The organism is Nocardiopsis sp. CC223A, from assembly GCF_030766825.1.
In the GTDB taxonomy this organism is placed as follows: domain Bacteria; phylum Actinomycetota; class Actinomycetes; order Streptosporangiales; family Streptosporangiaceae; genus Nocardiopsis.
Genome location: NZ_JASFDV010000006.1, coordinates 1 through 57,671, shown reverse-complemented (window position 1 = coordinate 57,671; position 57,671 = coordinate 1). Strand labels below are relative to the sequence as shown.

The window sequence follows — 57,671 nt, the reverse complement described above, 5'->3', positions numbered from 1 at the left end:
CACCTCGAAGGACGGCACCACCGTCCGGATGCTGGTGATGGCGCCCGCGGCCCCGGCCGAGGGCCCGCGGCCGACCATCCTGTACGGGTACGGCGGCTTCCGGATCTCCCTCACCCCCGGCTACTCGGCCACCGCCCTGTCCTGGGTGCGGGCCGGCGGGGTGTACGCCGTCGCCGGGCTGCGCGGCGGCCTGGAGGAGGGAGAGGAGTGGCACCGCGGCGGCATGCTCGCCGACAAGCAGAACGTGTTCGACGACTGCGCCGCCGCGGCCGAGCACCTCATCGCCACCGGGGTCACCGACACCGACCGCCTGGCGATCATGGGCGGCAGCAACGGCGGCCTGCTGGTCGGGGCGATGGTCACCCAGCGGCCGGACCTGTTCGCGGCCGCGGTGTGCTCGGCCCCGCTGCTGGACATGGTCCGCTACGAGCGGTTCGGGCTGGGCCGGCTGTGGAGCGTGGAGTACGGCAGCGCCGAGGACCCCGAACAGCTGGGGTGGCTGCTGGGCTACTCGCCGTACCACAACGTGCGGGAGGGCACCCGGTACCCGGCGGTGCTCTTCACGGTGTTCGACAACGACACCCGGGTGGACCCGCTGCACGCCCGCAAGCTGTGCGCGCAGTTGCAGTGGGCGACCTCGGCACCGGTCGGGGAGCGGCCGGTGCTGCTGCGCCGGGAGGCGGAGGTGGGGCACAGCACCCGCTCGGTGAGCCGCAGCGTGGAGCTGAACGCCGACCAGCTGGGGTTCCTCGCCCACCACCTGGGCCTGAACGCCCTCTGATCCCGGACGGGCGCGCTCCGCGGTCCGGCCGCGGGGCGCGCCGCCCGGTGGCATACCGGGGTGGGGCCGCTCTCGCCCCCGGGAGAGCAAGGACACAGGCCCCGCGGGCACCCGACCGTGTGCCCGCGTGCCCCGTCCTGGGAGAATCGGAGCCGGGCCCACCCCCGCAGAGCCAGGAGAGGACACGGACGTGACACAGACCGAGGAGGCCGCGGGCACCGGAACGGAGACCGGGCCGCGCCGACACGTACACCTGGCGCAGGTCCGCTACGCCGACCTCGACCCGCAGCACCACGTCAACAACGTCCGGATGCTGACCTACCTGGAGGACGCCCGCATCTCGTTCCTGCGGTTCAGCGGAGCGGTCGAGGGCGAGGAGGTGTTCGGCGCCATGGTGGTGGCCCGTCAGGAGGCCGACTACGTGGCGCCGCTGCTGCCGCGTTCGGAGCCGGTGCGGGTGGAACTGTGGGTGACCGAGGTGCGCAACGCCAGCTTCTCCCTGGCCTACGAGATCCTCGACGACGACCGCGTGTACCTGCGCGCCCGGACGGTGATCGTGGGCTTCGACGTGGCCACGCAGCGCGCCCGGCGGCTCAACGGCGTCGAGCGCGCCTTCCTGGGGCAGTACATCTGACCGGCTCTCGGCCCCGACCACCTCGGGGTCCACCGGGGCGCGGGTGTCCGGTATGGACGCGTAGGGCCCCTCGTGGTCGTCCAGCCCAGCGCGAAGACCGCGCCGACACCGCCGCCGACATGAGCAGCAGCACGGCACCGGCCGCTGCGAGGACCGGGCCCGTGCACGTCCCGCTCCGCTGAGACGGAGGGGGCGGGCGGAAAGCGCCGGAGGCCGCAGCGGGCCTGCCCGGCCTGCGGGACACCGAAGGTGCCGGGGGTGCGGACCCCGCGCCCGGGGACCGGTGACCGTACCGCGGCCGGGCCCGGTCGGGCGGCGCGGGGCCGCCCGGGGGACGTGAGAGGTCTCCGTGCATTCCACGAACGGTGGCGCCGCCCGGGAGGGGGCGTTCGGACGCCCCCGCGGACGGCGTGCTCCGGGGATGCGGGCTACCTGAGGGAGATGGTGACGACCTCGCCGTCGTCGCCCTCGTCGTCGTCGGCGGACTCGGAGGACACGGCGACCCGGGTGGGGTCGGCGACCGCCGGGCGGGCCGCCTCCTCCGGGACGTTCACCATGCTGTGCGCCGCCATGACCATGTACTCCCACAGCTGCCGCTCCAGCACCTCGTGCAGGCCCAGGGAGTCGACGGCGGCACGCATGTGCCGGAGCCACAGGTCGCGTTCGGCGATCCCGATCCGGAACGGGAAGTGGCGCATGCGCAGCCGCGGGTGGCCGCGCAGCTCGTTGTAGGTGCGCGGGCCGCCCCAGTACTGGATGAGGAACAGCCGCAGCCGCTCCTCGGCCGGCCCCAGGTCCTCCTCGGGGTACATGGGCCGCAGGACGGGGTCGTCGGCCACGCCCTCGTAGAAGCGGCGGACCAGGCGGGTGAAGGTCTCCTCACCGCCCACGGCCTCGTAGAACGTCATGTGCACGGGCTCCTCGCCCGGGCTCTGCTGGTCATCGCGCGCGGAAGTCATCGCCCCTAGGGTATGCGACGTTCCGTCCCCGTTCCGAGGGCCGCAGGACCCGGGAACAGAGCCGAAGGGGCCGCGGGACCGTCACCGGTCCCGCGGCCCCGTACGACGGCTGCGAGCGGACGCTAGTCGCGGGTGAGCTTGCGGTGGGTGACCGCGTGCGGACGCGCGGCCTCCGGGCCCAGGCGCTCGATCTTGTTCTTCTCGTAGGACTCGAAGTTGCCCTCGAACCAGAACCAGTCGGCGTCGCCCTCCCAGGCCAGGATGTGCGTGGCGACGCGGTCCAGGAACCAGCGGTCGTGGGAGGTGATCACGGCGCAGCCCGGGAAGTCCAGGAGCGCGTTCTCCAGCGAGCCGAGGGTCTCGACGTCGAGGTCGTTGGTGGGCTCGTCCAGGAGCAGCAGGTTGCCGCCCTGCTTGAGGGTGAGCGCCAGGTTGACACGGTTGCGCTCACCGCCCGACAGGACGCCGGACTTCTTCTGCTGGTCGGAGCCCTTGAAACCGAACGCGGCGACGTAGGCGCGGCTGGGGATCTCGACCTTGCCGACCTGGATGAAGGTCTCGCCGTCGGAGATGGTCTCCCAGACGTTCTTGGAGTCGTCGATGCGGCCCCGGTACTGGTCGACGTAGGAGATGTCCACGGTGTCGCCGATGTTGATGGAGCCCTGGTCCGGGGTCTCCTCGCCGACGATCATCTTGAACAGGGTGGTCTTGCCGACACCGTTGGGGCCGATGACGCCGACGATGCCGTTGGGCGGCAGCGAGAAGCTGAGGTTCTCGATGAGGACGCGGTCGTCGAAGCCCTTGGTGAGGTTCTTGACCTCGACCACGGTGGTGCCCAGACGCGGGCCCGGCGGGATCTGGATCTCCTCGAAGTCCAGCTTGCGGGTCTTGTCCGCCTCGGCGGCCATCTCCTCGTAGCGCTGGAGACGGGCCTTGCTCTTGGTCTGGCGGGCCTTGGCGTTGGAGCGGACCCACTCCAGCTCGTCCTTGAGGCGCTTGGCGCGCTTGGCGTCCTTCTGCCCCTCGACCTTCAGGCGGCCCTGCTTGGTCTCCAGGTAGGTGGAGTAGTTGCCCTCGTAGGGGTAGAACTGCCCGCGGTCCAGCTCCAGGATCCAGGTGGCCACGTGGTCGAGGAAGTACCGGTCGTGGGTGATCGCGATGATCGTGCCCGGGTACTTGGCCAGGTGCTGCTCCAGCCAGTTCACGCTCTCGGCGTCGAGGTGGTTGGTGGGCTCGTCGAGGAGCAGCAGGTCGGGCTGCTCCAGCAGCAGCTTGCACAGGGCGACGCGGCGCTTCTCGCCACCGGAGAGCCTGGTGACGTCGGCGTCCCCGGGCGGGCAGCGCAGCGCGTCCATCGCCTGGGCGAGCTGGCTGTCCAGGTCCCAGGCGTTGCGGTGGTCGAGCTGCTCCTGTAGCTTGCCCATTTCTTCGAGCAGGTCGTCGGAGTAGTCCGTCGCCATCTGCTCGGCGATCTCGTTGAAGCGGGTCAGCATCGCCTTGGTCTCGGCGACACCGTCCTCGACGTTCTCCAGGACGGTCTTGCTCTCGTCGAGGTGGGGTTCCTGGGCGAGCAGGCCGACCGTGAACCCGGGCATGAGGCGCGCCTCGCCGTTGGACGGCTGCTCGATGCCGGCCATGATCTTCAGAAGCGTCGACTTACCCGCACCGTTGGGGCCCACGACACCGATCTTGGCTCCGGGCAGGAACGACCCCGAAACGTTGTCCAGGACGACCTTGTCGCCGTGCGCCTTGCGCACGTTGTTCATGGTGTAGATGTACTCCGGCATGCCTCCAGCCTAGGGCGTCGGGGGTCGTGCCCCCGCCATCGCGGGGGCCGCCTCCCGAGCGGTCATCCCTCCCCCGTGGAATCGCGCCACCGCTCCACCGGGAGCCCCCAGGCCAGCGCCCGGCCCATGAGCACCGCCATGGAGTACCCGGGGTCGGCGGCCAGGGCGGTCTCCACGGCGGCCATGGCGAGCACGTCGTCCCCCTGCTGCCAGGCGGCGACCGCGGTGAGCGCGGCGGGGGCGGCCCGCCACCGGTCGGGCAGGTGGCGGACCAGGTGGGCCCACAGGTCGCGGTGGCGCGGGGCGGTGCTCGCGGTGATGGCGGACCAGGCCCGGTCCCGGACCCGGACGTGCCCGAGGTGGACGCCCAACCGGGCGGTGTCCTCGCGCCCGGGGAGCCCGTCGCCGCAGGTGGCCGCCCGGACCGCCGCCGTGCCCCGGGTGATCCGGGTGCTCTCCGGCAGCGCCCGCACCCGGGCCGCGAACGCCTCGGCGACCGCGCCCACCGCCGCCCGTTCGGGCGCGTCCACGGGCGCCAGCAGGGCACGGACGCGCCGGAGTTCGACGGGCGGGACCCGGGGCGGCCGGGCGGGGGTGATGCCGCGCAGGACGGCCCCGGCGGGCACCGGTGAGCCGTCGACGTCGATGACGGTGCCCTCGGGCGGACAGCAGGTGGGGGACGCGCAGGTGTAGGACCAGTAGCGCCCGCCGGTGACGCGCAGGGCGTCGATGATGTTCACTCCGCGTTCACGCGCGGCGAGCATCAGGGCGTCCACGTAGGGCGTGACCCGCTCGGCCGGCCCGTAGGCGACGATGAGCAGTCCGCTACAGCCTTCGGCGACGGCCAGGTCGACCGGCGGCCTCGCCCGCTCCATCGGCGACAGGTGCCGGTGCGCCTCGTCCAGCGCCCCGCAGAACGCCGCGTGCACGCCGACCCCCTTGGCCGCCAGTACCACGATCCCGGGGTCGGGCGGCTCCCCCACCAGGTAGGGCATCCCGGCGATGATGTCCAGCGGGTTGCGCAGCGCCAGGCGCCCGCCCACCGGGACCCCGTCCGCGGTGGTCCCCCTCCGTCCGGCACCGGCCCCGACCGGCCCCGGGCCGCCGGTCGGCCTCCGTTCTCCCCCCGCATCGGCACCTGAGCCCTCGCCCCGCCCGCCCGCGGCGTCGGCGGGCGGCCCGGGGATCCTCCCGGCATGCGGACCGGAAACGCCACCGGCGGGCGAACGGGCATCATGGGCCCCGCTCGGCCCACCCGACGAGGCGGCATCGACCCCCTCCGGAGAATCGGACGGCAGATCGGCACCACCCACGGCATCGGCGGGCGGCCCGGAGACGCTCCCGGAATGCGGGCCGGAGGCGCCACCGGCGGGCGAACGGGCATCATGGGCCCCGCCCGGTCCACCCGACGAGGCGGCATCGACCCCCTCCGGAGAATCGGACGGCAGATCGGCACCGCCCACGGCATCGACGGAGCGATCGACCCGACGGGCTGCGGCGCCACCGGCGGGCGGACGCTCGACGGGCACGGTGGGGCGGGGCGGCTGCAACGGGGGCGGGAGGAGGCCTTCGGGCCGCGGGGCCGGGACGGGTGAGGGCGGGAGGGCGTCGGCGGGCGGACGCGGCACGGGGATCCGGCGGCGCGGGAGCGGGGGCCGGGGGTCGTCGGGGGCGGCGGACTGGGCGGAACGATCCTGGTCGAAGTGCATATATTCACGGTGCGTGACGGACCGGCGGCGCGCAACGGGCTTCGGTCTCCTGTGGAAAACCCCGGGAGCGGTCCAGTCGCCCGTCAGGCGTCCGCGATGCCCTGCGGCCGTTCCGGGACGGCCGGCGTCCCACGGCCCTCGCGCGGCTCCGGGGCCTCGCCGTCATCCCGGCCGTCCGGCAGGCACACCCGGTTGCGCCCGGTCTCCTTGGCCCGGTAGAGCGCCAGGTCGGCGGCGGTGAGCAGTTCCACCAGGTCGTTCCCGTGCTCCCCGACCACGGCCAGGCCGACCGACACGGTGACGGTGACCTTCACCTTCTCCACCGCGATCTCCATGCACCCCACCTCCACGCGCAGCCGTTCGGCGGCGTGCCAGGCCTCGTTGACGTCGGAGCCCGGCAGCAGCACCACGAACTCCTCGCCGCCGAACCGCCCGAGCAGGTCGGACTGGCGCAGGTGGTGGGAGATCGTGGTCGCGACCCCCATGAGCACCTGGTCCCCGAAGAGGTGCCCGTGGGTGTCGTTGACGCGCTTGAAGTGGTCGATGTCGATGATCAGGACCGCCGACCGGTTGCGCGCGGCACGGGCCCGGGCGATCTCGATCGACGCCTCCTGCTCCCAGGTGGGCGCGTTGAGCAGCCCGGTCTTGGGGTCGGTCCGCGCCGCGTTCTGCAACTGCTGGTAGAGCAGGCTGCGCTGGAGCAGCAGGATCGGCGGCAGTGCGATGGGCACCAGGAACAGGGAGATGTTGCACAGGATCGCGACGACGATGCCCATGCTGATCTCGACGGCGTCGACCATGAGCGACTCACGGTCCCACAGCGGCGGCAGCTTCCGCTTGCCCCGCATGCTGATCCGGATCGCCAGGGCGACGGCCAGCGTGTTGAGGAGTGTGAACACGGCACAGCCGGCGAAGGCCACCAGGAGTCCGGGAAGGGTGGCCAGCCACTGGGACACCTCGCCGGACCCGCGCAGCCCTTCCATCAGGTCGCCGCTGATCAGCCAGTGCCAGACGACGGAGATGAGGAACCCGAACAGGCCGACGGAGACCATGTTGAAGACCCGCCGGTACATCAGGGTCTGCCGGATCCGCCGCTGGTTGAGGAGGTAGATCGGGATGGGGATGAGGAACGCGTAGACGGGGGGCAGCAGCAGGACGACGGGGAACCACCAGGCGCCCAGCAGGTCGCGGCTGCTCCCCGCGTGCCGCTGCGTCTCCAGCCGTCGGCTGCCCTCGACACAGACGGCGGCACCGATCGTGAACACGACGAGGACGACGAGGTCGGTGACGGAGAAGACGGTCACCGCGAACGCCAGCCCGCACAGGAAGAGCGCGGCGAGCACCATCAGGGACATGTAGACGATCAGTCCGGGCGGCTCCTGAAGGAACGGCCAGCGTGCCCGGTCCAAGGTGCCGAGCGACGGCCTGCGCCTCTCCGAATCCCTCACTCCCCCGCCCTCCCTTCGCCCTCCACCACGGCCACCCCTTCCCTCTCGGCACCGATCGTGACCCACCTCCTCCGGGGACCCCCCTAGGACGGAGGCTTCTCGCTCGGCGTTCCCCTACCGTGCCACCCGGTCACCGCTCCTGGATAGATGTGTTCCCAAGTGGTGACCCTCGGTTCCCGGGCAAGGCGGCACCCCATCACTTTACATTACTTTGGGTAATAGCTTAATTGCTCAGTGTATGAGATCGGGCATGAGAAAACCACTGACATCGAGTACCACAACGGGGGTGGATAGAACACGAGAACTAGGGCATTCTGCTCTAGGATCCGGAGCCGCCTCCCGGATCCTGGAGCACCGCCCCACTCGATGCTCCACCGTCTCAGGGCCGCGTGACGCGGACCCGCCCAGAAGGAGTTCAGATGATCGGCAGCGGCATAGTTTGGGTCTGATCCCCACGAAGAAGCCCGGGTGCGGATGATTCGACACCATCCGCACCCGGGCCTCACCGCCCGCGGTGGCGGCCTCCCGGGGAGGCCGCCACCGTTCTCTCATCGTTCTTCCGCCGGTGCCGCCACCTCGTACGCGGCGCGGAACGCCCGGTAGCGCGCGAGTTCGGCCTCCATCGGCTCCACCACGCGCGCCGCGGCGATCTCCCGCACCTTGGCCTGGGCCGACCGCTCCACGTCCTCCCGGCGCTGCACCGCGGCCACCTCCACGAGGTTCCCGCAACCGACGCCGGTCAGCCACCCCACCGCGAGGGCGGCGACGACCAGGGCGGACGCGTAGGCCACGAACACCACGTCGTCGAACATCGCGAACCCGGTGATCCCCCCGCCCAGCCGGCTCACCAGCGCCACGAGCGCCCAGGCCAGCCCGGCCCCGGCCACGGCCAGCAGTGCGAACTGCACCGACCGCGCCATCCGCCACCACGACGGGCTCTGGTCGGGGTCGCCGACGGCGGACGACACCGCCCCGCCCAGCTCGGCCGGCAGCTCGGCCACCGACGACCGGGCGGCGGCGCGCATCCGGCGCCGCCACGGCGCGGGCATGTCCTCGGAGACGGCGTCGGCCGCGTCGGACAGGACCGTCTCCAGCTCGGCCTCGTGGGCGTCCACCGGCCCGCCCAGCACCTGGTCGCCGTCCTTGCGCAGGAAGTCGAGCTGTACCGCGGCCAGCGGGTCCTTGCGCAGGCGGGCCGCCCTGCGGGCGACCGGCCAGCCGACCCGGCGCCGCCCCCGGCGGACGTCGTTGGCCTCGACCGCGTCGGCGACGGCCGTGACGGCGGCCGCCCGGGCCAGCCCCTCCTGAACGCGCGAGCGCACCTCGGCGGGGACGCTCTCGGGGATCTCCGCCTCGCCCGTGTACTCGGCGTAGGGGACGACGACCTGGTCGAGGTCGGCGACGAGCCGGTCGACGAGGGCACGCCGGTCGCGCACCGTCTCGGCGAGGAACTCGTGCAGGTCCCGGATCCCCTGCCCGGTGAGGGTGGAGGTGGTCAGCACCCGGGGGTGCACACCGGACTCCGACTCCAGCAGGCGGCGCAGGTCGGTGAGCAGCTCCTTGAGCTCGTCGGGTTCGACCTTGTCCACCTGGTTGAGCACCGCCACGGTGACCGCGCCGTGCCCGGCCATCTTGGCCAGGTAGCGGTGGTGGACGGCGGCGTCGGCGTACTTCTGCGGGTCGAGCACCCACACGAGCAGGTCGACGGAGCCGATGAGCCGGTCGGCCTCGGCGGTGTGCATGCTGCGCACCGAGTCGTGGTCGGGCAGGTCGAGCAGGACCAGCCCGGTCAGCTCGGAGCTGCCCGAGTCCAGAACACTGCTGCGCGAGTGGCGCAGGCGCGTGGGCACGCCGAGCCAGCCCAGCAGGGCGTCGGCGCCCTCGTGGCCCCACACGCAGGCGTGCGCCTGGGAGGTGGTGGGCCGGGTGATGCCGGTCTGCGACAGTTCCAGCCCGCACAGGGCGTTGAACAGGGACGACTTACCGCTGCCGGTGCCGCCCGCGAGGGCGACGACGGTGTGCTCGGCGGACAGCCGCAGGCGGGCCCCGGCGTGGTCGAGCAGTTGCCCGGAACGGGCGGTGATCTCCTGCGGCAGGTCGCCCTGGCCGAGCTCGGCGAGGGTGGCCAGGGCGTCGAGCCGCTCGATCAGCTCGGCGCGGGTGGTGTTCCTGGTGTGCTGCCAGGAGTCGTGGGTGGTGGGCCGGTACTCCTCGTCGGAGTCGGGGCCCGTGGACTCCGCCGCGTCGGGGTCCACGGCCCGGAAGGAACCGGAGACCGCGGAGGGTCCGGGAACACGGCGGGGCAGCGGCTCCGGCCCGTCGTCACCGGCGTCGGCCGCGGCGGATCGCTCCGCCCGGCCCGGGTGGCCGCCGGGTTCGGGCACCCAGGGGTCCTCGTCGGCGACCGGTCCGGCGGGGACGGCCTGCGGAGCGGTCTGTTCCGGGGCCGCCGCGGGCGCCCGCCCCTCGCCCCCGGCACCGTCCGACTCCTCCTCCGCGGAGGTCCGGGCGGTACGTTCCACCCGGGCGCGCCGGCCCGTGGCGGGAACGGCGGCGAAGGACCCGGTGTTGGTGCTGCGCCCGGCGATGCGCGTGTCGTCGGCGGCCTCGGCGAGACTGCCCACCCATCCGGCCAGGCCGTCGGGGTCCTCGTCGACGGCCTCCGCCGCCGGTCCGCCCGCGTCGTCGGCCCTCTCCGGCCCGTCCGCCGCGGAGCGCGGGGCCGCCGCATGGCGCGCATGGCGGCCGCTGCGGCGTGCGGCCCGGGCACCGGTGTCCTCGGGCGCGGTGCCACCGGCCCCCTCGGGGGCCTGCGGCGCCTCCTCGGCGGGCTCGTCCGGGGCGGCCGGCGCCTTGTCGGGGTAGGCGGAGATCCCGTCGTGCGCGGGTTCCTCCGCGTCCCCTCCGGGGCGGGCGTGGTCCGGGTGTTCGGGGACCGGCACGGTGTAACCGCGCCAGGGCCCGTTGTCCGCGGGTGCCGGTGCGTCCCCGTCCGGGGCGGCGTCGGTGTCCCCGTGCGCCTGCGCGGGGTTCCACTGAGTCGTCATCGTGCTATCTCAAGGTTGTACGTGGCCTGGTAGAGCTGGACGGCGGCGTCCTCGGAGGGGATCCCCGCCGACGCCAGTGCGGTGTCGAACGGGGCCCGCTCGCGGTCGAGCAGGCCGTTGATACGGGCGATGAGGTTCTCCCTCGCCTTCGCGCCGATGCTGCGCAGCGACTGCGCGCCGAACAACCCCTTGAGCAGGCGTTGCGGGGACGGACCGGGGGGCTCCGCGGCGTGCGCGCCGCCCCCGGAGCTGGACCGCTCGTAGCCGAGCAGGTCGATGATGAGGATCAGGGTGACGATGTCCCTGTCGAAGGTGACCAGGCGGGCGACGGAGCGCTTGGTGGCCCCGGCCTCCCCGGTCATCTCGGCGATGTCGCGCTGCCACTCGCCGATCTCCTGGCGGATCTGCTGGACCAGGAGGCCGGTGCCGGGCTGGTCGAGGGCCTTGGCGGCCAGGTCGCCGCCGCCGGGGACCTCCCGCCAGACGCTGTCGACCTCTTCGGCGGCGCGTTCGCAGGAGGACACCACGAGGGCCTCGACGGCGTCGCGGACGGCACGTTCCAGAGCGGCCACCCGCTGTCCGCGCTCGGCCTGCTCGGCCCGGCCCGCCCGGCGGGAGCGCCGGCCGCGTGGGCGCAGGCTGCGGGCGAGTTCGCCGCTGGCGGCGACCTCCTGCCAGCGGGCGATCAGTGAGCCGCGCAGCAGGGAGCCGTCGCCGAGCCCGCTGCCGATGCGTGCCCGGGAGTCGGCGTAGGCGGTGTCCACGGCGGTGGCCATGACGCGGCCGGCCTCGATCTGGGTCTCCACCTGGCGGGCCAGCTCCGGCACCCGGGTACGGAAGCTGTCGATGACCCCGATGAAGGTGCGCCGGGACACGCGGTCGCGCTGCTCGGCCTCGCCCGCCACGTCCGCGAGGAAGCCGCGGATGTGGTCGGCGACGTTGGCGGTGAAGCGTTCGCCCTGGATCTGGTCGGTCTCGGGGATGGCGAACCGGGCCGCCGCGCCCAGTCCGTTGGCCTCCAGCATGGCGCCGAAGTGGTCCAGGAGCCGGCGGCGGCCCCGGCGCGGCACCCGGGACAGCACGACCGCCATGGAGGTGTCACGATCGCGGGCGACCTGGAGGAACTCCCACACGCGGGCGTCGGCGTAGCGGCTGCTGGTGGTGACGAACACCCACAGGTCGGCGGCGTCGAGGAACTTGGCCGCGAACTCGTGGTGGGCGGCCACCGCGGAGTCGACGTCGGGGGTGTCGAGCAGGGCCACGCCGGGGGGCATGGCCTCGGTGGCGGCCAGGACCAGCATGCCGTCCTTGCCCGGCATCGCCAGGCCCTGCTGGCGCACACGCGGCAGGGACGGGATGAAGGAGGCCTCACCGAACCAGTCCACGTCGGCCGGGTTGCACGCCAGGACGGGGCTGTTGGTGGTGGGCCTGCGCACGCCGGTGGTGGTGACCTGTTCGCCGACCAGGCTGTTGACCAGGGTGGACTTGCCCGCACCGGTGGATCCCGCGACCGCGATGAGCAGCGGGATGTCGGGGCGGCGCACCCGGGGCAGCACATAGTCGGAGAGCTGGGCGAGCACGTCGGCCTGTAGGACGCGCCCCTCCTCGGCCCCGGGGAGGTCGTCGGCGAATCTCAGGTCGCGGATCTGCTTGCGCAGGGATTCCAGGACCTGCTCGAAGCGGTCGCTCTCCGGAGCGGGGGCTCGGTGTTTGGCGGGTCCGGCCGGAACGGGGACGGTGGGCCCCCGCCGGGCCTCGTTGATGGCCCGGGGGTCCCCCCCGGGCAGTGGTCCGGAGCCCTGGGCGGGCTGTTCGGAGGTGGCGGCCGGTCCGGTACCGAACCGGTCCGCGGGACCGGAACCGGTGGTGTCCGGCGCGGCCGACGGCCGGGTCATGATCGGTATGCCCTCCTCAACGGTGCTGGCGTCCCTCCGGGCGGGCGGCGCCATCGGGGGGGTTATGGCAGATCGCGCCCGGTCGCCAGTCGGTGGGTCTCGAACTGGTTCCCCGTGTGCAGTATGTCAAGTTCCCGCGCTGTTTGGACCACTTCCCCGATGATCACCACCGCGGGGGGCCGCACACCGGCCTTCGCGGCCGAATCGGCGATGGTGGCCAGCGTACCCGTGACCGTCCTCTGCCCGGGCAGGGTCGCCTCCTGGACGACGGCGACCGGGGTGTCCGCGGAGCGCCCGTGGGAGACGAGCGCGTCGGCGATCGCGGCCAGGCGCTCGACCCCCATGAGGGCGACGACGGTACCACCCGCGCGGGCCAGCCCGGCCCAGTCCACGGTGGACCGGGGGTCGCCGGGGGCGACGTGGGCGGAGACGATGTGGAGGTCCTGGGAGACACCGCGGTGGGTGGCGGGGATCCCGGCGGCGGCGGGGGCGGCGAGCGCGCTGGTGACGCCGGGCACGGCGATCACGGGGATCCCGGCGGCGGCGCAGGCCGCGGCCTCCTCTCCCCCGCGGCCGAAGAGGAAGGAGTCGCCGCCCTTGAGGCGGACCACGAACTTCCCCTGCCGCGCGCGGTCGACGAGGATCCGGTTGATCTCCTCCTGCAGCATGGAGCGGCCGTAGGGGATCTTGGCGGCGTCGACGATCTCCACGTCGACGGGGAGCCGGTCCAGCAGGGAGGTGGGGGCGAGCCGGTCCACCACCACGACGTCGGCCTGGGAGAGCAGCTGCCGGCCCCGAACCGTGATCAGACCGGGATCACCGGGACCGCCGCCGACCAGGGCGACGCCGGTGAGGCGCTCGCGCCCGCGGCGGGCGTCCAGGGTGCCGTCGGCCAGGCCGTCGACGATGGCGTCGCGCAGTCCGGCGGAGCGCCGCGGGTCGCCGGAGGCGACGACGCCGACGGTGATGCCGCCCTCCTGGCCGCTGGCCGGGGTCCAGGCCGCGGAGGCGTGCCGGTCGTCGGCGCGCACGCACCAGATGCGCGCGGCCTCGGCTTCGGCGGCGACGGCGGCGTTGACCCCGGGGTCGTCGGTGGCGGCGTGGACCAGCCAGTAGGCGGGTGCGTCGGGTCCGGCGACGTCGCCGGGCTCGTAGGCGCGGGCGGTCCAGGTGATGCGCCCGGCGGCGGCGAGGTCCTCCAGCGCGGCGGAGACGGCCGGGGCCACCACGGTGACCCGGGCACCCGCCTGGAGCAGGACGGGGACACGGCGTTGGGCGACGCGGCCGCCGCCGATGACGAGGACGTCACGGTCGTGCAGGCGCAGGCCGAGGAGATAGGTCACGGGCGCACCCCTTCGGTCGTCGGTTCCGGCGGACCCCGGCGACGGCGGCGGGGCACCGGCGGGGGCGTCACCGGGCACACCGCCCGGGCTCCCGCCGGGATGGTCGGCGATTGCTCCAAATTACCTTGTCAAAACGGTATTACGGGGAGATGAAGCAGGCCCTGTGGAGAATGTGAGACCGCCCGCACCCTTCAGGGCACGGGCGGCCGCGGTGTTCGGCGGACCCGCGGGTCAGTGCACGGAGGAGACCCCGGCGTCGTCGAAGGTGGCGACGTCGCGCAGTACCCGGGCCGCGCCCTGGAGCAACGGCAGGGCCAGCAGCGCCCCCGACCCCTCGCCCAGGCGCATCTCCAGGTCCACCAGCGGGCGCAGCCCCAGGTGCTCCAGCACCAGGGCGTGGCCGGGCTCGCTGGAGCGGTGGCCGGCGAAGTAGGCGCCGGTGGAGTCGCCGGAGATCGCCGCGGCGGCCAGGGCGGCCGATCCGGCGATGACGCCGTCGAGCAGCACCGGGACGCGCAGGGCCGCGCCGCCGAGGATGAACCCGGCCAGTGCCGCGTGCTCCAGTCCGCCCAGTGCGGCCAGGGTGCCGATGGGGTCGGCCGGGTCCACGGGGTTGGCCGCCAGGGCGCGGCGGACCACGTCGACCTTGTTCTCGAACATCGCGTCGTCCACCCCGGTGCCGCGGCCGGTGGCCTCCTCCGCGGCGGCACCGGTGAAGGCGCAGATGAGGGCGGCCGAGGGGGTGGTGTTGGCGATGCCCATGTCGCCGGTGATCAGGCAGCGGTTACCCGCGGTGACCAGGTCCCGGGCCACCTCGATGCCGCTCTCCAGGGCCTGCATGGCCTGGTCGCGGGTCATGGCGGGGCCCTGGGTGATGTCGGCGGTGCCCCGGGCGACCTTGCGCGACAGCAGCCCGGCGGCGTGGGGCAGGTCGCCGACCACGCCGACGTCGACCACGGTGACCTCGGCCCCGACCTGGGCGGCGAACGCGTTGACGACGGCCCCGCCGTTGAGGAAGTTGTGCACCATCTGCTCGGTGACCTCCTGCGGCCAGGCGGTCACCCCCTGGGCGTGGACGCCGTGGTCCCCGGCGAACACGGCGACGGCCGCCGGCTCGGGGATGGGCGGGGGGCACTCCCCGGCGAGCCCGGCCAGGCGGACGGACACCTCTTCCAGGATCCCGAGGGAGCCCGGCGGCTTGGTCATCCTGTCCTGCCGGTCCCGGGCCTCCTCCACCGCACGGGTGTTCAGGGCTCCGATGGCGGCGATGGTCTCCTCCAGCAGGGTCGTGGGTTCCTGGCCGGGCAGACCGCGTCGGCCGTAGCGGTCGCGGTGCACCGCCCAGGACAGGGGGCGTCCCTTCGCCCAGCCGGAGAGGCTGAGTTCGGGTTCGGTGGGGAACTCCTCGACGTGGCCCAGGCAGAGGTAGGCGACGACTTCGAGGTGGGAGGGGAGGTCGAGGGCCTCGGCGACATCGCGTTCGTCGGCGAAGCCGACCCAGCCCACGCCGAGGCCTTCGGCGCGAGCGGCCAGCCACAGGTTCTCCACGGCCAGGGCGGCGGCGTAGGAGGCGCTCATGGGCCGGGCGTGGCGGCCGGGGGTGTGCCGCAGCCCGCGGGTGGGGTCAACGGTGACCGCGATGTTGAGCGGGGCCTCGGCCACGGCCTCGACCTTGAGCCCGGAGAAGACGCGGGCGCGGGTGCTGGGCAGGGCGTGGGCGTACTCGTCGCGTTCGCGCCGGGCCAGGTCCAGGACGCGGCCGCGCAGGTCGGGGTCCTCGATGACCACGAAGTCCCAGGGCTGGGAGTGGCCGATGCTGGGCGCCCGGTGGGCGGCCTCCAGGACGCGGGTGAGCACCTCGTGGTCGACGGGGTCGGGGAGGAAGCCGGTGCGCACGTCGCGCCGGTCGTGGATGGCCCGGTAGACGGCGTCGCGTGCGGCCTCGTCGTAGGCGTGGTCGGGTCGTCCCGCCGGTGCGGTCGGCTCCGCGGGGGCCGGCCCCGGGGGGACCGGTTCCGGGGCGGGGCGGACCGCGGCGGGGCGGGGCGGCTGTGCCGGGTGCGGCTCGGGGTGGGGGACGGCCGCTTCGTGTGCGTGCATGCTCTGTTCTGCTTCGGTGGTCACGGGGGTGGTGTCCGCGGGGGGCCCGTCGGCGGTGGCCGCCGGGTGGTCGGTGCGTTCCGGCGGCGTGGTGGCCGCGGGCCGGTCCTCGGCCCGGGGGTCGGAGTCGGGGGTGTTCCGGAAGGGGATCACGTTGGGCCGGGCGGGCGGGGTCAGGGCGGGCTCGGCGTGCGGTTCGGGTTCGGGCTCCGGGGCGGCGGTCCCGGCCCGGTCGGCCGGTTCCGATCGTGGCGCGGCGGGGGCCGGGGGCGGCGGAGCGACAGGGGGCGCGGGCGGCGCCGGAGGCTGGGCGGGTCGGATACCGGGGGCCGGGTCGGGCCGCCGGAACGGGTTGGTCCCCGCCGGCCGCCGGGGCCGGGTGCCGCGGCCGCTCTCGGGCAGGCCGTCGAGCAGGCCGCCGAGCGGCCCGGGTCCGGGCGCGCCGGTGGTCCGGCCGCGGGATTCCTCGCCGCCGGAGCCGCCGTAGCGGGAGTCCTCTCGGTCGTCCTCGGTCATGATCGCCCCCCGTGAAGGTGTGTCGACTGCCCGTTCCCACTGCTCGTTCCGGTGTTCGACCGGTAAGCGTAGTCTGCTGCGGCGTACCGCTCGCACGGGTCCCCCGGGCCTTGGGCGGACCGCCTCTCGGCCCCCTCCCCAAGCCCCGCACATCACCGTCAACTGTGCCAGAGTCACCCTGAACGCGTGCGGGCGACGTCCGTTATCTCCCTCGTTCTCCCAGGTGGAGGCCGGTTTCGGCGGGTGACCGCGAGCCCCGGTCGACCCCGGTTCCGCTCGGCTCCCACTTATTACAGGGATGGAACGGCCGATTCCGGACACCACTTCGGCCGTTCACACGTCCGAATGGTCACCCAGCGTCGTCGGACATGTGCGAGAGTGGCCGGGTTCCCGACCCCCGGGCCCCCAACGCCCATCCGAAGGAGAGACCCGTATGCGACGACGCACGTTCCTCACCGGTGCCGCCGCCACGGCCGGACTGGCCGCGCTGGGCGGTGTCGCGGCACCCCGCACCGCCCTGGCCGCCGGGGACGGCACCGTTCCCCGCGTCCTGGCCGAGACCGCCCCCGCCGGCCCTCCTGTTCTCACCGAGCGGCCGTTCGACGTGGTCACGGTGACCGGCCGCCCCGGCGCCCGCGGCGCCATCCGCTTCCGGACCCCCTCCGGCGCCGGCGCCTGGGAGCCCCTCCACCTGCACGCCGAAGGCCGCGAGGACGACGCCCCCGTGGGCTCCGCCCTGGTCCGCGCCCCCGAGGGCGCCACCGGTTACGAGGCCGACATCGAGGGGGACACCGCCGCCGTGAACCTGTTCGACGGCGAGGGCCTGCGCGTCGGCGGCCCCGAACGGACCTCCCTGTCGGCCGAGGGCACCCGCGCCGCGGGCCCGCCCGTCCTGCGCCTGCGCACGCGCGCCGGGTGGGGCGCCGACGAGTCCTGGCGGTTCGACGACGAGGGGAACGACCTGTGGCCCGCGGTGTTCCACCCGGTGCAGGCGATCACCGTGCACCACACCGCCATGGCGACCACCGGCGACCACTCCGCCGACGTGCGCGCCGTGTACTACCTGCACGCGGTGGAGCAGGCCTGGGGCGACATCGGCTACCACCTGCTCATCGACCCCGAGGGCGGGGTGTACGAGGGCCGCCACTCCGGTGGGGACGGCGTCCCCGTCTTCTCCGGCCTCCCGCTGCCCGGCCGGGCCCGTTCCGTCACCGCCGGGCACGCCTTCGGGGTCAACCACGGCAACATCGGCGTGTGCCTGCTCGGGGACTTCACCGACGCCCTGCCCACCCGGGCCGCCCAGGACTCGCTGGTCCGTGTACTGCGCCTGCTGTGCGCGGTGACCGGGGTGGACCCCCGCGCCGAGATCGACTACACCAACCCCGCCACCGGGGACGTCACCCCCGGACCGGCGCTGGGCCGGCACCGCGACTGGCTGGCCACCGAGTGCCCGGGCAACACCTTCGCCGAGGTGTTCGACACCGCGATCCGCGACCGCGTCGCCCGCGGCCTGGTCTGACCCCGTGGTCGGCGCTCCGGCGCCGACCACGCAAGCCCGGCGGGGGCGGTCGCGAGCCGTGTCTAGGCTTGTGGAACCGAGTCCTGCGAACCCGGGAGTTCCCCATGACCGCCCCGCGACCGCCGCGCCCCGTCCTGCCCTCCGTCGTCCTGGAGACCGAGCGCCTGCGCCTGCGGGCCTTCATCGAGGACGACATCGACGACGTGTACGCCTCCTGTAGCGACCCGGGTCTACAGGCCTGGCTCCCGCTCCCCCGCCCCGACGCCCCCTATACACGCGCCGACGCCGAGCAGTGGTGCCGGGAGATCGCCCCGGGTATGCGCACCGGCGGCGAGGGCCAGCAGTGGGCGGTCACGCTCAAGGACGGCGGTCGGCTGGTCGGCGCGGTGGGGCTGATCCGCGTGATGTGGCAGGCGATGAACAGCGAGCTCGGCTACTGGGCGGTCCCCGCCGAACGCGGTCGGGGCCACCTCACCGAGGCGGTGGTCGCGGTGTCCCGCTGGGCCCTGGACCAGGGGTTCCGGCGGCTGGAGATCAAGGCGGCCACCCGGAACACGGCCTCACGCCGGGTGGCCGAGAAGTCCGGGTTCACCCTGGAGGGCGTGGAGCGCAGCGCCATGCCGCTGCACGGAGGCCGACGCGCCGACCTGGCCGTGTACGGGCTGCTCCCCGACGACCTCCGGGGCTGAACCACGGCGCACCGGCCGTCTCACCCCCACACCCGGGACAGCGACCAGGTCCCGGTGGCGGTGTCGTGGCGCAGTTCGTACACCCCCTCGGAACCGGCGGCGCCCGCCTCCAGCCGCCAGTGCTCGCTGCGGGGCGCCAGGGGGCCGCGCGAAGCCCGCCACCCGTCCTGCGGCGTCACCCAGTGGTCCATGATCCGGCGCACGCCGTAGACCCTGCCGTTCCAGGTGAACCGGGCCGGTCGGCCCGCGTCCTCCACGACCGTCACCTCTGTCCCGTAGTACCTTCCCACGACACTTCCCCTCGGCATCGACCCCTCCGGCCCCGAATGCGCCCGCCCGTGGGGAAGATACGGACAGATGTTCGAACAAGTGTTCCCACAGTAGCGAAATCGGCCGACCCGTGGAACTGTTTCGCGAAGGTCGGCATCACCTCAGGTGACCGGTGCACGGCATCGCTGCCCGGCGTACGCGTCCGATGCGGGCCCGGGCCCGGAATGTACGGCGTGTCGCCATCGGTACGCTTGCACCGCCCCATCCCCGATCCATGCGAGGACCCTCCACCGTGACGTCGAACGGCCACCAGAGCGGCAAACCCCTGCGCGCGGGCGACCCCCGTGAACTCGGTGGCCACCGGATCATCGCGCGCCTGGGCCGGGGCGGCATGGGCACCGTCTACCTGGCGGAGGACCCCTCCGGTCGGCCCGTCGCCGTCAAGCTCATCCACCCCGACCTCGCCGACGACGAGTCGTTCAGGCTGCGGTTCGCCCGTGAGGTGGAGTCGGCCCGCCGGGTCGCCCGGTTCTCCACCGCGGGGGTCATCGACGCCTGCCTGGAGGGCGACACGCTGTTCATCGTCTCCGAGTACGTCCCGGGGCCGAACCTGGACGAGGCGGTCCGCCAAGGCGGCCCGATGACCGGGGGCACCCTGGACGGCCTGGCCATGGGGGTGGCCGCCGCGCTCACCGCCATCCACGGGTCGGGGGTGGTCCACCGCGACCTCAAGCCCGGCAACGTGCTGCTGTCCCCGGTGGGCCCCAAGGTGATCGACTTCGGGATCGCCCGCGCCCTGGAGGACTCCGGCGGCGGGGTCACCCGGTCCAGCCAGCTGATGGGCACCCCTTCCTACATGGCGCCGGAACTGCTGATGGGCGAGCGGCCCACGGCCGCGGCCGACATCTTCGCCTGGGGCTGCCTGGTGGCCTTCGCGGGTATCGGCGAGGCTCCGTTCGACGCCCCCACGGTGCCCGCGGTGCTGCACAACATCACCACGGCGCCGCCCCGGCTGGAGGGGCTGGACCCGAGCCTGTACGACCTGGTGGCCGCGGCCCTGGACAAGGACCCGACCCGGCGGCCCACCTCACAGCGGATCCTGGGCCTGCTGACCGGCCAGGAGGCCCCGGCCGAGTCCGAGGTGCGGCGCACCATCAGCGACTCCTGGGAGGTGCCGACCGGCGTCCCGGTCCCGGGCGCGCCGCCGCACGGGCGGACCCCGCCCGAGGGGGCCGCCGCGCCCTTCCCGCAGGGACGGGTCCGGCACGGGGGCGGCACCGGTGCGGACCCGACCCCGCCCTACCACCAGGGCCGCGAACAGCCCCACTCCCCCGCTCGCCAGGAACCCCGCGGCGGGCGGGTACCGCCCGCCCTGCACGGCCAGGCGCACCACGGGCCCGGCGGGACTCCGGTTCCGCCCACCCACCAGGTGCCCGCCGGATACCCCGCACCACCGCACGGGCGGCCCGCCCCCGGTTTCCCGTCGGGCCCGGGCGGACCCGGCACCCCGGTGCCACCGCACGGCGGCGCGAACGGGAGCGGGTCGGGCGGCGCCGGGGGAGGCCGCCGCCGGCTGCTCGCCCTCGGGGCGGGTGCGGGCGCGCTCGTGCTGGTCGCCGCCATCGGCACGGCGGTCCTGCTCGATCGCGGTGAGGAGATCCCACCGAGCACTTCCCTGTACAAGGACGACTTCAGCACCAACCCCAACTGGAACACCGAGATCCAGGAGGACGGCGAGAGCGACGGTTACTGGGCCGACCAGCGCGGTTACCTGCTCACCCTGGAGCCGGACGACATCTCCGACGCCCGTGGGGAGCTCGTCCTCCTCTCGACCCCGGAGGACGAACCGCTCCCCGCCTCCCTCCTGGTGAGCGCCACGGCCTATGCGATCCAGGGCCCGGAGGCGGGCCTGTTCGGTGTGCGCTGCTGGAACAACTTCGACGAGGACGACAACCGGAGCCAGTACGAGGCGCTGCTGCGCTTCGACGGGGGCGTCGAGCTGCGGCGCATGGACGAGGTCGGGGGGAACCAGGTCGTGGCCGAGACCGGCACCGTGAGCTCCTTCAGGCCTTACCCCGTGGTCGACGAAGAGGCCCGGAACGAGGACTACAACGCGTCCGACCCGTACGACTTCGATGCCGAGGCGGTCCCGGCCAACACCGTCACCCTGTCCTGCCGCTACTTCGACACCGAGGCCGAGGGCGGGGAGCGGATGGAGCTGTCGATGTGGGTCAACGACGAGCACGTGCTGTCCTACACCGATGACGAACCGCTCCCCGACAACGCCGAGGAGGTCGACGAGCGCCGCCAGGTGGGGATGGTGGTCCGCCCGGGCCCGGGGCTGGAGCCACTGGGTGTGCTCTTCACCGACATCTACGTCGGCGAGATCACCGACGAGAACGCGCGTTAGGGGCGGCGCCCGTCCGCCGGCGGGTGCCGCCGTGGCGGCGCTCCGCCCCGTCCTGGCATGATGCCGGGCATCCGCATTCGACAAGGAGTGGAAGCATGCGCGCCATCGTCCTGGAGCAGACCGGCGGACCCGAGGTCCTGCACCTCTCCGAGGTCGCCGACCCCGTGCCCGGTCCCGGTGAGGTCCTCATCGACGTGGAGGCCCGCGGGGTCAACTTCATCGACATCTACCAGCGCAGCGGCCAGTACGACGTCCCGCTGCCCTTCGTCCCGGGCATGGAGGCCGCCGGGACGGTGGCCGCCGTCGGCGCGGGTGTCGAGGACCTGTCGGTCGGGCAGCGGGTGGGGTGGGCGATGGCGCCGGGCGCCTACGCCGACCGCGCCGTGGTCAGGGCGGCCCTGGTGGTCCCGGTGCCCGAGGGGGTGTCGCCGGAGCAGGCGGCGGCCCTGCTGCTCCAGGGCATGACCGCCCACTACCTGGTGAACTCGGTGCACCCGGTGAGCGGTGGCGAGACCGTCCTGGTGCACGCCGCGGCGGGCGGCACCGGCCTGCTCCTCACCCAACTGGCCAAGGCGCGGGGTGCCCGCGTGATCGGCACCGTCTCCTCCGAGGAGAAGGAGCGCATCGCCCGCGCGGCCGGTGCCGACGAGATCGTCCGCTACACCGAGGTCCCGGTGGCCGAGGCGGTGCGCGACCTCACCGGCGGGGCGGGCGCGGCGGCCGTCTACGACGGCGTGGGCCGCGACACCTTCGACGCGAGCCTGGCGTCGCTGCGCCCGCGCGGTGTGCTGGCGCTGTTCGGGCAGTCCTCCGGACCGGTGGCCCCGGTGGACCCGCAGCGGCTCAACGCCGCCGGGTCGGTGTACCTGACCCGGCCCTCGCTGGCGCACTTCGTGGCCGATCGCGCGGAGCTGCTGTGGCGGGCCGACGACCTGTTCTCCCTGGTGGGCGCGGGCCGGTTGGACGTGCGGATCGGCGGCCGGTACCCGCTGGCCGATGCGGGCGCCGCCCAGGCCGACCTGGCCTCGCGCCGGACCACGGGCAAGCTCGTCCTGGTCTGACCCCGCACGGACCGGGCGATGCGGCCGCCGCCCCGGGAGGACGGTGGCCGAACCGCGGGCGACCGCCGCGTCGGCCGTTCGGGCTACTCCTCCTCGCGCGGGCGCGGTGCCGCCTCCGGGCCGCGCACTCCGGCCACCCCGGCGCGGCGGACGTCGTCGCGGGCGTCCTCCACCGCCTGCCGGGCCGCCTCGGCGGCGTCCATGGCGGCCTGCGCCGACGCGGACAGCTCGGCCGGCTCCGGACCGGCGATCTGGGCCGGGCCGTCCGCCCCGGTGTCCTCGTCCTTCTCCGTGGAGGGGCGCGAGCGCACCGCCTCCCCGGAGAAGGCGTGGCTGACGTTCTTGACCGCCTCGGTGAACTCGCCCGGGATGACCCAGAACGTGTTCCCCTCGCCGTTGGCCAGCTGCGGCAGGGTCTCCAGGTACTTGTAGGCGAGCAGCTTGGCGTCGGCGTTGTTGGCGTGCACCGCCTGGAAGACCCGCTCCACCGCCTGCGCCTCACCGTCGGCCCGCAGGATCGCGGCCTGCTGGTCGCCCTGGGCCTCCAGGATCGCCTGCTGGCGGGCGCCCTCCGCCTTGAGGATGCGGGCCTGGCGCTCGCCCTCGGCGTGCAGGATGGCCGCGCGCTTGTCGCGGTCGGCCCGCATCTGCTTCTCCATCGCCTCCTTGATGGTGGGCGGCGGGTCGATGGCCTTGATCTCCACCCGGTTGACGCGGATACCCCACTTGCCGGTGGTGTCGTCCAGGACGCCGCGCAGGCGGGTGTTGATCTCCTCGCGGGAGGTGAGCGTGCGCTCCAGGTCCATCGAGCCGATCACGTTGCGCAGGGTGGTGACGGTGAGCTGGTCGATGGCCTGGATGTAGTTGGCGACCTCGTAGGCGGCGGCCTTGGGCTCGGTGATCTGGTAGTAGAGGACGGTGTCGATGTTGACGACCAGGTTGTCCTCGGTGATGACCGGCTGGGGGCGCGAGGTGAACACGTGCTCGCGCAGGTCGAACTTGGTGTTGACGCGGTCGACGCCCGGGATGAGGAAGTTCAGGCCGGGCCCGAGCGTCCTGATGTAGCGGCCGAAGCGTTCGATGTTGTACGCCCGGGCCTGGGGGACGATACGGATCGCCGACATGGCGATGGCGACGCAAAGGACGGCGAGGATGATGAGCGGTAGGGCATCCAACATGTTCGGCACCTGACTTCGGTTCGTGTCTGCGGCGGTGCGCGCGGCCCCGACCCGCCCCGCCCTCCCCGGCGGCCGGGCGGCCGGCTCAGGGAAGGGCCTCGCGCGGGTAGACCACGGCGGTGGCGCCGTCGATCTCCATGACGTCGACGTGCGCTCCCACGGGGATCACCAGGTCCTCGTCGATGCTGCGCGCCGACCACTCTTCTCCGGAGAGTTTGATCAGTCCTTTGTCCCGGTCCACCGGCTGGAGCACCACGGCGCTGCGCCCCACCAGCCCCTCGACCCCCGAGCGCACCACGGGCCCGCGGATGAGCTGGCGGCGCATGATCGGCCGCACCAGGTATATCCCGGCGGCCGAGGCACCGACGAACCCGATGACCTGCACCGCGACCGGGAGCCCGACGGCGCCGAGCAGGGCGGCGACCAGGGCCGCCGCGCCGAGGAGGCCCAGCACGAAGGTGAGGGTGAAGATCTCGACGACCCCCAGGACGACGGCGAGGATCAGCCAGACCAACCAGGCGTCCATGTACCACCCTCCCGTTCTGTTCCGGGTACTCCTTTGCTACCCACACAAGCCCGACGAACCACACGATTCGCTTACGAGTACGGGGATTTCGCCCCTCGATCCGGGCAGTTCCCGGCAGGGGTCCGCACGGGGCCGGGGCGCCGTCGGCCCCGCGGGTGCCTCCGTCATCCCGGGCTCCGCGAAGGAATGTTCTATCGCGAGGTATTCCGTGACGGTGTTTCCCATGGTGGGGTGTCCCGCCGTCCCGTTCTCGGCGACCGGGTTCCGGCGGACGGGCCCGGCGCGCACCGGCCCGCCCCCCCGGGCACGGCACGGCCCCCGGAGGCACCCGCTCAGGGCCGCCGGGGGCCGTACCGCTGGTCGCTACCGTCCGCCGGAGAACTGGTAGACGACCTGGTAGGTGGGCCGGTTCTGCCACGCGATCGGCCACATGCCGATGCCGCCCACCGCCTGGTGGATCACGGTGTCCGCGCACACCTGCGCGCCGACCGCGCAGTGGCCGTCACCCGGGTAGACCTCGCCCGCCGAAGTGGCCACGGCCTCGGTGAGGGTGTCGAGCAGGACCGTGCGGCACTCGGACAGGTCCCCGCCGCCGCAGTAGGCGCCGTCGCCGAGCGGTCCCTCGACGTCGTGGCCCAGCACGGTGCGCAGGTCCTTGTCCACGTACGACCACCACCCGTACTGGAAGGCGGAGCCGCGGTGGGGCTGGCCCTGGTTGACGCTGCCGGGCGTGCCGCCTCCGATGTTGCCCGAGGGCGACTCGTCGATCTGCGCGGCCCTGGTCAGCTCGGTGTACAGGTCCCCGCCCAGCTCGGGTTCGAACTGGGCCCGGACCAGCAGCGGCCACCAGGCGTCCAGGATCCGGATGGAGTCGGCGTAGGAGTAGTAGCCCGCGTCCCGGAAGGGCTCGCGGCGCTGGGACCCCGCCTCGTTCCACTGCCGCAGGCCCTGGACCGCCGATGCCAGCCCGGGGTCGGTGACCTCCTCGGAGTCGATGACCTCCAGCAGCAGCGGCAGCACCTCCTGGGCGCGCAGGTCGGTGGTGCCGGCCTCCATCATCACCTGCGTCAGGCTCGCGGTGGTGAACCTGTGCCCGCCGTCGACCAGCGAGGACACGCGGGTGTCCAACAGGTCGCCGCGGTGCACCGAACCGGTGGACCAGCCCGAGGTGTACCCGTGCGCGGGCTTGTTGTTCCAGTTGACGATGTAGTCGGGGTCGACCGCCTGGGGGTGGTCGCTCTTGGGGATGTGGGTGACGGTGTTGCCGTCCGGGTCCCAGCCGGACCAGCCGGCGTCGGAGTAGGCGTCGATGGGCAGGTTGGGGTTGGTGCCCTGGTTCCGCTCCGGGTTGGCGCCGGAGTTGATGAACGCGATCTCCTCGTCGTCCACGTAGTGCCAGTTGAAGGCGTACCCGATGTCCCCGGCGGCGTCGATGAACGTCTCCGCCGAGGTGACCTCGTCGGGGTCGTTGAAGCGCTGGAACCCGATGATGGAGTCCACCTCGTGCATGTAGGTGGAGCGCAGCGAGGTGAACGCGACCGGGGTGCCGTCCACCGTCGCGAACGACTGCACCAGCCCGTACTCGGACCGCAGCGAGGTGAGCGTGTAGCCGCCCGCCGGGGTCCCGTCGGCGACGGTGGGCTCCCACTCGTTGGTGACGCTCAGCTCCTCGAAGGGGGTGCAGTCCCCGGAGGAGTCGATGTAGGCGCGCGAGTCCTTGGTGGGCTCGGAGCCGTCGGTCTCGCACAGGTGGACGGCGAACGTGTCGGTGAGGTCCTGGCCCGCCGAGGTGGCGCTCCAGGCGTAGTCGACGCCGCGGCCCATCTGGACGTAGAAGCTCACCCCGGCGAAGGAGGCGCCGCGGGCGCTGATCCCCGGACCCTGGAGTTCCTGGAGCAGGAGCAGCTGGGGCGAGAAGTAGGCGGTCTGCGGCCCCATGACGGCCACCGGGTTGCCGCTCTCGGTGTGCTCGCCGGAGACCAGCAGGGCGTTGGACATGCCGTGCGGTTCGAGCAGGCCCTCGGGCAGCACACCCTCGTCGAACACGCCCTCGGCGGCGGAGAGGTCGCCCTCCTCCACCATGGTGTCGAGTTCGGCCTGCTGCTCCTCGGTGAGGTCCTCGACGGTGGCCTCCCCGTCCTCGTCGGTCGCGTCCGCGGCGGCGGCGAGGGGTTCGGTGGACTCGGCCGCCTGCCCGGAGGCCGCGGAACCGTGCTCGTCGTGGACGATGTCGTAGTACTCCACCGAGCCCGGGTCGGGGAGGGCCTCGCCGACGGGGTCCTCCGGGGTGCCGCTGTAGGGGAACTCGCCCGGGACGCTGACGACGGCCTCGGGGTCGTTCTCCATGCGCCAGTCCTGCCAAAGGGCCAGGCCCTCGTCGGCGCCGTAGCGGTCCTGGAAGTTGGCCAGGACGATGGCGGCCTGGACCTCGCCGCCACCGCCGCCGCCGAAGATGCCGCCGACCATCGAGGCGATGCCGACGACGTCGGTGACGGTGAAGGGCTCGATCTCGCCGGAGTTGGTGATGGCGTTCTTGTGCCCGGTCAGGACGTATTCACCGGGGAAGTAGCGGCCCTCGTCGGCCTGCTCGATGTAGGTGTTGACGCCTTCGAGGTAGTCCCCGACGTCGGCCAGGGCCTGTGCCCCGCGCTCACCGTCGGCGGCGACCCGGTCGATCTGGGCCTGCTTGTCCTCCTCGGTGTAGGGCGCGTTGCGCCACAGGTCCTGTTCCAGGCCGCGGTTGCCCTCGGCCCCGCCGGCGAAGGAGGTGAGTTCACCGCGGCCGACGCGGCGCAGCACGTCCATGAGGAAGAGCCGGTCCTCGGCGGCCGCGTACCCGGCGCCGAACATCGTGCCCTCGCGGGTGGTCCCCTCGATGTGGGGGATGCCGTGGTGCCGGTCGCGGGTGATCGTGACGTCGGACCGCGGCTGGTAGCTGCGGCCCACGTCGCCCTCGGCCACGCCGAAGGTGGCGTCGAGGAAGAAGTCGTCCAGACTCTCCTCGGTGAGCCCGTCGTAGTAGTGGACGAGGTCGTCGTACATGTCCAGCTGGCTGGAGGAGAACCGGGGCCGGGTCCCGAAGGCCTGGTGTCCGAGGATCTCGACGAGGGTCGCGTTGCCGTTCTGGCCCGGCGGGAGGATGTCGTGGCACCCGTCGGGTGCGCAGTAGTCGGGGAGGGGTTCGGCGAGGACGGGTGTCGCCGGGAGCGTCGCGACCGTGGCGGCCGCGACCGCGAGAGCGACACCGGAGGCACCGGCGCGCAGCCGCCTTGCGAGCGAAGGGGGAGAAGGGGGCATGTGCTGTCACCACCTGGGGGGTGCGGGCGATGGTTCAGCGGCATGTTACGTACGGGTAAGTAAATTGCGAAAGAGTTTCACGTTTGACGGCCGGACCCGGGGGCGCCCCGCGGCGCACCCGCCGACAATGGCATGTTTAACGTGACCCAGGCCACATCCAGTGCAAACGCTTCGCGACACAGCGAACAGGGGTCGTCACGAACGGTTCCCGCCTTCGCGGAAATGGCCACATCCGGCCATGCCCCCGAAGACCTCCCGGCCGAGGTCGCGCCCGGGATCGCGTTCCGCCGACCGCCTCGCTTTGACACAATCGGCCCATGAACCCTTACCCTTCCCCCGACGGCGACCCCTGGCAGCAGCAGCACCAGCAGCCCGACCCGTCCGCCTGGAACCCCGCCGACGGGTACGGGGCGATCGAGCCCTACGGGGCCCCCACCGGCGGTTACGCCCCCGTCCCCGCCGGGCCGGCGCCCGGCTCGGCGAACGAGCCCGTGCTCAGCACCATCGGGGACATCGCCATCACCCAGAACACCGTCATCACCCCCAGCGGGCGCTTCCCGATCCGGGGGACGGTGTGGACCGTCACCGACATGACCCGCACCGAGCGCACCACCCCGGTGTGGGCCATCATCGTGGCGATCCTGGTGTTCTGGTGGACCTGCCTGCTCGGCCTGCTCTTCCTGCTGGTCAAGGAGGAGAAGACCAGCGGGCACGTCCAGGTCACCGTGCAGGGGCACGGCCACTACCACGCGGCCTCCATCCCCTCCTCGCACCGCGGCCTGTCGGCGCAGATCAACCAGCAGGTCAACTACGCCCGCAGCCTCGCCGCCTGATCCCGGCCGGCGGCGGGGCGCCCCTCCACCCCGCCGCCGCACCCGGGCGGCGCCGCGTTCACAGTGCGGCCACCGCGAGAGCGCCCGCACCGACGGCCCGGGACAGCCGGACCGCGCGGCGGATGTCCGCGACGCCGGGCGGCGGCCCCTCGCCCATGCGCGGCCGCCGTTCCGCACTGTCCCCGTAGACGTTCGTCCCACCCAGGGACACCCCGAGGGCTCCGGCGAAGGCGGCCTCGCACTGCCCCGCGTTCGGGCTCGGGTGCCGGTCCCCGTAACGGCGCCACACCCGCCACGCCTCGCCCGCGTCACCGCCCACCAGCGGTGCGGCGGCGACCGCCAGGAGCGCGGTGAGCCGCGCGGGCGCCCATCCGGCCAGGTCGTCCAACCTCGCGGCGGGCGCACCGAACCTGCGGTACCGCGCGTTCCGGTGGCCGACCATGGCGTCCAGCGTGTTCACGGCCCGGAAGCCGGCCAGCCCGGCGACCCCGCCCAGAGCGCCCCAGACCAGGGGGCCGACCACGGCGTCGGAGGTGTTCTCGGCGACCGACTCCACGACGGCCCGCGCGATCTCCCGCTCCCCCAGCCCACCGGGGTCGCGGCCGCACAGCCGCGGCAGCAGTTCGCGGGCCCGCTCCACGTCCCCGCTCTCCAGGGCACGGGCGATGCCCTCCGCCTCCCGGCACAGCATGTCCCCGCCCAGCACCGCCCAGGTGACCGCGGCGGTCGCGGCCTCCCCGCCCCGCTCGGCGAGCCGCCCCAGCCCGACCACGGGCAGGACGGCCCCGGCGGCGAACACCGCCCCGGCGACCGCCGAGTCCCGGTACACACGCCGCTCCCACCACCCCGCGGCCCGGCCGAACACCGCCACGGGGTGCCCCCGCCGGGGATCCCGCACCAGCATGTCCAGCAGGTAGCCCGCCGCCATTCCTCGTGATCGCACCGCACCACGGTAGCGACTCCCCGGCCTGACACGCTCCACTTAACTACAGAGAGTGATATTACATATACACAGAGTAACTAACCACAGAAGGCGCCCCATGTACGTCCTGACCTGGATGGCCGTCCTCATCGGCCAATGGTGGTACTTCTGACCCCGAGCGACCAGGAGTTCACGAAACACCCGCGGGGCTGCGGCACACCCGGAGTTAATCACCGGTAACGTGGTGCACGAGGCCCATAGCGACCGATTTGACGGAACACGCGTGGTAACGAGCGTCAACCACAGATCGCCATAGTTGGAGAAGCTTTGCCCGCCCGTGGGCGAGATCTTCCAAATACCCTAGAATGTCTGCCCGGGACACCACGGCACGGGCCAACCGCCCGACCGCAGGCCACCCGAGAGCCACCCCGACCCCCCGGGTCACGACGTGGTCACGACCCGCGACCGCGGGCCACAATTGAACCGAGCACCCGTAGCTCAGTGGATAGAGCACCGGACTTCTAATCCGATGGCCGCAGGTTCGAATCCTGCCGGGTGCACCACAAAACCCCAGGTCAAACGGGGTGCGCAAGTCGAACAGACGAGGCGCGCGGCCCGCCTGGGGCCGGAAAATGCTCCGTGTGTGCTCCCCAGTGCAAGGTCCCGTACAAGATGGACCCCGCCTCCCGGAGCATTTTGCCATCCCGTGACCCTGGGCGGCCCCGTCCCTGGACGCCCCATGTCCCCCACCAGTGCGCCGTCACTAGAGGGCGAACGCGGCCCTGTACCGCGTTGTCCGCCCCCAGCGCCCCCACCCGCCCCGACGCCCGCGCGGGCCCCCTGTACGCCGCATGACCCCACAGGCCGCATACGGCCGTTTCAGCCGAAACCCCTTACCCTACCGGGCTTCACGCGCCACAATCAGGCATGAACACTCCGATGCGCACCACAGCCACACGCTCGCTCGGCCACTGCCTACCAACTCCTGCGCGACAGGCAGGCACAACACCGCACCAGCGGGCCGCACCCTATGCCACCAAGGCGAATGAACCCGACACACCGCACAGGACGAGAGCACTGAGCACCGGCATCCCGCACGGCCACACCCAGACCGGCGCTCACCACCGCCCCACGACACCAGAAGGAACTCACGCGTGCAGCGTTCACCAGTCAATGACGTCGTGATCGTGGTCCCGGGAATCCTCGGCAGCCGCCTGGCCCTCAACGGCAAGGACGTCTGGGCACTCTCAGGACCGGCACTGGCCCGGGGGATCACGACGTTCCTACGATCGGTGCCGCAGCTGACCCTGCCGACAGACATCGGCGACGACCACCCCGGCGACGGAGTGGTCGCGACCGGCCTGATGCAGGACCTGCACCTGCTGCCCCATGTGGGACCCGGTGTGGACGGCTACCAAAACCTCTTCCAATGGCTGCAGCGGGACTTCACCCTCCAGCCCGCCACCGACGAGACTCCCGGCAACCTGGTGGCCTTTCCCTACGATTGGCGGCTGTCCATCCGCTACAACGCCCGCGCGCTCAAACGCACAGCGCAGCTGGCGCTGGAACGCTGGCGCGGCCACCACCCCGGCAACCGCGACGCCCAGGTGGTGTTCCTGTGCCACTCGATGGGCGGACTGATCGCCCACTACAGCCTCAACAACCTGCCCGACCCGATCCCCATCCGCTCGGTCATCACCCTGGGCACCCCCTTCCAGGGCTCGTTCAACGCACTCACCAACCTGGTGAACGGCAAGCTGCTGCCCGGCCTGACCACCGTGGCGCGCTCGCTCCCCTCGCTACACCAGCTCACCCCCGCCTACCGGTGCCTCCTCCGAGGCGGGGAGCGCGTGGACGCGCGCACCGTCGACCTGCCCGGCCTCGACCCGAACCTGATGCGGGACGCCGCCCGCCTGCACCAGGAGCTCCGGGCCGGCAACGTCTCCTACACCCACCACGCGATCGTCGGCCAGAAACAACCCACGGCGGTCACCGGACACGTGGAGGGGCAGAAGCTGACAGCCTCCCGGACCATCGATGGGGACGTTCCGGCCGGGGACGGAACGGTGGCCCGCTTCGCGGCCCGCCCCGACGGCTCCACTGCCACGGAGATCGGCCATGTGGAAAAGCACGGGTCGCTGCAGAACCGCAGATCGGTGCGCGACCAGATCTGGACGTGCCTGACCGCCAGGGACAAAAGCTATCGAGGTGAAAGCCGCAACGACCTGGGGGTGGACGCCCCGGAGCTGCTCACACCTGGCACACCCTTGGCTGTGCAGGCCCGCGGCCAGCACGAGGACCTGCGTGTGGACGCCACCCTCACCCCGGCAGGCGAGAACGCAGACGACAGCGCACCGCGCCCGCTACGCAACCTGGGAGACGGCCGCTACAGCGCCACCTTCCACGACCTGGCCCCCGGCGCCTACCGGCTACGGGTCGGAGTGCGCTTCGACCGCGACTCAGCCGTCACCCACCTGCTGCTGGTCACCGACCCGGAGGCTGCCCATGCCTGACCAGGCACTGCCCGAGGCCAAGTCCCTGCTGGCCTTCGGCGTGGGAACCTACGCATCCGCCGCCTACGACACGCTGCCCACGGCGATCCCCCAGGTGGAGAAACTCGCCGAGCTGCTCAACGGCTCGGGCTACGCCGAAGCCGTGGTCACCGATCCCGCCAGTGCCGACGATGTGGAGGACGCCTGTACACGGTGGGCGGCCCGGTGGCGCAGCGAGCGCGACCGCGGGCCCGCCGTACTCGTGTGGTCGGGGCACGCGGCCCGCGGGCCACGGCTCATCCTGACCGGCACCACCACAGCGGGCACACCGCGCCAGGTCCACCTCTCAGCCTTGACCGAATACCTCACCGCCCGCACCGACGCGGCCGAAGACACCGTCCCTGTCCCCTACCAGCGGCTCGTGATCATCGACACCTGCTACTCCGGTGACGGTGTCACCGCCCAGATCCACCAGGAGATGGAGCGCCTGAAGGAGACCTCCCAGCCGGAGGGCGCCCCCCACTCCTGGCTGGGCTACGTCGCCAGCTGCTGGCCCCAAGAGCGCGCCGAGGGCGAGGGCGCACTGATCAACACCATCAACCACCTGCTCGAACACGGTCTGGAACCTGATTCGGAGCACTACAGCATCGCCTGGTCCACCAACAACCCGGTCCTCACCGGCAACGACCTGCTGGACGCGGTCGGCCGCGCCTGGCGCGGACCAGCCGACAACACACCGGTGCCCGTCACGGCCGGAACCGCCGGCCCCATGTTCCACAACCCCCGCTGGGAACCCCCGCGCCCCCGCCTGATCGACGACCACCTGGCCGAGGCCGCCCGCTCGGGCGGGAGCATCGCTACCGACGAGTGGTTCTTCACTGGTCGCCGGGCTGTGCTGGAGCAGATCACCGACTGGATGGCCGACCCCACGCCCGGATTGTGCCTGGTCACTGGACCAGCGGGGAGCGGTAAATCCGCCGTGGCCGGACACCTCGCGGCGTTGTCCAACCCCGACACCCGCGCACAGGTGAGGGCCACCCCCGGCTGGGACACCGAGTCCCCCGACCCCGGCGAGGGATCGGTGTACACGACGTTGCACCTACGCGGACTGGACGCAAACGGGATCGCACAAAAGCTGGCGAAGGCCCTCGGAGTACCAGCTCCGAAAACCTCCGGCGGCCTCGTCGAGGAGATCGAGAAGACACCGCGCGAAAGCGCCCCCCTCGTTATCCTCGACGGTCTGGACGAAGCGCTCTCCAACGACCCCGGTAAGGACCTGGTCAGCGGGCTCATCCAGCCGCTATCCGGAGCGCTACGGGTGCTGCTCACCTCGCGTCCGATGAACATCCCCGTGCAGAACACCGGCGAAGACGGGCAGACACAGCACACCTACCGGCGCCTGCGGGGCCTGCTCGCCCAGCAGGGAGTGTCCGAGCGTCCGCTGCTCTGCGTGGACCTGGCCGAGCAGCAGTCGACCGGTGCAGACATCCGCCAGTACCTCATCCGCCGACTGAGCCGCATCGACACGGCCACCGCAGAACAGGTCCACGCTGTAGCCGACACGCTGGTCGCTCCCGCCAACGAGGACGACGGCGGGTTTCTGTTCGCCCGTATCACGGTCGACTGGCTCTCCCGCAGAACTCCCTCCCAGTGGGCGGACCGCCTGCCCGCTACGGTCACGGAGGCGTTCGACGCCGATATCTCCACGCTGGCGAGTGATCCAGTGCCGCGGGAGCTGCTAGAAGCTCTCGCCTGGGGCCAGGGGCGGGGTGTACCCGTGGACATCTGGTGCGCGATCACCTCCACGCTCCATCCCGGCCAGGCGTATGGGCGTGCAGACATAGAGCGCTGCCTGGTCCTGTTCCGCCGCTACATAATCGAGGACGGCGATGGGGAACAGCCCATCTACCGTCTCTTCCACCTGGAGTTCGTCCAGCACCTGCGCCGGATGACCCCTTCCACTAACGGGCGGCCTCCGGAAGAGGCCATCGCCGCAAAACTGGCCGACCTCGCCCGGGAGATCCTGGATGCGGCCGGAGAGGATTCTCCCGATGCGCTTCCCCAGTACTTGTGGGCACACCTGGTCGAACACACACAGGAAGCCGGTTATCGAGGTGTTTCCGTGCTGCATGAGCTCGCGGAACATTACCCACAGACTTTCCTTCTCGACCTGGCCATGGTGCTGAACAATCTCGCCGTTTTCTTGGTGCGGGTGGGGCGGCACGAGGAAGCACTCACCCACGCCCACGAAGCAGCCAATCTCTACCGCACCCTCGCCGAACAGACCCCAGCCGCACACCTGCCCGAACTCGCCGAATCACTAAACAACCTCGCCAGCCAACTGGCAGCAGTGGGACAGCACAAGGAAGCGCTCACCCACGCCCGCGAAGCAGCCGACCTCTACCGCACTCTCACCGAACAGACCCCAGCCGCACACCTGCCCGAACTCGCCATCGCGCTGGACACCCTCGCCAGTCAACTGGCAGCAGTGGGACAGCACAAGGAAGCGCTCACCCACGCCCGCCTATCCGTCACCATCCGCCGCACCCTCGCCGAACAGACCCCAGCCGCACACCTGCCCAGCCTCGCCGGATCACTAAACAATCTCGCCAACCGACTGGCCGAGGTGGGGCGGCACGAGGAAGCACTCACCCACGCCCACGAATCCGTCACCATCCGCCGCACCCTCACCGAACAGACCCCAGCCGCACACCTGCCCGAACTCGCCATGGGGCTGAACAATCTCGCCAACCATCTGGCCGAGGTGGGGCGGCACGAGGAAGCACTCACCCACATCCACGAATCCGTCACCATCCGCCGCACCCTCGCCGAACAAGACCCCACCACATATCTGCCCAACCTCGCCGGATCACTGAAGACCCTCGCCGTTCTCCTGGCGAAATTGGGACAACACGAAGAAGCTCTCACCTCCTACGATTCAGTGATCCAGCAGTTCTCCGTTACTCCTCAATGGGGTCACCTGCTCCGCTTCGACAAAGCTAGTTTCTGTTTTTCCTATGGCGATGATGACACAGGGTTGGGGGAACTTCTGTCCCTCGCTGCCGAGGAGACGCTGACTTCGGCTTCTGTGCAATCTCGCCAGTTCCTACGAGGTCCAGCCCGTCCCGCTATCCAAAATGCGCTCGGTGATCAAGAACCCCTCTGGATGCAGATCACCGCCCAGGTAAAAGCAACGGTCCTCAACTGGGTTGGCGCCCCTACATGGAGCGACTCGCAACTTCACTTGGAAAATAACAAACAAGGCCTATTCGAACCGCCCGTCCGAGAGTACCTACGGGAAATGGCCACAGATTTCGCCCAGGCAAATCTGTACATCACAATCCTGGACATGTCACGAAAGTTGGGGATCGAGAATGCCTACCTCACACTCTCTCTCCACGAACACCTGACAAAGTGGCGAAGCACTCCTGACTGGGAAGCATCCGAGCAGTACCTGACTACCCACGCTGATCTCCTCCTGCGTCCGGAGTCCCTGGTTGGCCTCCACTCACAGAGCAAGAGCTCTCCAGCAGAATCGGGCGAGATCTCCGTGCACATTGCGATTCTCACAATCTCCCGTTCGCAATCGATCAACGAGGCTTTCAGGATCATCCATGACGCAGACTTCACCAGGGAACAAGCAGAAGCGGCAGTACGTGCAGGAGACCCCATCTATCTGCACGCAGCCGCTGTCCTTGCAGGTGCTATCCATCACGATTCGATGGCCATGTTCCTCTACCTGGCGCTGTCACAGTCCCTCGCCGACACCACCGAGGAGAACGAGCAAGTTCGCGAAAAGCTCCGTACTTTCGCCCATGAGGCTGATAAAAGCACCCGTGAGCACGCCATCGCCCTGGTCACCGAGGCCATTACCGTGCACCCCGCCAAAGCCCCGCAGCTCGTGAAGCTGCTGACAGCTATCCCCAACCCGGAACACGAATAAGGCCGAATGTCCACATGCACCTGGGCAGACACCGCCAGCACCAGAAGAAAAATACCCTCAAGAAATACACCGCCACCCGATCCCCGACACCCAAACCAACAAACAGGTCCTGCGCCGCTGATCGGGCAAATTGCCCTAGGGATAATCCGCCCAGGGGACCTTTGATCCGATGGCCCACCGGCACCGCCAACGGCGAAGCCCCAGGCCGAGCGGGGTGAACCCGCCACACGGCCCGGGGCTCGGGGCGCTGAATCGCTCCTGGTGTGCTCCCCCGTCCCGCTACCCGACCGACACCGGCTCCCCGCGCAACAGCGCGGCGGTCGCCTCGGCCGCCGCCTTGGCCACGTCGGGATACACCGACTGGTACGTGTCCTGGGTGAAGTGCGTGGTCGCGTGGCCCAACTCGGCCGAGACCACCCTCACGTCCGTGCCCGCCGCCAGCGCGAGCGAGGCCGCCCCGTGGCGGAGCCCGTGCAAGGTGATGGGCGGGAGCCCTGCGGCTTTGGCGATGCGGCAGAACCAGTCACTGACCTGCCCCGGATGCCACCCCGACCCGTCCTGACGGGTGAACACCAACCCGCTGTTCACCCAGGAGGCACCGGCCACAAGCCGTTGTTCGTTCTGGAGCCTTTTCCACCCCCGCAGGATTTTGACGGTGTCGGTGTCCAGGGTGATGGTGCGCTGGCCCGCGGCGCTCTTGGGGGTGGAGGTGATGGTCTCCCACGCGAGTTGGACGATCTGGACGCGGATGTCGATCTGGCCGTCCACCAGCCGGGTGTTCGCCCACGGGAGCCCGACCGCCTCGCCCCGGCGCAGGCCCTTGACGGCGATGAGGTGGAACATCGGGAACAGCCACGTGTACCTCTTCGCATGGGTCAGGAAGGTGCGGGTCTGCTCGGGGGTCCAGACCATCACCTCACCCGGCACCGTGCCGTCCTTCTCCCACTGGCGCACCCGGTCGGAGGTCCACACCAGGGGCCGCTTCCTCGGGCAGGACGGCAGGCGCACGTGCGAGGCGATGTTCACCGTGATGGACAGGTCCGGTGAGCGGACCGCGTCCGACAACGCGCTGTGCAGCGTGGCCCGGATCCGGTGCTTGGTCGACAACGAGATCACCCGCCGCCCCCGCACCGACCTCCTCACCTCCGGATCCTCGGAGTCGCGGCACTCCAGGACGTGCACATTGGCCTCCTCCACCGCCGCGAACATCGCCTCCACATGCCGGGCCTGCAACCGATCCACACGAACCTTCCCCAAATGAGGCGTGAGGTATTTGCGGATGTGCCCGTCATAGGAAGCCCGGGTCCCCTCCGCGAGATCGGGTTTCCCGTCCAACCATTCCCTCAACCACAGCCCCACCAGTGGAGGCTCCCGACGTGCATCCACACCAGCGCCGATGCGTTTACGGACCTCCTCCACCTCCGGCAGAGGCCGGCGGCCCTTGAGCGCGATCTGGATCAGGTCCGCGACCTGGACTTCAAGCTCCTGCTCACCTTCTCCCAGGACCAGCAGCGCCTTCACGTGGTCGAGCTGGCACCGGGCCTCCTCCTGCGAGGCCAGACCGCCCCTGCGCGCCTGGCGACGCTTGCCCTCAACCGTGCGGGGCAGTTCGAGCTGGAACCACCAGTTCCCGTGCCGGGGGTTCCACGCCCCGTCCTCCCGCCGCAACCGCGGGCACTTCACCCCCAGCGCCCGGCCGCTGTTCTCGCTCCGGCACCCGCACCGTTTGAACACCGACCCCTCATACGCGGTCATCGATGCCCCCACCCTTCTTCCGTGGTGTTCATACGCGCACCGCACCCGCACCCGCCAGCAGAGGTGGTGGGGGTGTTCAGGCCGAGGTAGACCAGCAGCCCGACAGTCGGCACCACCCACGCCCTTCCCACCCTCCGGACCGGGACCGGGAAGGCCTCCTCGCGGAGCAGCCGGTAGACGGTGCTGCGGCCCAGGCCGAGCAACCGCCCCGCCTGAACGGGACCCAACACCACCGTCAGCGCCCCAACCTCGGTCAGTGCGACCGGAGCATCCCGCTTCACCACACCCACCTCCCCACCACCTCTGAACTGCGCGAACACGGCACACGACCCCGCCGATGGCGGGGCACCACGCATCCACGCTCGACCTCGCCGAGGTGGTCAAGCGGATTCGACGGATTGCCTATCCGATGGGCGGAGAACCTCGCCCCTGTGTCCGCTTGGTAGGGATTCGCACCATTGCCGCCACACGCCCCTCCGGCACGGGAACCGGGGCTGGCCGGAGCGGGGCCGCCAAACCGCCCGACCGCCCCGGGCGACGCGCCCTGGGGCAATGGGCCGGACACGGCCGGTAGGGCCGACACCGGGGCGCTGGTGGCCCCACACGCCCCAGGCCAGGGCCCCAGGCACGGCGGCACCGGAGTCCCCGCGCAGGGCCACAGACGGCCCCTGCCCGTAGAGCCGTTCTCTGGCCGGAGCTGTGAGGCCAGGTGGAGGTGGTCGGGTCTCGTCATCGGCGGGCCTCTTCCCCGTATCGTCATCTCTCCCTGATGAACCCCGATGAAGACGCCCCCGCAGCAAATGCGACACCCGCCCAGCGATCTGCCCAGGCCAGGCTGCTCCTTCTCCTCCCCGCACCGCCCCTTCCGCTCTCGAAGACCCTCACGAGTCGGTGCCGATGCCGGGGCATCCACCACGCGACGCCGAACCATCTCCGCACCCGAACCGCCTCACCCGACGCACCGCCCCGTTACCCATGTCGATACAGGTGAGCAGAGAAAGGAAAAGCAGAAATGAAGGAGGGCGGGGTGCAGCGAAAGTGGCAGAAAGGGGGGTTTCCGGGAGGCCGCAGGGCGGGCGACGCCTCCCGCCCTGCGGGGGCACCGCCCGCCCCCCACGTGAAGAGGACTACCCACCGGGTATGAGTCTGGGCGGGCGTTGGACCATCTGAGTAGCCCCTGACCTGCAAGGATGGTCGCGCAAGGGGGATCCAGGAGCGCGGACCGCCCGTTGGACCCCTTGTTGGACCACCTGTTGGACCCCTTCTCACGTCGCTCTCACTCGGGGGTTCACCCCCAGGACCACCCCGAATCCTCAGGTACAGGAGGGACGGACAAGGCCACGACGCAGGGGTGAGGTGTGGGAAGACATCAGGCACGGACGAATCGAGGCGGGAGGGTCTGCTCCCGGTGATCGAGGCGGACCCGCCCGCCCTACACGGGAAGGGACCCCCCGCGTCTTCCATGCGACATCGAGCGAGAAGCCCTCGCGCAACGAGCTCGCGTCCGCCAGGAGCAGCACCCGGGCGCGCGAACGAGGTGGCGGCCGGCACACCGCCTCGTGTGTGCATCAACCACCTCGCTCTGGCACGCCAGCGCCCCGGACCGGGTTTTTGAAGCGTTTCCGAGCATGTCTTTTCAAGAGACCAGAGAAAGGGAATGCGAAGCGCTGGGGAGAGCAGCAGGAGGAGAAGACGACCACACGGCAGGGCACCACCGGGCGGGCGGTCCGGGGCCCGCCAGGCCCGGGGCCGCGCCGCCCTACGTGAAGAGGAACTACCCACCTGGGTATGTGTCTGGGTTGCGAAAGGCCCACCCGGAGCGGCTTTGAACTGCACTGATAACGCGGATGGGGTGGGCCTTTCTAATGGGCCCACGCACGGGCGGAGTCACAGGCGGAGTCACAGGCCCCCGGACAGGCGGAGTCACAGGCCCATCAAGGGCCCACCCCCCACCAGCACCCCCTGGAGACCTCCAGGGGCGCCTCTCGGCCGCCTCGAAGGCCCGAGAAAGCGCCTGGAGAATTCTCTTCGCAGCCATTGATCGAGAAATACATGCCACCCTCGGAGTGCCGCAGAAAAACGCCCGGGGGCGCCTCCTCCCGCAGGAGAAGGCGCCCCCGGTCCGTTCAGGATTTTTTCAGCCCCGCAGTGCCAGGTAGGTGCGGATGCGGTCGGTCAGCTCTGCGAACTCGTCCTCTACCGGTTCGGGCTCCACGCCCGAAGGCGTGGCAGGGTAGTCGTCCGGTTCGGCCGGGCGCGGACGCGGAACAGCCGCGAGGTCGAGGTAGGGGCGCACCAGAGCCCCGGCGATCAGGTCAGGGTCGGCGTCCACCCGGTCCTCCGGTCCGAACGGGGCGGAACGGTCTCGGTAAGCCTGCTCCCAGCGCGCCGAGGCGGTCGAGGCCCCGGCCGCCCAAGCGTGCTGCTCGGGGAACCCGGAACGATCGGCAAGCAGGTCTCCCCGCCTGGCGGCGGTGGTGGTGGCCTGGGGTACAGCAGGCAGTGCGCGCGGGACCCGGCGGGGCAACCGGGGCAGGTGGGGGTCGAAGAGCGCGGCCAGGGCGGTGGCCAGCAGCGCGGCGGTCAGCGCCCACACGCGCCCGGCCATGCTCTGGCAGGGCCGCCGGTGACGGCCAGCTGTAGGATCGTGCATGGTCTCTTCCTGGTGGTCTCAGGTGGTGATCGCGCCCCGGTCCGGTGTTGGAGCACCGGTCGGGGCACCTGTGTTTTTCAGTTGCAGAGGTGGCCTCTAGTGCGGGTGTCATTGGCCCCGCAGGGCTGCGCTTCCCGCATCTTTGAGCACCTCACGGGGACATCGCCCCTGTTCCTGGGGGCCTTGGCTCTTCTCAGGCGGCCTGGGTCCACCGGTTGCCGGTGAGGTCGTAGGCGAGGAAGAACCACACCTGGCGATGGTCGGCGATCCCGTTGTCGCCCCAGGTGGTGGACAGCGCGTCGACCAAGGCGAGGCCGCGCCCCGATTCGGCGTCGGGGTCCAGTCCCGCCGGGTCAGCGACCAGGTGTTCGTGTCGCCCCTCCGGGGTGGTGCGCCCGTCCGGGTGGCCCTGGTCGGTGCAGGTCAGGTGCATTCCCGCACGGCGGCGCTCGCAGCGCAGCGTGAAGGTCCCGAACGGCCGCCCCGACAGCGAGTGGGTCAGCGCGTTTGAGGCCAGCTCGCTTCCCAGGAGCGTGAACAGGTACCGGTAATCGGCGTCGCGGTGGGCTGCGCAGGTGTTGAGGAAGGCGCGCACCAGTGGCAGGAGTTCGAGGCTGGACCCGAACTCGTAGCGGCGCGTGGCGTAGGCGGCCCGGTCGGGGTCGTGGTGGAAGTAGTGCCGGACCCTGGCAGGGACCACGTCCCACAACGGCAAGGTGACCTGCGGCAGCGACGGAAGGTCTGCGGCGCTCGGGTCGCGGGAGCGTACGGCGCTCATGAGGACCATGGCGCGATTCCTTTCTCAGAGGAGAACGTTCGGGTTGACCCCTCAGGGGTCGGCCAACACAAGCGGTGGGCAACCCGGCATCTGCCCCCAACAGCGGGAGCGATCCGGCGGGTGCGGTCGCCGCACGACCAGCATGCATGACTTCATTACGTTCAGCAATATTTTCACAGAGAAAAATTTACGCACAGGAACTATGGCATCCTGAGGCCAAGCCCTCCCGCGGCCCCGACCAGAGGACCGTCTCCGCGATCACGACCACCAGGAGCCTTTGTGCCCGACGAACCGTCTCTGCGCCAACGCTGGCTGGGAACCCGCCTGGAAGCCCTGCGCCGCGAAGCGGGCTTCTCCCTCCAGGAGGCCTCGCGCACGGCCCAGCGGTCGACCGCGTCTCTCAGCCGCATCGAGAACGGTGTCGTCGCCCTCCCCGCGCGCGACGTGCGCCCCCTGCTCGACGCCTACGGGGTGGAGGACCGCGACGTCCGAGAGACCCTGATCGCCGTCGCGGGCGAAGTGGAAGCCGAACGCAGGGGCTGGTGGGTCGAACACAGCGACACCCTGTCCCCCTCCTACCTCGACCTGCTCCGCCTGGAGGCGACGGCGTCGGAGGTGCGCACCTACGAGACCAGCGTGATCCCGGGCCTGTTGCAGCACGAGGACTACGCCAGGCGCGCCGTGGCCCTCACCAGCAGCACGGAGTTGAGCGAGGAGGCCTTGGAGCGGTTCATCGCGGTGCGCCGGCAGAGGCAGCGGATCCTCCACCGAGAGGAGGAGCCGACCGCTCTGCACGCGGTCATTCACGAAGCCGCACTCCATCAGACGTTGGACGCTCCCGAGGTGCTGGCCGAACAGTTGGTCCTGTTGCGGGAGCTGATGTCCCGCCCTCTGATCACCGTGCAGGTCCTTCCCCTGTCAGTTCCCCACCCAGCCCTGGCCGGGGCGTTCACGCTGGTGGAGACACACAGGCTGACCTGGGTGCATGTGGAGTTGCAGACCAGCGACGTCTACTTGGAGGCGCCGCAAAGCGTCGGCCCCTACATCGACTGCTTCAAGGCCCTCTCCGAACGGGCGCTCTCGCCGACCGAGTCCGTCAAGGCGATCAACGCCAGGCTTGACGCCCTGACGCCCACCGGCTCTACCGCAGAATGAAGATCATGAACAGCACACTCCGTTCTTCCTGGTACAAGAGCAGCTACAGCACGGCGCAGTCGAACTGTGTCGAGGTGGCCGAGAGCACGACGGGGAATGCTGTACGGGACTCCCAGCACCCTGAACTCGGACATCTGGACTTCCCCGTCGAGGAGTGGTTCGGGCTGCTCGCCCCGCTCAAGCAGCGAGTGAACCGGTAGCCCCTACCGCGTTCAGACGAGGAGCAGGCAGCGGTCCCAGGCCAGGGCCGATGCTCTGCCCGCCAGCGCCATGGTGGTCCCCTCCTTTCCTTCCAGCAGCCCCGATTCCCGGTGCGGGAACGGGGCCGCGGCGTGTTCGCGTACGGCCGGTAGATGCCGTTCCAACCGCTGCTCTGGTCGAACTGAGGGCTGGTCTTCGGACATGCGGCGAAGGACTTGGAGCAGTCCGGCGGGGCCGTGGCACAGGCCGCCGTCGGTGAAGTGGTTCGCGAGGCGGGGGTCGGACAGGCAGGTGTCCATGGCCTGTTCGGCGTGGAGGCGGCGAGGGGTGTCCCCAAGGGCCAGGGCGGCGAGCTGCCGGGCTCGGGCGATGCCCGGAGTGCCGTAACACCAAGAGGGCGGACCTGGCCTGGTGAGCGGTGCGGGGTGGCCGTTGGAGACCCATCCAGGCCACCAGGTGCGCTCTCCGTCGTGGTGCTCGTTTTCGTCCAGCGCGGCGCACAGCCGCTCCAGCGCTTCGGTGTGTCCGTCGACGGTGCGTCCGTCTCGGTGGGTGAGGGCGAGGAAGCCCAATACTCCGCTGATGCCGTGGGCCAGGCCCAGGTTGGCGTGCCCCTCGGGAAAGTCCGGGTCCGGGTGTGCCTGGGGTCCGTGGTGGGCCCACCATCCGGGTCGTTCGTGGTGCTCGTGGCGGATCGGGCGGGTGAGCCGCACCAGGTAGCGCAGAAGGTCATCAAGAAGGTCGCCGTCAGGGTCGATGCTGTGGAGGGCGACGCCGATGCCGGTGAGTCCGGTGATGAGGTCGTACTCGGTGAAGGAGGTGAGGCGTCCGTCCTCGATGCGCCGAGTCGCGGCCGCCAGGCAGTGGCGGGTGAGGGCGACCAGGTACTCGCGGACGGTGGTGCGGGCGCTGCGGTAATCCTCGGGAGGGGTCAGGGAGAGGACGAAGGCGACCGCGGGCAGCCCGTGGAACAGGGTGTTTCGGCCTGCGGGGTCGACGGGCCCGTCGGCCAGCGCCGCGCGCAGGAGAGTGTGCACGGTTTCGGATGGGGAGGCGGTGGCCAGGTACAGCAGGGCCGTTCCCAGCGTTCCGCCGTTCAGGGACAGCGGCGACGTGTCCGTGGCGGTGAGGGTGCTGTCAGGTGCGGTCATCGTCGGAGGGCTCCAGGTGGCGGCGCGCCAGGGCGAGGGATCGGGTGAGGGCGAGCAGGTCGTGTTCGTCATCGCGGTCGGGGCCGTGGGCACGGTTGTGGTGCATGTGCCACAGGGACGACACAACCCGAAGCGGGTGATCCAACCGCTTTCGGTAGGCGGCCAGGACGTGGTCGCGTTCACCCCAAGTGGCAGTGACCGGAGCGGGTAGGTCTTCGGGGTGGGTGAGCAGGTGTCGAGCGATGGCCAGGGGCGCGCGGTCCACGGGGTTTCGGGGGCGGGGCAGGGCAGCGACGGTCCATTTGGTGTCGGCACCCATGGCGTCGGCGATGCGCAGCAGGGACAGGGCCGCCAAGGCTCGACCCTGGAAAGGGTCGCCGTACATGGTGTGGTGTTGCGCGATGACTGCGCGGCTGTCGTGGACGAAGGCGTTCTCGGCGACCTTCATGACGGGGCCGTGGCCGTAGCGGTCGTGTTCGGGGCGGTAGCTGTGCAGGGCCAGGTCGTGGAGCAGTCCGACGCTGCTCAGGTCGTGGCCCCAGGAGGTAACGGCCTGGTGGAGGGCGGTGTGGCCGGTGGAATGCAGGCGGAGTCGTAGATGCGGGCCGTGGTGGTCGCGGTAGCGCACGAACCAGAAGCGGAGTTCGTCCCCGGTGCGGTGTTCCAGAGCGGGGAGTTCGGCCAGGATCTGGGGGAACAGGGACGGGTCGGCGTACAGGTGCGCGGAAACCCATGCGTTTCCGGTGACCTCGCGTTCTACTGCGGTGCGGACGGTGACGGCGACCGGGGGTCGTGTGGGTGGTGTGGTGGCGCCGATGGGGAGGACGAGTTCGTGTGCGTGCCCGTCACACCAGGCGAAGTCCTCGGGGGACGGTGTCTCGGTGAGGATCACGTGGCCGTGTCGGTAGAGGTGAGTGTCCACGAGGGAGCGGTGGGCGGCGTCTTCCAGATCCAAGGGCAGGTGGCGTTCGCCTTCGACCAGTGCCGCGTAACGGGGTAGCGGCAGGTGGGCACGGGTGCGGGCGGTCGACCAGGTGGCGGGGGTCAGGCGCCAGCGGGCCGGCGCCAGGACGGTGCGGCCAGCGCGGAGCCGGGGCAGGAACGGCAGCCGACGCAGCGGTTCGGGCCAGGGGTCGCAGGTCAAATAGAGCGCAGTGCGGGCGCGCGGTAGTTCGGTGACGAACCGGGCCAACGGGTGGGTGTAACCCAGGACGTTCAACGCGGTGGGGTGGAACGGCTCCAGCACCCGCCCGGTGGGGGTGTGGATCAGCCGCAGGTGATCCGGGTCGATCTGCACGGCAAGGTCGCCCGGGTGGAGGACCTCGGTGTCGGGGCCGGTGGGCGGGTGGGTGTCGATGGCCAGCACGGTGGGGGCGAGGACGGGTGTCCTGCACAGGTGGGCGGCGGTATCGGCCATGGGCGGGGCGAGCACCTGGACCGGGAGAGCACCTTGGGTGAGGGTGGGCAGGTCAGGGCCGGTGACAGTGGTGGCCATGCCGTCGAGGTGGGCGAAGCGTCCGGTGAGGGTGCCCGCCCCTTTGGAAATACCGGTGACCCGCAGCCGATAGCGGCCATGATCCACGTCGGCCGGTGAGGCGGCGGCCAGGTGAGCACGGATCTCGGCGTGGGCGGGGACGGCTTTCGGTGTGCGCGCCATCAGGTGCGCCCAGGTCGGGTCGTCCAAGTCCAGTTCAGTTTGACCGTGGAGTGCGGCGGTGGCCGCGGCTTCCACAAGCGCAGTGTCGAGTTTCCCGGGCGTCGGAGGTGGCGCGGGCACGCGCGTATGCCGGTAGGAAGAGGGGTAGCCCAGGCCCGTCGGGCCGGTCAGAGTGAGCAGGTCGACCCGGGCGTTCTGGCCGTAGGTCTCCAGACAGCGCCGGTGGTAGTCGACCCAGGCGGGCGGGCCTTCGGGATGTGGAGACAGCCGGGCGGCAACGGCGGCGGCGCGGGCCGCTTCCTGTGCCACGTTCCGATGAACGGTGACGGTCGCGCGGAGCCGGACATCGACCGCCTCCGCGTCCGAGTCACCGTGAGACAAGGCGCTCTGAGGTGAAGGCGGTGCTGTCGCCGAGTCGAGGAGCAGGCGCTGGTCGAGGAGGTGCTCCACCAGAGCGGTCGTCTTCTCCTCGGGGGCATCGGGGAAGGCTGCGGCGAGTGTCTTGTGCAGGTGTGCGAGCGGGACCGGCGTGTGCGCTGTTTCCGCCAGCAGGGAGACGGCCGAGGTCAGGCGCAGTGAGACGGCAGCGGCCTGGTCAGGGGCGTTCGGGTGGGGGCGATGGTCCAGGCACAGGCGGTCCCCATGGACGCGGACGGTCTGCGCCAGCACCACGGATCGCTCCACTTCCCCACTGGCTTGCGAGAACTGGCCCTGTGTCCTCCCTGTCCCGAGCCGAGGTACCTCCCGGTGAGGTCCGTGCCAGGTCACGGAGGTCTCAGTTCCCAAGGTGAGAGGGGCGACTCCGGCGAACAGCCCGAACGGTGTCGCCCGGCAGTGGACACGCAGCAGGTACCGCACCACCGTGAAGGCGGTGCGCCGTACCCGCGCCTCCTCTAGCTCATCGGGGGCGGCCATGCGTTGCACGGCTGCGTCCAGGGAGGGACTGGCGATGCGCAGCGCCCTCATCAGTTCGCGGTCGTCGCCGAGGCCGGTGATCCAGGTGCGCAGCTCGGTCGGTGACCCGGTGGCAGGGTCGGGGTAGGCAGGAAGACGGGTCCGCAGTCGAGTCGCTGCACGTAGGGAGGGGGTGATCGTAGCGAGAGGGGCGTACACGGTGCTCCGTTCCACGTCATCGGAAGCGAACGTGGGGCGCGCCCCACCCCGTTGAGGTGAAAGGGCGCGCCCCGGTACGAAAGTGGATCAGCCGTTGTCGGTGCAACTGGGCGCGCAGGCGGACTGGCAGGTCTGGCCACAGCCGTCGTTGGTCATCGACCACAGGGACTGGTCCACGACCGGGACCTCCACCCGCAGGTCCAGGTCGAACGGGTCGGTCATCGTGGTGCGCAGGGCGCGGTCGCGTCCGCGGGGCACCAGTCCGGTGTCGGTGCGGTCGGCGAGGAGAGTGCTCATGGAAGGGCTCCTTACGTGTCGTTCGAGGGTCGGCGGTCCCAGTTCAGGACCATGTGGGTGTGGCGTTTGGTCACGACCCGCCCTGGGGGCAGGTCGGCGGCGGGAGTGGAGGCGGGAAACAGTTCGATGTGCGGGCCGAGGCCGCCCCGGTGGTCGCCGTCCCAGCGGCTGATCAGGTCGGTCAGTTGCTGGGCGACCCGGGTGGCATGGGGGCCTTGGCCGACGGCGCCGAACTCCCACATCTCCTGGCCGGGGATCCGACGCAGGATGCGGTAGGCGAAGCTCGCCCCGGCGGTGTCAACCAGGGCCGGGGTGCCGGTCAGGACGATGGGGCGGATCAACCCGGCCTGGATCGCCCCGCGCTGGGCGGTCAGCAGCGCCCAACCATCGGCCGCCGAGGCCAGGAACAGGTCCAGGCCGTCGGTGGCCTCCTCGGCTCCGACCCTCACCCCGGACCAGGACTCGGCGGGATCGGTGGTGAGGGCGGTGCGCAGCGCGTCGATGTCGGGCCGCGGCCCGTCCTCCAGGCGCAGGCCCACCTGAACACCGTCGGGTTCGTGGAGCAGGGGCATGGGTTCCCAGTGCTCACCCGCGCCCTGCATGCGAACGAACCCGCACGGGTCCACGGCCACCGCTCGCCAGTGGCCGTAGGCGGCGGTGCGTTCCAGGGTGAGGCAGCGGGTGAGTCCGCGTACCCGCATCGGGACGACCAAGCGCCCGTCGGGGGCGAGCTGGGCGTCCCAGGCCGGGGACAGGTCCCAGGCTCCAGCGGTGACGATGATGCGGTCGAACGGGGCACGGACCGCGAAGCCGTGTTCTCCGTCGGCGACCGCCAGGTGCACGCCTTCGACAGCAGCGTCGGCCAGGCACCGTTCGGCGCGGGCGATGACGTCGGGGGCGATGTCGATGGAGGTGACCTGGCCGGTGGGGCCGACGAGTTCGCGGATCAGGGCGGCGTTGTAGCCGCCGGAGCCGATCTCCAGGACGCGCTGGCCCTGGTGCAGGTCGGCACGGTGCAGCATGGTCGCGATGATCGAGGGCGCCGAGACCGAGCTGAGGGCCAGCCCGTTCTCCTCCTTGGTGACCACCGCCTGCTCGTGGTCGTAGGCCTCAGCTGAGGGAAGCCCTGGCAGGAACGTGTGCCGGGGTACGGTCCGCAGGACCTGCTCTACGGCCGGGGACAGGGGCGGCTGCCCGAGCCGGGCGTGGTCGGCGACGATGGCGTCGACCATCGCCTCGCGCGCCCGGATCGTATCGGTCGTGGAGGTGGCGTACACAGGGGTCTCCCAACAATCGGCGGATGCCGACGACCGACCACAAGGGCCGTGCCGTTCGGCGGGACAGGGACGGTTGCAGTGTCCCGCGCCGGAGGGTGACGACCTATGCGCACGCGCATATTCTCCATGTTCGATTTATGCGCGGTGTTCGATTCAGGGGGTCTGGCTTGGGGCGACGACCTGACCAACACAGTTGGGGTGCGGACCGCCGGTCGGGTTGAACCTGGTGGTGGAGGTGCTCACCTGTCGGGGGTGAGATAGACGGTGGTCTTGTTCTCCAACGCGATCAGAGCTTGACGGGTGCGGGCCCAGACGTCTTCGCGAAGGCACTGTGACGCCTGCTCAGGGGTGAACCATCCGATGTCGCCAACCTCGGGATCCACCGGGTGCAGGTTCGCTGCGCGCTCGGGGGTCAGTGTTCCACCGTCGAAGACGAACATGAGCAGGTCATCCCAGGGGTCGCGGGGCGGGACCCACTCCACGCACAGCAGATCCCCCAGGACGAGGGCCAGGCCGAGTTCCTCGCGCACTTCGCGCAGGGCGGCCTCATGCGGGGACTCGTTGGCCTCGGCCATGCCACCGGGAAGGTCCCAGAAGGGTTTGTAGGTGGGATCGACCAACAGCAGGCGTCCCTGTTCGTCGTGCAGGATGACTTTGGCGGCGACGCGCTTGCGGGCCTGGAACCGGTTGCCCTCGGCCAGCGTGCGGCGCCAGGCCGCTGGGTCGCGAACGTAGAGGGGTTCTTCTTCTCTACCGTCGTCGGCCATCGTGTACCCCTTCGCCTGTTCACCCGCTCCGGTTCAAGGTCGGTGCCGGCGACCCGTGTGGAGCTTTCCCCGTCTGGGACAGCACGGTAGCGACCGCAGGAACGTTGCGATAAGAGGCCAACGCCGCACGCACCTCCTGGAAGCGGGCGCTGGCCACGGCCGACCCCACCTCGGCGATCGCGGTCCCCGCTTCCGCGACGAGGCTGGCCGCCTCATCCACTTTGTGATGGCCGATCAAAGCTCGGGCCAGGGTCAGGGAGGCGAGCACGCGGGCCCGAACCCGTTCGGGGGAACGCAGGTTCAAAGCGTGGTGGGCGTGTTCGACGGCGGCGGTGTGGTCGTCCAGGTCGCACATGCTCCGGGCCGCTTCACTGGCCAACGATGCCAGGTCGAAGGGGCTGGTCCATTCCGAGGCGGGTGGGGAGATCGGTACGGACAGCAGGTGCTCGCCTTGACGGAGAAAGGTTCGGGCGGTGGTCGCGTCTCCGCGGGCGGCGTGGGCACGGGTGAGCATGGCCAATGCCCTGCCGCGTAGTGCGGTGTCCTCGGTGCCATCGAGTTGTCGCCAGGCTTGTTCGGCGGCGAGCAGCGCGTTCTCAGTGTCATCGCGATGCAGTGCCAGGTGGGCACGACTGGCCCAGATCTGTGCGGTGAGGGAACCCGCTTCTCCGGCTCGGGCCAGGTTCAACGCCCGTTGGAAGTGGTTGGCGGCGACATCATCGCGGCCTGCGTCGTGGGCCATCCATCCGGCCATCTCCGTCAGCCCCGCCGCGGCGATGAAAGTGGTGGGGGTGCCGCTTTCCGAGACTAGGGCAGGACCGACCCGGGAGGAGAGATAGCGCATGACCAGCGTGTAGAGGTGGCCGCCGCCCGCGCGCCGGTCCGCCAGCCGGAAAGCGGTGACGGCTTCGGCGGTGGTTCCCTCCACAACGTTCCGCCACAGAGAACCGAGAGCAGCGGAACCGTCAACACCAGCCTCTGTGCCGATGTCCGCCTTCGGCGTTGGCGACTCGGTAGAGCTGATGGCTCGGGGCTGAGGAAGGTGAGGTCCTTCCGTTTTCAACGGTGCGCCGAGTCCTCGAAGGGCCTCGATGGCTTTGCGTCGGTCGGTCAGCCCGTGGCCCGCTTCAGCTCGGGCGATCGTGCTCTGGGCCACCCCGCACATCCGGGCCAGCGCTTCCTGCGATAGGTCCCTGACGTGGTGTCGCAGGAATCGGATCACACTCCGAGCATCACGGTCTCGAACAGCGGCAACGACCTCAGGCTCACGCCACATGAAGGACGGGATACAGGTGCAGCCTCCTTGTCCTTCGCCGCGTGGACGACCGCAGTTACCGCACACAGGGGGCTCCTTCGGAAGGAGAAGCGCAGGGATGACCACAGTAACCAAACTCCAGCGAACTCTCCGGAGCTGAGCACTCCGGTTCCTGCAACTGGGACAGATCGCCGCCCAGGACTCCGGATGCGAGCGCACCGTGGCGCTCATGTGTGCCAACGCGGCGTGGGCTTACGCCGTTCTCGATGACGAGAAACGTTCCCTGGACTCCCTCGCCCGGGCCCACAACGCCTTCGCCCGCGCCGACTCGGACACCGCCCCGTGGGTGCGGTTCTTCCACGAAGCCGACCTGGACGCGCTCTCCGGCGTCGTCAACGCCGCGCTCCCCTCCCCCTCGCCCCGCACGTACACGGCCACGACCGAGCACCTGTACCGGGCCGTGGAGGCCCGCAGCCCGGACATGGGGCGCAGCCAGGCCTTCGAGCTGACCACCCTGGCCACCGCCCACCTGCGCAACGGCGACCCCGACCAAGGAGTCCTCATCGGCCATCGGACCGTCGACCTCGTCCGCCGCGTCTGCTCCGTGCGCATCATCGACCGCCTCGCCCCGCTCCAGCAGGCCGCCCTGAATTACCGAACCCGAGGAGAAACCGCCGATCTGGCCGCCGACATAGCTACCCTTCGCACATCATGAGCACCACTTCCTCAACGATCACGACCACAGTCTTCAGCTAAAGCCGCTTGAGGCGATTTGACGCCTCCCCCCGCAGGGCGACGCCGGAGGACCATACTTCCTCCTTCTGCACAGCGACACATCAAGCAAGTCGTCTACCTATAAACGACCCATCTCCGCACTCGTGGCGCAACAGTGCCGATAGCAAACGTGGCCCAAACTCCGAAATCCTCTCTGATGATATGGCCACTTCCGGCCACGGAAACCAGCCACCAAGAGACATAAGAGCAGGTCAAGCCCAACAAGGGGGAAGTCGGATCTTCCGACGAATCTACGCTCACCCTTGTGGTACTTGCTTCCAAAGTTCCCTCACGCGAGACTTGCATTGCTTGCCTGTGTGGATTCGTAACGCAAGGAGATCGAATTGAGTCGATCTGAAGAACTCAAAGAAAAGACGATTTGGCTCAGCGACCCGCATCTGCAGGTGAAGCACCTGGTCTATCGGAAGTACATGGACTGCTGGATGGCGAAGATCCTCCAGAAATTTCCTGAGGCCAGTATTGTGGATGCATTTTCTGGCCCTGGGATCTATCAGGATGGAGCCCCCGGATCCCCCATTCTGGCAGCAAAGGCCTATCTGGAGCACAGCGCTCGAGCAAGGTTCTCCAAACTCAATCTGATCTGCTTGGAGCAACGGGCTGATCGTGTGGAGGAACTGCGGAAGCAGTTCTCTAAGCCCCCCTCTGACCCGAGGCTGAAGGTCATGATCCAGGAACCAGGGGCCTTCGCCGAAGAGCAGCAACGCCTGTCCGCACTCGCACGAAGCGGAGATCCCAGACGCCCTGTCCTGTGGATCATCGATCCGTTCAGAATCAGGGACGCACCCTTCGAGCTGGTCCGCCGGTGCCTGGAGAACCGGCGCGATGAGGTGATCGTCACGCTTTTCACAGGGTTCATGCACCGATTCTGCGAAAAGGCCGGTTACGACGAGACCATGGACCGTTGCTTCGGTGGAGAACACTGGAGGGCCGCAGTGGCGGTGCCCGGAGCCGGCGCACGTAAAAGGGCCCTCGCCAGGGCCTATGAAGAGGGCCTGAAGCGGCTCGGCCTGTTCACCGGAAGCTTCGGCGTGCGAGTGAGTAACACCAGTGAGGTCTACCACCTGGTCATGGCTACTCACAATGAAGCCGGGCTCAGGTGCTGGAATCCCGTGGGATGGAAGCTGGACGGTTACACCGGGCTCAGCGCGTCTGCGGATACTGCCGCCGCCGATACCCTATTCGCCGACTCTCCCGTGGTCAACGCTCTCGAAGCCGCCCTTGAGGCCCATGCAGGAACCGAACGGACTTGGGCTCAGTTGTCACGGGAGGCGGCCGAACACCGGTTCGTCGACAAACATCTGCGCCAGGTTCTCGACCAGTTGGCCCAACGGGGACTGGCCATACGGGTTGAACCGGTCACGGCACGTACTCCGTGGCCTGAAGGATGCCGCGTGCGCTTCTATGCCCCCAAGGATGTTCGCGAGGCCGATACCTACGGTTAACGCTCGGCCAGCAGAGGTATCTCCGGCTTCTCATCCCAAGTCCGCCCATCGAGAAGTCGGCCGTTAGCCTTGGGAGTGCGACCGCCCCATTGTTTGAAGAAGAACGCGGTGGAGGTCTGCTGGCAGACATCACGGATCTGACGCACCCATTCAACCTGCATGGGTCGGTGTTCGTGGCCACTCTCCCCTCCTGCAATCACCCAGTCGATAGCGGCAAGGTCCAACTCCGCCAGCGGTCCCAGCAGAGGCTCGCAAGACAAGAACCTTACGGCTGCAGGGACCCGGCGCAAGTGGTCGACACGTTCGAGTACATCAGCCGATTCCACCGAAACCCCCATCCACACGTTGGGCGGCCAAGGCAGCTGATCAGCAAGGCGGGCCAAGCGCAGAGAACGCTTAGTCAAGATCTGGTACGTGTGCTGGGGTGTTTCGGCCATCACTGTGAAGACCTGGGTGATGAAGTCCTTGGGCACCCGAGCGTGGAACAGGTCACTCATCGAATTGACGAACACCAGGCGCGGACTCTTCCACTTGCGCGGTATGTCCAAAGCCTGAGGGTGGATGGTCACGTCGAACCCGGGGCCCGAAGTACGCGGGTCGCCATCGTTCTGGTACTTCTCCGCGCCCATAGCTTTGAGGCGTTTGGCCAGGGTGAGGGCATAGCAGTTGTCGCAACCGGAGGCGACGCGGTCGCAGCCAGTGGTGGGGTTCCAGGTGGCTTCAGTCCACTCGATCGAGCTTCGTCCTGCCACAGCGGCACCAGCCTTCGAAGACAACTACGGAAAAACGGACAAACCTGACTACGAGCCGAGTACAGCGATCACCAACAGGCTCAAAATCGAACACCTGTCCGTACATTAGCAAATAGGCAGCACCCTGCTGTAAAGAGCCCCCGGGAGATGGTTGCACAGACGTTGTATAAGACGTCACCTCGCTGGGTTCCACTACCGGGTCCAACAGCTGCCTTGAAGGTCCGCTGCTCACAGCCACTGCCCAGTTTCGCAGAGACTGCCTTCGTCTGGACGGTTTTCGCTGCGACTCGCACCATCAGAGCACTAGCACGGAAAGGAGTGGTGTCTGGCTGATGGCATATCCCAGCTTCCGATACAGGTCAGGGTGTTTCCAGGTCGCTGGTGGTGCGTACCCCGGGCCTGCGCAGAGCGGCCAGGGACACGTACCGCTGGCCCATCGTCCACGCCCACGGTCGGCCGGAGGCGGCCACCGTGTCGTTGACCACCGGCGCCTCCAACACCACCGTGTCGGGATCCCGCGGCCCCGAGAGCAGAAACACCATGTACTCCTTCCCCTCCTCCTGGACCCCGGCGTCCAGCGAGGCGCGGATCAACTCGCCGATCCGGGCGCCCCGGCCACCGTCGGCCTCGCGCCACAGCGCCTCCTCATAGGTGAAGGGCACGTGGTCCTCACAGGTGAGGATGTGGGCCAGGTGCGGCTGGATGGCCTGCCCGGCGTAGAAACCCATGTGGGTCAGCCCTTCCCGGAAAGCCCGGCCGGCCTGGCAGATGTAGGCCGAGGCCTCCAGATAGACGGGGTAGGCGTGGCTGGCGGCCACGACCACCACATCGTCGAAGGTGAGTAGGCCGTCGTTGTCGAACAGCGCCTGGAGCTCGCGCAGCAGGAACCGATCACGTTCAGAGGGCGCGAGGTAGGCGTCGTCCACCACGGCGGTGATGGCGTCGTGCAGGGCGGCGAAGTTGAACCACACCACACGCCGGTCGTCCACGACGTCGACGGCCGCGGGCCGTACGGGGTCGGGTGTGAGCACGAACAGGTACCGACCCGGCCCTTCTCCCAGGTTCGCCAGGTGACAGCGGAGCTGCTTGGCGCGGACCGTGCCGCGGGCGGTCTTGACCTCGAACAGGTAGGTGAAATCCGCCGAGATCCGGGCGTCGGGGACCGATCCCTTGGCGGTCTTGGGCTGGTTGGTGAAGGTAACCGTCTCCAGGGTGGCCTCGCCCGAGGCCTTGGCCAGGATCTCCTCGACCAGGGACAAGCCGATCCGTTCGAAGACGGCCAGCATGGAGGAGGTGACCCGGTTCTCGCCCTGCCGATAGGTGGAGAACAACGGTGTGGACGACACGGGGAACCTCCAGCACAGATGCAGGGATCGACCTGTCCGACCAGCAGACCAGCGCGGCTCATGAAGTTCAAGATCCCCACCTCGCGGGTCTTGCACTCGATGGTCGCTGGTCCCTTTGTCGAGGACCTTGCAGGGACAACGGCGGTCGGGGCGCGTCGCCTCGGCTCGGGCGAGTGGCTGCAGCGATGTCACGGGTGGCTCAGGACGTGATGGGCCAGCACAGCTGATCCGGATGGCTTGTCGTTTCCGCCTTTTGTACAGTGCCGGGAAGGACAACCGTGCGAACCGGCCGCCGTCCGCCGTCCGCCGCTGGCTGGTGTAGCGGACGCCCACCGGAACAGCCTCCTACGGATCGCAGAACATCCTGACGGATCTCGATCCGAGCAAGCCCATTCCTTGCGCGAGAGGGCGGCTGTAGGTTGACCGGCATGAGCAACTGGGGCAGCCGGTTCGGGACGTGGATCGAGCACCTGAGGCGCACACGGCCGGTATTCCAGTCCAAGTCCGACCTGGTGCACTCCCTCGCCCGCAGCATCCGCGCCTGCGACCCGACCCTGGAACTCCACCCCGGCGACGGCCGAGGAACCGAACGCATGGACCTGCGCGTGTCCGTCCCCGCAGTGGGGGTGCACCTGGCCCTGCGGCTGCGCTACCCCCGGGCGGCCTGGACCGGGACCGTGGCGGGCGAGCGGTTCGCCCTCAAGAACCACAGCGCCCAGGACCTGACCTGCTACGATCTGGTCCGCGACATCCGCGACCTGGAACAGCTCACCAACCGGCACCTGGGCTGGAACGGCGCCGTCCTGCTCCTGACCAACGACCCCCTGTACTGGAAACGCCCCGACCACCACCGGCCCGCCATCCACGACGCCTTCCGCCTCTACGAAGGCGCCCATCTGGCGGGCGTCCGCGCTTGGCGCCCCTACGCCGGCCAGGGCACCACCGCCAAACGCGAAGAACCCCTCGCGCTGCGCGGCACGTACCGGTGCACGTGGTCGTGGTACTCCCGGCTGGAAGGCCGCCGAGGCGACTTCCGGCTGCTGACCGTCCCCATCGGCAGACGAACACCTCCGTGATACCCACCTCGCGAGCACTCCACGGTCAGCGGCCGAACGTCGAACGAGAACCTCGAGAGGTGCCATCGGACGCCGTTATCGGCTGTGCGTGCTCCGGTCGTGCTCCGCGGTTTTGGACCGGGGCGACAGCGGGCGGCACAACATGGCACCGGACGGCACGGCGGATCGGATGGGGTGGTACGAAACGGTACGTAGCGACACATGACGGCACGTAGCCAGGGCACTTCTAATCCGATGGCCGCAGGTTCGAATCCTGCCGGGTGCGCCCCAAAACCCCAGGTCACAGGGGTTGTTCGAGAACCTCGCCAGAGGTCCTCGCCGCGTTCCAGGCCCCTGCGTGCTCCTGGTGTGCTCCCCAGTCCAAGGTCAGTGCAAGCAGGGGTCCACCTCCCCGAGCACTCTGCCCTCCCGTGACTCAGCAGGGCCGAGCCCGGGGACGGGCCCGTGTCCGCCCCACAGCCGCCCCGACGCCACCGCGTGGGGCCCGGCTGAACCCAGGCACGCCCTGTCGCCCCACAGGACCGGTTGCGGCCGTTTCAGTCGAAACCCCTTACCCCACAACGGTTCCCACGCCACAATCGGGTGACACAACCAACCAACCCAGACAGAGCCCACCCGAACGCTCCCCCCTCCCTCCGGGTAGAAGGCCAACACCGTGGACCCCCTCCACCCCACAGACCCCTCACACATCGGCAGATACCTGCTGACCGGACGCCTAGGCACCGGAGGCATGGGCCAGGTCTACCTCGCCCGCACCCCATCCCGCCGCCAGATCGTCATCAAGGTCATCCGCCCCGAACTCGCCCGGGAAGAGGGTTTTCGCGCCCGGTTCGCCCGCGAAGCCGACAGCGCCCGCAAAGTCGGCGGCTTCCACACCGCTCAGGTCATCGACGCTGACCCCGACGCCGCCGCTCCGTGGATCGCCACCGCGCACATCCCCGGCCCCACCCTCACCCAGACCGTCCGCGAAAACGGGCCCGTCACCCCGCCAGCCCTGTACATCCTGACCACCGGGCTCGCCGAAGGTCTTGACGCCATCCACGAGACCGGACTGGTGCACCGCGACCTCAAACCCGACAACATCATCCTCGCCAACGACGGCCCCCGCATCATCGACTTCGGCATCGCCCGCCCCCTAGACGCCGACAGCCTGACCACCCACGGCGCTGTCTTCGGCACCCTGCCCTACATGTCCCCCGAACAGACCGACGGCTCCCGCGTCGGCCCCGCCTCGGACATCTTCTCCCTCGGCACCGTCCTGGCCTACGCCGCCACCGGCACCAACCCCTTCCAGGGGACCACCATGGCCGAAACCCTGCGCCGCATCATCAGCCCACCACCTGACCCCGGACACATCGACGCCATCACGCGGGAACTGATCACCGGCTGCTGGAACCACGCCCCCGACCAACGACCCACCCCAACACAGATCCTGGCCTGTTTCCAATCACTCGACCTCGACGACTCCTGGCCCCCGCCCAGAACAGACGCCACCGTCGCCTATACCCCCCCGGTCAGCGATCCATCACCCCCACAAGCTGGTGACCCCAAACCCACGCCATCGGTCCAGGACATCTCCGTCACTGAACAGGAACCCTCGCTTCCCCCGAACGAATCACCGCCTCCAAACCCCGAACCCGAGGTCGGCAGACCCACACAACCCAAGACCGGGAAACCGCCCTCTGCCCCAGAACCGGCACCCGCCCAACACCCTGTTCCCGTGACACAGGTAGACCCCGCCCCTCAGCGGGATGAAGGAAACAGGACCCGAAGGAGTGCCCTTCTGGCTACGGGAGCCGTGATCGTCTCCATCGCCGCCATCGGCGGCGGCCTTATCTCACGGAACGCCTCTTTCAGCGACGGGGCCTCCTCCAATGCGGATGCCTCGTCCAGCGATAGCAGCTCACCTAGCGATGAGGCCTCCGTCAGCGAAGAGCCCAGTCAAGCGATCACCATTCTGGACGGCCACTCCAGCGACGTGAACTCGGTGGCCTTCAGCCCCGACGGCACCACACTCGCCACCGGCAGTAGCGACGACACCGTGCGGCTGTGGGATATCGCTACCGGCACAGAAATCATCAGTCTGGATGATCACAGCGATCAGGTGTCCTCGGTGGCCTTCTCCCCCGACGGCACCACACTCGCCACCGGCAGCTGGGACGACACCGTGAAACTGTGGGACATCGAGTCCGGCGAGCACGTCACCACCCTGGAGCACACCGGCGGCCCCGTGCGCTCGGTGGCCTTCTCCCCTGACGGCACCACACTCGCGACTGGCGACATGGATAACATTGTGAGGTTGTGGGATATCGAGACCGGCGAGGAAATCGCAGTCTTGGACGGCCACTCCAGAGACGTGAACTCGGTGGCCTTCTCCCCCGACGGCACCACACTCGCCACCGGCAGCGGTGATGGCACCGCTCGGTTGTGGGATGTCGACACCGGCGAGGAGATCGCCATCCTGCGGGGCCATGATGACAGCGTGAACTCGGTGGCCTTCTCCCCCGACGGCACCACACTCGCCACCGGCAGCGATGACTGGACCGTGCGGTTGTGGAATGCCGATACTGGTGAGCGCCTCACCACCCTGGACTGCAGCCTCTACGTCTACTCCGTGGCCTTCTCCCCCGACGGCACCACACTCGCCACCAGCAACTGCGGCTCCTCTTTGCCTGTGCTGCTGTGGGATATCGCCGCGGAAGAAGCGATCTCTCGCCTCGACCACAACGAAACCGTGAACTCAGTGGCCTTCTCCCCCGACGGCACCACACTCGCCGTCGGCAGCTCGGACAACACCGTACTGCTGTGGGACATCAACTGAGTGAAGTGTGCCCTTCCACTT

The 57,671-nt window shown here is 70.3% G+C and carries 41 protein-coding genes and 1 tRNA gene (1 of these 42 running past the window's edge); 17 read left to right on the top strand and 25 right to left on the bottom strand.

All coding sequences use genetic code 11. The features are described 5' to 3' along the window. A protein-coding gene (locus tag QJS33_RS04045; RefSeq protein ID WP_306366483.1) for a prolyl oligopeptidase family protein crosses the window boundary here: on the top strand, positions 1 to 781 show its 3' end. The gene continues 1,313 nt to the left of window position 1, outside the view; only the last 781 of its 2,094 coding nucleotides appear in the window; the start codon falls outside the window, past its left edge; it ends in the stop codon at positions 779 to 781. 190 nt (positions 782 to 971) lie between these two features. After that, a complete protein-coding gene (locus QJS33_RS04040; protein ID WP_306366482.1) occupies positions 972 to 1,415 on the top strand; it encodes a thioesterase family protein in 444 nt (147 codons plus the stop codon). 428 nt (positions 1,416 to 1,843) lie between these two features. Here the strand turns inward: QJS33_RS04040 and QJS33_RS04035 are convergent, their stop codons facing one another. The 3 genes from QJS33_RS04035 to QJS33_RS04025 form a co-directional block, all read right to left on the bottom strand. After that, the gene (locus tag QJS33_RS04035; protein WP_306366481.1) at positions 1,844 to 2,374 is read right to left on the bottom strand and encodes a globin; all 531 of its coding nucleotides are present in this window, start codon (positions 2,372 to 2,374) and stop codon (positions 1,844 to 1,846) included. 122 nt (positions 2,375 to 2,496) lie between these two features. Further along, on the bottom strand, positions 2,497 to 4,161 hold the full coding sequence (gene ettA / locus QJS33_RS04030) for an energy-dependent translational throttle protein EttA (protein ID WP_306366480.1): 1,665 nt from the start codon (positions 4,159 to 4,161) through the stop codon (positions 2,497 to 2,499). 62 nt (positions 4,162 to 4,223) lie between these two features. After that, complete coding sequence (locus tag QJS33_RS04025) at positions 4,224 to 5,204, bottom strand: DUF4192 domain-containing protein (RefSeq protein WP_306366479.1); 981 nt, start codon at positions 5,202 to 5,204, stop codon at positions 4,224 to 4,226. Positions 5,205 to 5,507: 303 nt separating this feature from the next. On the opposite strand from QJS33_RS04025, the gene QJS33_RS04020 reads away from it, so the two are divergent. Continuing rightward, on the top strand, positions 5,508 to 5,756 hold the full coding sequence (locus tag QJS33_RS04020) for a hypothetical protein (protein ID WP_306366478.1): 249 nt from the start codon (positions 5,508 to 5,510) through the stop codon (positions 5,754 to 5,756). Between the two features lie 197 nt (positions 5,757 to 5,953). On the opposite strand, the gene QJS33_RS04015 is transcribed toward QJS33_RS04020, so the two are convergent. The 5 genes from QJS33_RS04015 to cobT all read right to left on the bottom strand — a co-directional run bounded on the left by QJS33_RS04015 (position 5,954) and on the right by cobT (position 16,219). Beyond that, entirely contained in the window at positions 5,954 to 7,225 is a 1,272-nt protein-coding gene (locus QJS33_RS04015) for a GGDEF domain-containing protein (RefSeq protein WP_306366534.1), read from the bottom strand. 641 nt (positions 7,226 to 7,866) lie between these two features. Beyond that, positions 7,867 to 10,365, bottom strand: a complete 2,499-nt coding sequence (locus tag QJS33_RS04010; RefSeq protein ID WP_306366477.1) for a GTPase — start codon at positions 10,363 to 10,365, stop codon at positions 7,867 to 7,869. After that, on the bottom strand, positions 10,362 to 12,260 hold the full coding sequence (locus QJS33_RS04005) for a GTPase (protein WP_306366476.1): 1,899 nt from the start codon (positions 12,258 to 12,260) through the stop codon (positions 10,362 to 10,364). The genes QJS33_RS04010 and QJS33_RS04005 overlap by 4 nt, the downstream gene beginning before the upstream one ends. A 62-nt stretch (positions 12,261 to 12,322) precedes the next feature. After that, a complete protein-coding gene (cobA, locus tag QJS33_RS04000; protein ID WP_306366475.1) occupies positions 12,323 to 13,603 on the bottom strand; it encodes a uroporphyrinogen-III C-methyltransferase in 1,281 nt (426 codons plus the stop codon). 231 nt (positions 13,604 to 13,834) lie between these two features. Beyond that, the gene (cobT, locus tag QJS33_RS03995) at positions 13,835 to 16,219 is read right to left on the bottom strand and encodes a nicotinate-nucleotide--dimethylbenzimidazole phosphoribosyltransferase (RefSeq protein WP_306366474.1); all 2,385 of its coding nucleotides are present in this window, start codon (positions 16,217 to 16,219) and stop codon (positions 13,835 to 13,837) included. Between the two features lie 433 nt (positions 16,220 to 16,652). Here cobT and QJS33_RS03990 point away from each other — a divergent pair, with 433 nt between their 5' ends. After that, positions 16,653 to 17,738 carry a peptidoglycan recognition family protein gene (locus QJS33_RS03990; RefSeq protein WP_306366473.1) on the top strand — a complete coding sequence of 362 codons (1,086 nt, stop codon included), beginning with the start codon at positions 16,653 to 16,655 and terminating at the stop codon, positions 17,736 to 17,738. A 104-nt stretch (positions 17,739 to 17,842) separates the two neighbouring features. Then, positions 17,843 to 18,427, top strand: coding sequence for a GNAT family N-acetyltransferase (locus QJS33_RS03985; RefSeq protein ID WP_306366472.1), 585 nt, complete (start codon positions 17,843 to 17,845; stop codon positions 18,425 to 18,427). A gap of 20 nt (positions 18,428 to 18,447) precedes the next feature. Here QJS33_RS03985 and QJS33_RS03980 read toward each other — a convergent pair whose 3' ends face one another. Next, positions 18,448 to 18,735: a DUF6504 family protein gene (locus QJS33_RS03980; RefSeq protein ID WP_306366471.1), complete on the bottom strand. Its 288-nt coding sequence runs from the start codon at positions 18,733 to 18,735 to the stop codon at positions 18,448 to 18,450. A gap of 254 nt (positions 18,736 to 18,989) precedes the next feature. Between QJS33_RS03980 and QJS33_RS03975 the strand changes: the two genes are divergently transcribed. Together QJS33_RS03975 and QJS33_RS03970 are read left to right on the top strand one after the other, a co-directional pair. Beyond that, positions 18,990 to 21,107 (top strand): serine/threonine-protein kinase, encoded by a 2,118-nt coding sequence (locus QJS33_RS03975; protein ID WP_306366470.1) that lies wholly within the window; start codon positions 18,990 to 18,992, stop codon positions 21,105 to 21,107. Between the two features lie 95 nt (positions 21,108 to 21,202). Further along, a complete protein-coding gene (locus tag QJS33_RS03970; RefSeq protein ID WP_306366469.1) occupies positions 21,203 to 22,168 on the top strand; it encodes a quinone oxidoreductase in 966 nt (321 codons plus the stop codon). Between the two features lie 83 nt (positions 22,169 to 22,251). On the opposite strand, the gene QJS33_RS03965 is transcribed toward QJS33_RS03970, so the two are convergent. The 3 genes from QJS33_RS03965 to QJS33_RS03955 form a co-directional block, all read right to left on the bottom strand. Beyond that, positions 22,252 to 23,346 (bottom strand): SPFH domain-containing protein, encoded by a 1,095-nt coding sequence (locus QJS33_RS03965; RefSeq protein ID WP_306366468.1) that lies wholly within the window; start codon positions 23,344 to 23,346, stop codon positions 22,252 to 22,254. Between the two features lie 85 nt (positions 23,347 to 23,431). Further along, positions 23,432 to 23,872, bottom strand: a complete 441-nt coding sequence (locus tag QJS33_RS03960; RefSeq protein WP_306366467.1) for an NfeD family protein — start codon at positions 23,870 to 23,872, stop codon at positions 23,432 to 23,434. 363 nt (positions 23,873 to 24,235) lie between these two features. Further along, positions 24,236 to 27,169, bottom strand: a complete 2,934-nt coding sequence (locus QJS33_RS03955; protein WP_306366466.1) for a penicillin acylase family protein — start codon at positions 27,167 to 27,169, stop codon at positions 24,236 to 24,238. A gap of 317 nt (positions 27,170 to 27,486) precedes the next feature. Here QJS33_RS03955 and QJS33_RS03950 point away from each other — a divergent pair, with 317 nt between their 5' ends. After that, positions 27,487 to 28,002 (top strand): hypothetical protein, encoded by a 516-nt coding sequence (locus tag QJS33_RS03950; protein WP_306366465.1) that lies wholly within the window; start codon positions 27,487 to 27,489, stop codon positions 28,000 to 28,002. A gap of 58 nt (positions 28,003 to 28,060) precedes the next feature. Here QJS33_RS03950 and QJS33_RS03945 read toward each other — a convergent pair whose 3' ends face one another. Further along, complete coding sequence (locus QJS33_RS03945) at positions 28,061 to 28,930, bottom strand: cobalamin biosynthesis protein (RefSeq protein WP_372339582.1); 870 nt, start codon at positions 28,928 to 28,930, stop codon at positions 28,061 to 28,063. A 481-nt stretch (positions 28,931 to 29,411) separates the two neighbouring features. Between QJS33_RS03945 and QJS33_RS03940 the strand changes: the two genes are divergently transcribed. The 3 genes from QJS33_RS03940 (at position 29,412) to QJS33_RS03930 (ending at position 35,359) form a co-directional block, all read left to right on the top strand. Next, positions 29,412 to 29,487 (top strand) — tRNA-Arg (locus QJS33_RS03940). Positions 29,488 to 30,078: 591 nt separating this feature from the next. Next, positions 30,079 to 31,437: a hypothetical protein gene (locus QJS33_RS03935; protein WP_306366463.1), complete on the top strand. Its 1,359-nt coding sequence runs from the start codon at positions 30,079 to 30,081 to the stop codon at positions 31,435 to 31,437. Continuing rightward, complete coding sequence (locus QJS33_RS03930) at positions 31,430 to 35,359, top strand: tetratricopeptide repeat protein (protein WP_306366462.1); 3,930 nt, start codon at positions 31,430 to 31,432, stop codon at positions 35,357 to 35,359. Before QJS33_RS03935 ends, QJS33_RS03930 begins: the two co-directional genes overlap by 8 nt. Positions 35,360 to 35,638: 279 nt before the next feature. Here QJS33_RS03930 and QJS33_RS03925 read toward each other — a convergent pair whose 3' ends face one another. From QJS33_RS03925 to QJS33_RS03910, 4 genes are all read right to left on the bottom strand, one after another. Further along, entirely contained in the window at positions 35,639 to 37,114 is a 1,476-nt protein-coding gene (locus tag QJS33_RS03925) for a site-specific integrase (RefSeq protein WP_306366461.1), read from the bottom strand. Next, entirely contained in the window at positions 37,111 to 37,470 is a 360-nt protein-coding gene (locus QJS33_RS03920) for an AlpA family transcriptional regulator (RefSeq protein WP_306366460.1), read from the bottom strand. The genes QJS33_RS03925 and QJS33_RS03920 overlap by 4 nt, the downstream gene beginning before the upstream one ends. A gap of 1,781 nt (positions 37,471 to 39,251) precedes the next feature. Then, positions 39,252 to 39,767, bottom strand: coding sequence for a hypothetical protein (locus QJS33_RS03915; protein WP_306366459.1), 516 nt, complete (start codon positions 39,765 to 39,767; stop codon positions 39,252 to 39,254). Positions 39,768 to 39,960: 193 nt separating this feature from the next. Next, positions 39,961 to 40,554, bottom strand: coding sequence for an ATP-binding protein (locus QJS33_RS03910; protein WP_306366458.1), 594 nt, complete (start codon positions 40,552 to 40,554; stop codon positions 39,961 to 39,963). A 270-nt stretch (positions 40,555 to 40,824) separates the two neighbouring features. On the opposite strand from QJS33_RS03910, the gene QJS33_RS03905 reads away from it, so the two are divergent. Beyond that, on the top strand, positions 40,825 to 41,700 hold the full coding sequence (locus QJS33_RS03905) for a helix-turn-helix transcriptional regulator (protein ID WP_306366457.1): 876 nt from the start codon (positions 40,825 to 40,827) through the stop codon (positions 41,698 to 41,700). Between the two features lie 5 nt (positions 41,701 to 41,705). Continuing rightward, positions 41,706 to 41,900 carry a DUF397 domain-containing protein gene (locus QJS33_RS03900; RefSeq protein WP_306366456.1) on the top strand — a complete coding sequence of 65 codons (195 nt, stop codon included), beginning with the start codon at positions 41,706 to 41,708 and terminating at the stop codon, positions 41,898 to 41,900. A 12-nt stretch (positions 41,901 to 41,912) separates the two neighbouring features. On the opposite strand, the gene QJS33_RS03895 is transcribed toward QJS33_RS03900, so the two are convergent. The 6 genes from QJS33_RS03895 to QJS33_RS03870 form a co-directional block, all read right to left on the bottom strand. Beyond that, positions 41,913 to 43,052 (bottom strand): lanthionine synthetase C family protein, encoded by a 1,140-nt coding sequence (locus tag QJS33_RS03895; RefSeq protein WP_306366455.1) that lies wholly within the window; start codon positions 43,050 to 43,052, stop codon positions 41,913 to 41,915. Then, positions 43,039 to 45,675 (bottom strand): lantibiotic dehydratase, encoded by a 2,637-nt coding sequence (locus QJS33_RS03890; RefSeq protein ID WP_306366454.1) that lies wholly within the window; start codon positions 45,673 to 45,675, stop codon positions 43,039 to 43,041. The genes QJS33_RS03895 and QJS33_RS03890 overlap by 14 nt, the downstream gene beginning before the upstream one ends. 234 nt (positions 45,676 to 45,909) lie before the next feature. Further along, a complete protein-coding gene (locus QJS33_RS03885; protein ID WP_306366453.1) occupies positions 45,910 to 46,119 on the bottom strand; it encodes an FxLD family lanthipeptide in 210 nt (69 codons plus the stop codon). An 11-nt stretch (positions 46,120 to 46,130) separates the two neighbouring features. Continuing rightward, complete coding sequence (gene fxlM, locus QJS33_RS03880; RefSeq protein ID WP_306366452.1) at positions 46,131 to 47,396, bottom strand: methyltransferase, FxLD system; 1,266 nt, start codon at positions 47,394 to 47,396, stop codon at positions 46,131 to 46,133. 239 nt (positions 47,397 to 47,635) lie between these two features. Continuing rightward, the gene (locus tag QJS33_RS03875) at positions 47,636 to 48,163 is read right to left on the bottom strand and encodes an NUDIX hydrolase (protein WP_306366451.1); all 528 of its coding nucleotides are present in this window, start codon (positions 48,161 to 48,163) and stop codon (positions 47,636 to 47,638) included. A gap of 19 nt (positions 48,164 to 48,182) precedes the next feature. Continuing rightward, a complete protein-coding gene (locus QJS33_RS03870; protein ID WP_306366450.1) occupies positions 48,183 to 49,385 on the bottom strand; it encodes a helix-turn-helix domain-containing protein in 1,203 nt (400 codons plus the stop codon). 262 nt (positions 49,386 to 49,647) lie between these two features. Between QJS33_RS03870 and QJS33_RS03865 the strand changes: the two genes are divergently transcribed. Both QJS33_RS03865 and tcmP read left to right on the top strand, forming a co-directional pair. Continuing rightward, positions 49,648 to 50,133 (top strand): hypothetical protein, encoded by a 486-nt coding sequence (locus QJS33_RS03865; protein WP_306366449.1) that lies wholly within the window; start codon positions 49,648 to 49,650, stop codon positions 50,131 to 50,133. Positions 50,134 to 50,536: 403 nt separating this feature from the next. Continuing rightward, positions 50,537 to 51,655 carry a three-Cys-motif partner protein TcmP gene (gene tcmP, locus QJS33_RS03860; protein ID WP_306366448.1) on the top strand — a complete coding sequence of 373 codons (1,119 nt, stop codon included), beginning with the start codon at positions 50,537 to 50,539 and terminating at the stop codon, positions 51,653 to 51,655. On the opposite strand, the gene QJS33_RS03855 is transcribed toward tcmP, so the two are convergent. Together QJS33_RS03855 and QJS33_RS03850 are read right to left on the bottom strand one after the other, a co-directional pair. Further along, entirely contained in the window at positions 51,652 to 52,407 is a 756-nt protein-coding gene (locus QJS33_RS03855; protein ID WP_306366447.1) for a DUF5131 family protein, read from the bottom strand. The two genes, tcmP and QJS33_RS03855, sit on opposite strands and share 4 nt — an antisense overlap. Before the next feature lie 359 nt (positions 52,408 to 52,766). Further along, positions 52,767 to 53,753 carry a hypothetical protein gene (locus QJS33_RS03850; RefSeq protein WP_306366446.1) on the bottom strand — a complete coding sequence of 329 codons (987 nt, stop codon included), beginning with the start codon at positions 53,751 to 53,753 and terminating at the stop codon, positions 52,767 to 52,769. 428 nt (positions 53,754 to 54,181) lie between these two features. On the opposite strand from QJS33_RS03850, the gene QJS33_RS03845 reads away from it, so the two are divergent. Then, positions 54,182 to 54,829 carry a hypothetical protein gene (locus tag QJS33_RS03845; protein ID WP_306366445.1) on the top strand — a complete coding sequence of 216 codons (648 nt, stop codon included), beginning with the start codon at positions 54,182 to 54,184 and terminating at the stop codon, positions 54,827 to 54,829. Positions 54,830 to 55,484: 655 nt separating this feature from the next. Continuing rightward, positions 55,485 to 57,650, top strand: coding sequence for a WD40 repeat domain-containing serine/threonine protein kinase (locus QJS33_RS03840; RefSeq protein WP_306366444.1), 2,166 nt, complete (start codon positions 55,485 to 55,487; stop codon positions 57,648 to 57,650). The last annotated feature ends 21 nt before the right edge of the window (positions 57,651 to 57,671 follow it).

Excerpts from the sequence above, each read along its gene's own strand:
- QJS33_RS04010 (WP_306366477.1), bottom strand. The coding sequence starts at position 10,365 with ATGACGACTCAGTGGAACCCCGCGCAGGCGCACGGGGACACCGACGCC.
- QJS33_RS03965 (WP_306366468.1), bottom strand. The coding sequence starts at position 23,346 with ATGTTGGATGCCCTACCGCTCATCATCCTCGCCGTCCTTTGCGTCGCC.
- QJS33_RS03955 (WP_306366466.1), bottom strand. The coding sequence starts at position 27,169 with ATGCCCCCTTCTCCCCCTTCGCTCGCAAGGCGGCTGCGCGCCGGTGCC.
- QJS33_RS04020 (WP_306366478.1), top strand. The coding sequence starts at position 5,508 with ATGCGGGCCGGAGGCGCCACCGGCGGGCGAACGGGCATCATGGGCCCC.
- QJS33_RS03925 (WP_306366461.1), bottom strand. The coding sequence starts at position 37,114 with ATGACCGCGTATGAGGGGTCGGTGTTCAAACGGTGCGGGTGCCGGAGC.
- QJS33_RS03990 (WP_306366473.1), top strand. The coding sequence starts at position 16,653 with ATGCGACGACGCACGTTCCTCACCGGTGCCGCCGCCACGGCCGGACTG.
- ettA (WP_306366480.1), bottom strand. The coding sequence starts at position 4,161 with ATGCCGGAGTACATCTACACCATGAACAACGTGCGCAAGGCGCACGGC.
- QJS33_RS03865 (WP_306366449.1), top strand. The coding sequence starts at position 49,648 with ATGTGTGCCAACGCGGCGTGGGCTTACGCCGTTCTCGATGACGAGAAA.
- QJS33_RS03950 (WP_306366465.1), top strand. The coding sequence starts at position 27,487 with ATGAACCCTTACCCTTCCCCCGACGGCGACCCCTGGCAGCAGCAGCAC.
- QJS33_RS03885 (WP_306366453.1), bottom strand. The coding sequence starts at position 46,119 with ATGAGCACTCTCCTCGCCGACCGCACCGACACCGGACTGGTGCCCCGC.
- QJS33_RS03920 (WP_306366460.1), bottom strand. The coding sequence starts at position 37,470 with ATGCGTGGTGCCCCGCCATCGGCGGGGTCGTGTGCCGTGTTCGCGCAG.
- QJS33_RS04035 (WP_306366481.1), bottom strand. The coding sequence starts at position 2,374 with ATGACTTCCGCGCGCGATGACCAGCAGAGCCCGGGCGAGGAGCCCGTG.
- QJS33_RS03970 (WP_306366469.1), top strand. The coding sequence starts at position 21,203 with ATGCGCGCCATCGTCCTGGAGCAGACCGGCGGACCCGAGGTCCTGCAC.
- QJS33_RS03845 (WP_306366445.1), top strand. The coding sequence starts at position 54,182 with ATGAGCAACTGGGGCAGCCGGTTCGGGACGTGGATCGAGCACCTGAGG.
- QJS33_RS03900 (WP_306366456.1), top strand. The coding sequence starts at position 41,706 with ATGAACAGCACACTCCGTTCTTCCTGGTACAAGAGCAGCTACAGCACG.
- QJS33_RS03875 (WP_306366451.1), bottom strand. The coding sequence starts at position 48,163 with ATGGCCGACGACGGTAGAGAAGAAGAACCCCTCTACGTTCGCGACCCA.
- QJS33_RS04005 (WP_306366476.1), bottom strand. The coding sequence starts at position 12,260 with ATGACCCGGCCGTCGGCCGCGCCGGACACCACCGGTTCCGGTCCCGCG.
- QJS33_RS03985 (WP_306366472.1), top strand. The coding sequence starts at position 17,843 with ATGACCGCCCCGCGACCGCCGCGCCCCGTCCTGCCCTCCGTCGTCCTG.
- QJS33_RS03895 (WP_306366455.1), bottom strand. The coding sequence starts at position 43,052 with ATGACCGCACCTGACAGCACCCTCACCGCCACGGACACGTCGCCGCTG.
- QJS33_RS03915 (WP_306366459.1), bottom strand. The coding sequence starts at position 39,767 with ATGCACGATCCTACAGCTGGCCGTCACCGGCGGCCCTGCCAGAGCATG.
- QJS33_RS03960 (WP_306366467.1), bottom strand. The coding sequence starts at position 23,872 with ATGGACGCCTGGTTGGTCTGGCTGATCCTCGCCGTCGTCCTGGGGGTC.
- cobT (WP_306366474.1), bottom strand. The coding sequence starts at position 16,219 with ATGACCGAGGACGACCGAGAGGACTCCCGCTACGGCGGCTCCGGCGGC.
- QJS33_RS03910 (WP_306366458.1), bottom strand. The coding sequence starts at position 40,554 with ATGGTCCTCATGAGCGCCGTACGCTCCCGCGACCCGAGCGCCGCAGAC.
- QJS33_RS04015 (WP_306366534.1), bottom strand. The coding sequence starts at position 7,225 with ATGTCCCTGATGGTGCTCGCCGCGCTCTTCCTGTGCGGGCTGGCGTTC.
- QJS33_RS03930 (WP_306366462.1), top strand. The coding sequence starts at position 31,430 with ATGCCTGACCAGGCACTGCCCGAGGCCAAGTCCCTGCTGGCCTTCGGC.
- QJS33_RS03945 (WP_372339582.1), bottom strand. The coding sequence starts at position 28,930 with ATGGCGGCGGGCTACCTGCTGGACATGCTGGTGCGGGATCCCCGGCGG.
- QJS33_RS03890 (WP_306366454.1), bottom strand. The coding sequence starts at position 45,675 with ATGAGGGCGCTGCGCATCGCCAGTCCCTCCCTGGACGCAGCCGTGCAA.
- QJS33_RS03980 (WP_306366471.1), bottom strand. The coding sequence starts at position 18,735 with ATGCCGAGGGGAAGTGTCGTGGGAAGGTACTACGGGACAGAGGTGACG.